Raw genomic sequence first — 57,671 nt, forward strand, 5'->3', positions numbered from 1 at the left:
TCAGGGTCGGGAGGCGGGGCTCCCCCCCCCCCCCCTCCCCCCCCCCCCCCCCCCCCCCCCCCCCCCCCCCCCCCCCCCCCCCCCCCCCCCCCCCCCCACGCCCCACCCAAGGCCCCCCACGCCCCCACGCACTGGTCCGCCGCCGCACCGGCGCCCCACCGCCCCGGCCCTCACCCCACCGCATCACTCCCGAGGAGCCCGTCATGACCCCCGTCCTGCGCACCGAACGCCTGGAGTTCCTCCCCTACCGGCCCGAGCACGAGGACGTCTTCGTCGAGCTGCTGCGCGACGCGCAGGTGTGCCGCTGGATGGGCCAGGACCTCGTGCCCGAACCGCAGATCCGCGAGGTGTTCCGCGCCATCCTCACCGACGTCTACCCCCAGCGGCGGTTCGACGTCTGGGGCCTGTGGCTGGCGGGCCGCTACGTCGGCCACGCCGAGGTGAAACCGACCGGCAACGTCGAGGGCCACGAACTCGTCACCGCCCTCGCCCCCGGTCACTGGGGCCGGGGACTGGGCGGCGAGGCGGTCCGCGGCCTGCTCCGGCACGCCGCCGACAACCTCGGCCTCACCGAGGCGTACGGCATGGTCGGCGCCGAGAACACCGCCAGCCTCGCCATGTGCCGCCGCCTGGGCTTCCGCCACGTGCGCGATGTCGTCGCCGACGACGGCTCGGTGACGAAGATGCTGGTCATCCCGACGGCGGCGGGAGGGGCGGGAGGTACGGGGGGCGCGGACGACGCGGGCGTCGCGGGTTCCACGGAGAAGACTCGGGGTGCGGGGGGTGCTGGCGGTGCGGGACAGATTCACGGCTCGGGCGGCTCGGGCGGCTCGGGCGGTGCGGGCGGCGTGGGCGTCGCGGGGTCCGTGGAGGGGACTCGGGGTGCGGGGGGTGCTGGCGGTGCGGGACAGATTCACGGCTCGGGCGGCTCGGGCGGCGTGGGGCAGACGCGCGGTGCCGGCGGAGCCGACGGTGCGGACCGCGTGGGACCGACCCGCGGCGGCGGCACGGGCGTCGTGAAACAGACGGACGCCACGGAGCGGACGCCCGCCGAGGCCACCGCGCAGATCCCGTCCCCGTCGTCCGTCTCGTCCGCCTCTTCCCCGTCCCCGTCGTCGTCCCCCTCTTTCCCGTCCCCAGCCTCCGCTTCTTCCTCCCCTTCCCCCTCCCCGTCATCCGCCTCCTCCATCCCTTCTCCCTCCCCCTCACCGGCTGCCGAGGATGCGGCCGCGGCGGCGGGTGCCGGGGAGGCGGTGTGAGCCGGCCGCCGCTCGCGGGGGAGGAGACCGGGGCCGTGGACACCGCCGCCCCCGCCCCGCCGGGACTGTGGCGCAACCGCGACTTCAACCTGCTGTGGACCGGCCAGTGCCTGTCCGACCTGGGCGGCGCCATGGCCGATCTGGCCCTGCCGCTGCTGGTGCTTCAGCAGACCGGTTCCCCGACACGGGCCGGGGTCGTCGGTACCGCCGGGCTCGTCACCACCCTGGTGTGCCGGCTGCCGGCCGGTGTCCTCGCCGACCGGTTCGACCGGCGCCGCCTGATGATCGCCTGCGACCTGCTGAGGCTCGCCGTGTACGCGCTGCTCGGCTGGGCGGTCCTGAAGGGCGCCGCCGGCCTGCCGGTGATCCTCGCGGTCGTGATCGCCGGCGCCGCCGCCACCGCCGTCTTCAGCACCGCCGAGCACGCCTCGGTGCGCAGCCTGGTCCGCCCGGACCAACTGGCCTCTGCCGTCGCCCGCAACGAGGCGCGGACCTACGGCACCTCGCTGGCCGGACCGCCGCTGGGCGGCCTGCTGTTCGGGCTCGGCCGGTCCCTGCCCTTCCTGGGCAACGCGCTGAGCTTCCTGCTGTCCCTGGCGGCCGTCCGCTGCATCGGACGGCCCCTCCAGCAGCCCCGCGCGGAGCCGGCCGCACCCGTCGGCGCGTCCACCGCGGAGGGCCTGCGCTTCCTGCTGGGGCATCCGTTCCTGCGGGCGCTGCTGGTGATCGCGGCTCCGCTGAACATGGCCTTCACCGGCATGATCTTCGCGATGACCCTCGCGCTGCGCCGGGCCGGTGTCGCCCCGGTCATGGTGGGCCTCGCCGGCACGGTCTTCGCGCTCGGCGGCCTTCTCGGCGCCTTCGCCGCCCCGGCACTTCAGCGGCGGCTGCGGCTGCCCGTCCTGATCACCCTGCTGTGCTGGACGACCGCCGCACTGATGGCCGTCAGCACGCTGCTCTCCGGCACCGTGCCGGCCGCCGTACCGCTGGCCGCCGCCGTCTTCCTCGGCCCCACCGCCAACGCCGCCCTCTTCGGCCACCAGGCCGCCGTCACCCCCGACCACTTGCAGGGCCGCGTGGTCAGCGGTGTCCTGCTCGCCGCCGGCTCGGCCGCCGCCCTCGCCCCCGCCCTGGCCGGCGCCCTGCTGTCCCGCTGGCCCCCGGCACCGGCCATGCTGGTCTTCCCTGCCCTGGTCCTCCTCGCCGCCCTGACGGCCACCTTCAGCAAGGGCATCCGCACGATGCCCTAGCCGATCCACACGTCCATGCACCCCGCCCCCGTTTCCTGATTCACTGGGGCCCCGGCAGCAACACGGAAGGCCCAGCTCCGCCATGGTGTATCGGCGTACGGAACGTACGAAGCGGCACGCTCGCACGAAGGAGGAGGCCTTCGTCCGTGCCGCGCACGAACTGGTGGCGCGGGAGGGCTTCGCCGGGGCGAAGGTCGCCGCGGTGGCCGGGGCGTGCGGGGTGAGCGCGGGCTCGCTCTACTCGTACTTCGGTAGCAGGGACGAGCTGCTGGCCCACGTCTTCCGGCGCGCCGCGGGACGCGAACTGACCGCCGTACGCGAGGCGGTGGCCGCCGCGCCCGCCCAACCCGACGCCCGGCTCGAAGCGTTCGCCGACACGTTCACCCGGCGCGCCCTGCGCGGACGGCGGCTGGCGTGGTCCCTGCTGTTCGAACCCGTCTCCCCGGTGGTGGAGCGCGAACGGCTGGTGTACCGGCGCGAGTACGCGCAGCTGTGCGAGGGCGTCATCCGGGACGGCATCGCGGCCGGCCTGTTCGCCCGGCAGAACGCGGCGGTCGCGGCCGGCGCCGTCATCGGCGCCATCTCCGAGGCGCTGGTCGGCAGACTCTCGCCGGAGGTCGCGCAGCAGCCGCAGGTGCCGGACGGGCAACTGGTCGTGGAAATCCGGGACTTCTGCCTGCGCGCCCTCGGCTGCACACGTTCCTGACCACCCCCCGTACTCCGGAACTTTCATTGCCAGGCCCGCCGTACCCTCCGTACCATGAAGTGAACGAGGATTCAGAGCTTGAACTGCGACGGGGGCCCCATGCGGCACAGCGAACAAGTGGCGATGATCAAGCGTCTTCTCGCACTGCGCGAGACGCGCCGCGACGAGAAGATGCTCGACGAGGTCGTCACCATCCCGGTCACCAAGTACACCGACGAAGCGCTCCTGGAGCGGGAGATCGCCTCGGCCTTCTCCCGCTACCCGCTGATCGCGGGCCACGCCTCCGCGCTCGGCGAGCCCGGCGCCTACCTCACCAGCGACTGGAACCGGTTCCCCTACGTCGTCGTCAGGGGCGAGGACGGCCGGGTCCGCGCCTTCTACAACCAGTGCCGCCACCGCGGGGCCCGCCTCGCCGACCAGCCGTCCGGGACGGTGCAGAACTTCATCTGCCCCTTCCACGGCTGGGTCTACGGCCTCGACGGCACCCTGAAGGGCATCACCCGCGCCCATGACTTCCCCGGCGTCAAGACCTGCGACTACGGCCTGGTCGAACTGCCCGCCGCGGAGTCCGGCGGCCTGATCTGGGTCGGCCGCACCCCCGGCGAGACGCTCGACATCCCCGCCTTCCTCGGCACGTTCCACGACGACCTGGTGAACTTCGACGTGGCCTCGCTCGTGCGCTACAAGAAGACCAAGGTGGTCAAGGAGGCCAACTGGAAGCTGCTGATCAAGACGTACCTGGAGGGCTACCACGTCCCGTACCTGCACCGGGACACGCTCGCCTTCGCCTTCAAGAAGGGCGTGATCGCGCACGACGAGGACGGCCCGCACATCCGGCTGTCCGCGGCGCGCACCAACATCGGCGAGACCGCCCTGAAACCCGAGGAGGAGTGGCGCATCCTGGACTACGCCTCGGTGTACTACACCCTCTTCCCCAACACCTTCTTCATCCTGCACCCCGACTACGTGTCCATCAACACCTTCTGGCCCCTGGCGCCGGACCGCACGATATGGACCCACGAAATGCTCTACCGCGACGGCGACTTCGCCGGTTCCGCCGGGCAGAGCGCGCTGGCCAAGCGCTTCGAGTTCACCAATGACACGGTCTTCGACCAGGAGGACTTCGCCATCGCCGAGGACGTGCAGCGCCATCTGCCGCACGGAGGCAGCGACCACCACGTCCTGGGACTGGCGGAGGGCCTGCTCGCGATGTTCCAGCAGACCATCGACGAGCGGCTCACCGTCCCGGACGCGGCCACCCCCACCACCCCCCGAGCCACAGGACGGCACGCATGACCACGGACCTCACCGAATTCGCACAGGGCATCTTCAAGGCGCAGCCGTTCAGCATGTTCCTGGGCGCCGAACTCACCTCCGTGGGGCCCGGCTCGGCCGAGATCCGCGTCGTCAACCGGCCCGAGATCCAGCAGCAGCACGGCTTCGTCCACGGCGGAGTCCTCAGCTACCTGGCCGACAACGCGCTGACCTTCGCCGGGGGACTCGCCCTCGGCGGCGACGCGCTCACCGCCGAGTACAAGATCAACTATGTGCGGCCGGCCGTGGGCGACGTCGTGCTCGCCCGCGCCGAGGCGACCGCCACGACCCGGCGCCAGGCCGTGTGCCAGTGCTCGGTCTACGTCGTCTCGGAGCAGGGCGAGGAGCACCTGGTCGCCGTCGCGCAGGGCACGATCGTGCGCGCGGGCAAGCAGGAGGACTGAGCGGTACGGGGCCGCCCGCCGGTCGGCCCCTGGCTCGGCGGTCGGCCCCTGGCCCACGGCGGTGGGCCCCTGGCCCGCGGTGGTCGGCCCCTGGCCCACGGCGGTCGGCCCCCGGCGCGGGGCGCGCCTCAGGGGTCGGTGCGCACCTGCTCGCGCAGCACGTGCTTCTGCACCTTGCCGGAGGGCGTGCGCGGCAGCGCCGGGACCACCACCAGATCCCGCGGGATCTTGTACTTCGCGAGCCTGGTGGAGAGGAACCCGCGCAACTCCTCCAGCGTCACCGCCGTATCGGCCTCCACCACGGCGACGACGGTCTCGCCCCAGTCCGGATGCGGCCGCCCCACGACGGCCGCGTCCCGGATCGCCGGATGCCCCTGGATCGCCTCCTCCACCTCGGGGGAGTAGACGTTCTCCCCGCCGGTGACGACGACGTCCTTGACCCGGCCGACGATGAACAGGTAGCCGTCCTCGTCCACCCGCGCGAGATCCCCCGACCGGTACCAGTCGCCCGCGAAGGCGCGCTCCGTCGCCTCCGGATCGTCGAGATACCCCAGCATCCGGGTCCCCGACCGCAGCCACAGTTCCCCGATCTCGCCGGGCCCGGCGTCCACGCCGCCGTCCCGGACCACGCGGATGTCCACGCCCGGCATGCCGCCCGCCCCGATCGACCCGGCCTTGGTGCCGTGCTCCCGCGGGCGGAGCACGGCGCCGACCGGCCCCATCTCGCTCATGCCGTACACCTGGCAGAAGCGGCCCCGGCCGTACGCCGCCTCCAGCGTCCGTACCGCCTCGGCGCCCAGCGGCGCCCCGCCGTAGGCCCACAGCCGCACGCCGGACAGACCGAAGTCGGACAGCTCGGCTCCCGTCGCGGGCAGCGCCTTCAGCGGGGCGAGATAGGCGATGGGGGCGCCGAAGAAGGCCGTCACCCGGTGCTTGCGCACGGCCTCCAGGAAGGCGAGCGGCTGGTACTCCTTCAGCAGCACGACGGTGCCGCCCAGGTGGATCATCGACAGGAACCAGTTGTTCAGGGGCGAGGCGTGCCAGATCGGCATGGCCAGCAGGAACCGGTCCTCGCGGCGCAGCCCCGCGGCGGCCGCGGTGTACGCGGGCACGGCGGACAGCCCGCGGTGCGAGTGCAGACAGCCCTTGGGCGCGCCGGTCGTCCCGGAGGTGTACAGCACCTGCGCGACGGCCTCGGGCCCGACCTCCACCCCGTCCCACTCCGGCGCCCCGGCGACGAGCCTGTCGAACTCCCCGCCACCGGTGTCCTCCGTGGTCAGCGCATCGACCTCGGGGGCGCCCTCGCGCAGACGACCGGACAGTTCCTCCGCGACGACGGCCACCCGCAGCTTCGAGTGCCGTACCAGGTACGTCAGTTCGCGCGCGGTCAGCTTGTGGTTGACCGGCACCAGCGCCGCCCCGGCCCGCCAGATCCCGAACGCCGCCACGGCGAAGGCGGGGGTGTTGTACGTCATCACGCCCACGCGATCCCCCGGCCGCACCCCGCGCTCCCGCAGTACGGCGGCGGCCCGCTTCGACGCCGCGAGCAATTCGGCGTACGTCATCGACCCCAGATCGGACACGAGGGCCGGCTTCCCGCCGCAACCGCGCGCCGACGCCTCCAGCATCCACGTCAGGTTCACCGCAGGGACCTCCGCATCCTCGTGGGCGCCGCCGCACCGACCGTACCCCGCCACGCCAAGAATTGAATCATCGTTCAAAACCGAGGAAGCCTCAACTGCCAGTGCAACAGCGGAAACCGGGGACCGGGGAACTGTCATCCTGTGATCATGAGGACCCATGTTCAGGAGACCGGCGCAACGGATCGTTGGGCGCTGGTCTTGCTGCATGGCGCGGGCCAGGGTGGTCGGATGTGGCGGCGTCAGCTGGCAGCGCTGTCCGATGACTTTCACGTCGTCGCGCCCGATCTGCCGGGGTTCGGCGGTACGCCGGGCCCGTTCGGCTTGCCGGCGGCGGTCGAGTCCATCGCCGAGATCGCCCGAGGGCTGCGGACGTGCGACCTCTCCCGCGTCCTCCCGCGGATCGCCGTTCCCACGCTGGTGCTGTGCGGAAAGCGGGACCGCGCCAATCTCCCGGACGCCCGGCGGACCGCGGCGGTCGTTCCGGGAGCCCACCCGTGCGTGGTCCCGCACGCCGGTCATCTCCTGCCCCTGACGGCTCCGGGCGCCTTCAACGTCATCACCCGCGCTTTCCTCGGCACGGAGGACCGGCAGGCGTAGCCAGGGCGGGTGCGAACCCTCCCGGCCGCGTCACCGGCACACCACAGGACGGGCACCCCGCGCTGTTCTGCCGGCGGCGGAACACCAGCCGGACGGGGCTCGACGATCACTACAGTCCGGTCTCATGACGACGATTGCGACGCGCACGGTCGAGTACCCGGCCGACGGTCTGACGATGATCGGGCACCTCGCGCTCCCGGCCGGTGCCGACCGTCGGCCCGCGGTGCTGCTCGGACCGGAGGGGGTGGGGCTCAGCGATGTCGAGCGCCGCCGGGCCGACGCGCTCGCCGAACTGGGATACGTAGTGCTGGCCTTCGACCTCCATGGCGGGCGCTATCTGGGCGACCCCGAGGAGATGCTGGCCCGTTGCCTGCCGCTGCTCGCTGATCCCGACCGGATGCGGGACATCGGCCATGCGGCGCTCGACGTGTTGCGCGCCGAACCACGGTCCGACCCCGACCGGATCGCCGCCGTCGGCTACGGCACCGGGGGCGCCGTCGGGCTGGAACTCGGGCGCGCCGGCGCCGACCTGCGCGCGATCGGGACGGTCAACGGGCTGATCACGGGCCGGCCGGGCGAGGCGGCGCGCATCCGCTGCCCCGTGTGGGCCGGGGTCGGGTCGGAAGACCCGATCATGTCGCCCGCGCAACGGGACGCGTTCACCGCCGAGATGCAGGCCGCCGGTGTCGACTGGCGCCTCGTGGTCTACGGCGGAGCCCTGCACGCCTTCCACCACCCGACGGTCGACCACACCGTGCGCCCCGGCGTCGGCTACCACCCGCGGCACGCGCGGCGAGCCTGGCGCGACATCCTCGACCTGCTCGCCGAGTGCCTGCCCCTGACGGAGGACCTGGGACATGACCCCGGCAAGCACGCTGACGCCGGGCACTGACAGCCCCCTCTCTCTCACGTCCGCGCGGCGGAACCGCTGCCTTCGACCTCCACCACTCCACGCAAGCCACTTACATATTCCGCGCTATTCTTGCGCGCATGACGCGACGACTTGCGGAAGTGGCGAAGAAGGTCGGAGTCAGCGAGGCCACCGTCAGCCGGGTGCTCAACGGCCGGCCGGGAGTCTCCGAGGCCACCCGGCAGGCGGTGCTGACGGCTCTCGACGTCCTCGGCTACGAGCGCCCCACCCAGCTGCGCGGTGAACGCGCCCGGCTCGTCGGCCTGGTCCTGCCGGAGCTGCAGAACCCTATCTTCCCGGCGTTCGCCGAGGTCATCGGCGGCGCGCTCGCCCAACTCGGCCTCACCCCGGTGCTGTGTACCCAGACCAAGGGCGGCGTCTCCGAGGCGGACTACGTCGAACTGCTGCTCCAGCAGCAGGTGTCCGGCGTCGTCTTCGCCGGCGGCCTCTACGCCCAGGCCGACGCCCCGCACGACCACTACCGGCTGCTCGCCGACCGCAACATCCCCGTCGTCCTGGTCAACGCGGCCATCGAACACCTCGGCTTCCCGGCCGTGTCCTGTGACGACGCGGTCGCCGTCCAGCAGGCCTGGCGGCACCTCGCCTCGCTCGGCCACGAGCGCATCGGACTGGTCCTCGGCCCCGGCGACCACATGCCCTCCGCCCGCAAACTGGCCGCCGCGCACGCCCTGACCGGCGGCCTGCCGGAGGAGCGCGTCGCGCGGGCCATGTTCTCCATCGAGGGCGGCCACGCCGCCGCCTCCCGGCTGATCGACCGGGGCGTCACCGGCATCATCTGCGCCAGCGACCCCCTCGCCCTCGGCGCGATCCGGGCCGCCCGCCGCAAGGGCCACGACGTACCGGGCCGGATCTCCGTCGTCGGCTACGACGACTCGGCGTTCATGAACTGCACCGAACCCCCGCTCACCACCGTCCGCCAGCCCATCGAGGCCATGGGGCGCGCGGCCGTGGAGCTGCTGAACGCGCAGATCGGCGGCACCGCCGTACCCGTCGAGGAGCTTCTGTTCGAGCCCGAGCTGGTGGTGCGCGGATCGACCGGACAGGCACCGCACGACTGAGACCCCGCCGAATCCCGGTGCACTGTCAAATAATTACAGAACTCGCGCGACATCTTGCGGACCCTTGTCGGCGGTGCTTGAGTGTGCGGCGCCCGCAGCTCCCGCCATGAGTGCCACCGAGGGGTTCAACGAATGACAAGCACCGGGTTCCGCCGCACCTTCGTCGCGATCGGCGTCTGCTCCTCCCTCGCCCTCGCCGCCGCCGCCTGCGGTTCGGGCGGCGACGGCGCGGCGAACGGCAGGACACGCATCACCGTCAACTGCGAACCACCGAAGAGTTCCAGAACCGACCGGAAGTTCTTCGACGCGGACGTCGCCTCCTTCGAGAAGCAGAACCCGGACATCGACGTCGTCACCCACGACGCCTTCCCCTGCGAGGACCCCAAGACCTTCGACGCCAAGCTCGCCGGCGGCCAGATGGAAGACGTGTTCTACACGTACTTCACCGACGCCCGGCACGTCGTGGACATCAACCAGGCCGCCGACCTCACGCCGTACCTCAAGGAGATGAAGAGTTACGGCACCCTCCAGAAGCAGCTGCGGGACATCTACACGGTGAACGGCAAGGTCTACGGCATACCGCGCACCGGATACAGCATGGGCCTGATCTACAACCGCGCCCTGTTCCGCAAGGCCGGCCTCGACCCCGACAAACCCCCCACCACCTGGGCGGAGGTCCGCGCCGACGCCAGGAAGATCGCCGCCCTCGGCAACGGCACCGTCGGGTACGCCGACTACAGCGCCCAGAACCAGGGCGGCTGGCACTTCACCGCCGAGCTGTACTCCCAGGGCGGCGACGTCGTCAGCGCCGACGGCAAGAAGGCCACCGTCGACACCCCCGAGGGCCGCGCCGTCCTGCAGAACCTGCACGACATGCGCTGGAACGACGACTCCATGGGCAGCAAGCAGCTCCTCGTCATCAACGACGTGCAGCAGATGATGGGCGCCGGCAAGCTCGGCATGTACCTCGCCGCCCCCGACAACATCCCGATCCTCGTCAAGGAGAAGGGCGCCAGCTACGACGACATCGCCATCGGCCCCATGCCCGGCGGCCAGGCCACCCTGATCGGCGGCGACGGCTACATGTTCAGCAAGCACGACTCGCCCGCCCAGATCCGCGCCGGCCTCAAGTGGCTGGAGTACATGTACCTCACCCCCGGCAAGGGCTTCCTCGGCGACTACGCCCGCGCCAAGCGCAACAACGCCCCCGTCGGCCTGCCCGAACCGCGCCTGTTCACCGGCGCCGCCGACGCCGAGGACCAGAAGATCAAGAGGGCCAACGCCAACGTCCCCGTGGAGAACTACCAGAGCTTCCTCGACGGCAACGCCAAACTCCGGATGAAGATCGAGCCGCCGGACGCGCAGCAGATCTACTCCGTCCTCGACGCCGCCGTCTCCGCCGTCCTCACCCAGAAGGACGCCGACATCGACGGGCTCCTCAAGGACGCCTCCGGCAAGATCGACAGCATCCTGGCCCGGAGCTGACCGCCATGACCAAGACGGCCGAGCGGCGGCCGGCGGCGGCCGCCGTCCCCACGGTCCCGGCACCGGCCCCGGCAGGGAACCGGGGCCGGCGCCGCCTGACCGACCAGCTCCGTGCCTACGCCTTCCTCCTCGGCGGCCTGCTCTGCTTCGTCCTGTTCTCCTGGTACCCGGCGATCCGCGCCGTCGTGATCGCCTTCCAGAAGTACACCCCCGGCTCCCCGCCCCAGTGGGTCGGCACCGCCAACTTCACCCGCGTCTGGCACGACCCGGAATTCGCCGCCGCCTGGCGCAATACCTTCACCTTCACCCTGCTCGCCCTGCTCATCGGCTTCGCCGTGCCCTTCCTGCTCGCCCTCGTCCTCAACGAACTGCGGCACGCCAAAGCCTTCTTCAGGGTCGTGGTCTACCTGCCGGTGATGATCCCGCCGGTGGTCAGCGCCCTGCTGTGGAAGTGGTTCTACGACCCCGGAGCCGGCCTCGCCAACGAGGCGCTGCGCTTCCTCCACCTGCCCACCTCCACCTGGTCCAACGGCACCCACACGGCGCTCGTCTCCCTGGTGATCGTGGCGACCTGGGCCAACCTCGGCGGCACCGTCCTCATCTACCTGGCCGCCCTCCAGTCCATCCCCGGCGAGCTGTACGAGGCCGCCGAACTCGACGGCGCGAGCCTCCTCCAGCGCATCCGGCACATCACGATACCGGGGACCCGATTCGTGATCCTGATGCTGATGCTCCTTCAGATCATCGCCACCATGCAGGTGTTCACGGAACCGTTCGTCATCACCGGCGGCGGACCGGAGAGCGCCACCGTCACCGTCCTCTACCTCATCTACAAATACGCCTTCCTCTACAACGACTTCGGCGGCGCCTGCGCCCTCAGCGTCATGCTCCTGCTGCTGCTCGGCGCCTTCTCCGCCCTCTACCTGCGGCTCACCCGCGAGGAGGGGGACACCGCATGACCGCCACCCGCACCCTGATCTCCCCGGCCACCCTCGCCCGCCCCCGCGGCCGGGCGATCTACTGGACGGTGTTCACCGCCGTCGTCGTCCTCTTCGCGCTCGCCTTCCTCTTCCCGGTCTACTGGATGGTCACCGGCGCGATGAAGTCCCCCGACGAGGTGGCCCGGACCCCGCCGACCCTCGTGCCCGAGCACTGGCACACCGGCGCCTACACCGACGCCTGGGACCTGATGCAACTCCCGCAGCACCTGTGGAACACCGTCGTCCAGGCGGCCGGCGCCTGGGCCTTCCAGCTGGTGTTCTGCACGGCCGCCGCCTACGCCCTGTCAAAACTGCGGCCCGCCTTCGGCAAGGTGATCCTCGGCGGCATCCTCGCCACCCTCATGGTGCCGGCCCAGGCACTCGTCGTACCCAAGTACCTCACCGTCGCCGACCTGCCGCTGCTGCACACCAGCCTGCTCAACGACCCCCTCGCCATCTGGCTCCCGGCCGTCGCCAACGCCTTCAACCTCTATCTGCTCAAGCGGTTCTTCGACCAGCTGCCCCGCGATGTGCTGGAGGCCGCCGAGGTCGACGGCGCGGGCAAGCTGCGCACCCTGTGGTCCGTCGTCCTGCCCATGTCCCGGCCGGTCCTCGGCGTCGTGTCCATCTTCGCGCTGGTCGCCGTCTGGCAGGACTTCCTGTGGCCGCTGATGGTCTTCTCCGACACCGACAAGCAGCCGATCAGCGTGGCCCTGGTCCAGCTGTCGCAGAACATCCAGCTCACCGTGCTGCTCGCCGCGATGGTGATCGCCGGCATCCCGATGGTGGCGCTGTTCCTCGTCTTCCAGCGGCACATCATCGCCGGGATCAGCGCGGGCAGCACCAAGGGCTGACGCGGACCGCACCCGAGCCGACCGCCCGTCTACAGAAAGGCACAGCCCCGTGGGACAGCCCACCCCTGCCTTCAGCGACCACGAGTGGTGGCGCTCCGCCGTCATCTACCAGGTCTACGTCCGCAGCTTCGCCGACGGCGACGGCGACGGCACCGGCGACCTCGCGGGCGTCCGCTCCCGGCTGCCCTACCTGGCCGAACTCGGCGTCGACGCGCTGTGGTTCAACCCCTGGTACCGGTCACCGATGAAGGACGGCGGCTACGACGTCGCCGACTACCGCGCCATCGACCCGGCGTTCGGCACCCTCGCCGAGGCGGAGAAGCTCATCGCCGAGGCCCGCTCACTCGGCATCCGCACCATCATCGACATCGTCCCCAACCACGTCTCCGACCGGCACCCGTGGTTCCGGGCCGCCCTCGCCGCCGGCCCCGGAGGCCCCGAGCGGGACTTGTTCCACTTCCGGCCCGGTCGCGGCGCAGGCGGTGAACTCCCGCCCAACGACTGGCCGTCCCAGTTCGCCGGCACCACCGAACCGGTGTGGACCCGGCTGCCCGACGGCGACTGGTACCTGCACCTGTTCACTCCGGAGCAGCCCGACCTCAACTGGGCCCACCCGGCCGTCCGCCGGGAACACGAGGACGTCCTGCGGTTCTGGTTCGAGAGGGGCGTCGCCGGTGTCCGCATCGACTCCGCGGCCCTGCTCGCCAAGGACCCGGACCTCCCGGACCTCGCCACGCGCCCGCAGCCGCACCCGTTCGTCGACCGCGACGAACTCCACGACATCTACCGCTCCTGGCGCGCCGTCGCCGACGCCTACGGCGGGGTCTTCGTCGGCGAGGTCTGGCTCCCCGACGCCGAACGCTTCGCCCGCTATCTGCGCCCCGACGAACTCCACACCGCCTTCAACTTCGCCTTCCTGTCCTGCCCCTGGCACCCCGGACGGCTGCGCGCCGCCATCGACACCACCCTCGCCGAACACGCCCCGGTCGGCGCCCCCGCCACCTGGGTGCTGTGCAACCACGACGTCACCCGCACGGTCACCCGCTACGGCCGCGCGGACACCGCGTTCGACTTCGCCACCAAGGCCTTCGGCACCCCGACCGATCTGGCGCTCGGCACCCGCAGGGCGCGGGCGGCCGCCCTGCTCTCCCTCGCGCTGCCCGGCTCGGTGTACCTCTACCAGGGGGAGGAACTGGGGCTGCCGGAGGCCGAGATCCCGCCCGACCGCATCCAGGACCCGATGTACCACCGCTCGGGCGGCACCGACCCCGGCCGCGACGGCTGCCGGGTGCCGCTGCCGTGGGCCGCGGACCTGCCGTACGCGGGCTTCGGCTCACGGGGCGAACCGTGGCTGCCGCAGCCGGCCGACTGGCCGTCGTACGCCGCCGACCGCCAGGAGTACGACCCCGGCTCCATGCTCACCCTCTACCGCAGGGCCATCGCCCTGCGCCCCCGCTTCGGCACCGGCCCCCTCACCTGGCTGCCCACCCCCGACGGCGTCCTCGCCTTCTCCCGCGCGAGCGACGCGAGTGACGCGAGCGGCCCGAGCGACTTGAGTGATCCGAGCGGCCCGAACGGTCCGAGCGGCGCGAGCCGTGTGATCTGCGTGGTGAACTTCTCGGCCACCCCCGCCGACCTCCCCGCGCACTCCGAACTCCTGCTCAGCAGCGGCCCCCTGGACGAGGCCGGCCGGCTGCCGCAGGACACCGCGGCCTGGCTGCGCGCCTGAGCCGCGGCGCACCGCTGTCCCGCGCACCCCCACCAGGAAGGGAACAGCTCATGCACACCAGCACCGTCCGACATGCCAGGCGCATGCCGGCGATCGGGGCCGTCGTCGCCCTCGCCGCCGGCATGCTCGTCACGCTGGCCCCCGCCGCGCACGCGGCCACGGCCGCGGGGGCCACCCTGCCCTTCACCTCGGTCGAGGCCGAGTCGGCCGCCACCACCGGCACGAAGATCGGCCCGGACTACACCCAGGGCACTCTCGCCTCGGAGGCGTCCGGCCGGCAGGCCGTCCAGCTGACCTCGGGCCAGCGGGTGGAGTTCACCGTGCCGCGCGCGGCCAACGCGGTGAACGTCTCCTACAGCGTCCCGGACGGCCAGTCCGGCTCGCTCGACGTGTACGTCAACGGTACCAAGCTGGCCAAGACCCTCCCGGTGACGTCCAAGTACTCCTACGTCGACACCGGCTGGATCACCGGCAGCAAGACGCACCACTTCTTCGACAACTCCCGGCTGCTGCTCGGGCAGAACCTCCAGGCCGGCGACAAGGTCGCGTTCGTGGCGACCAACACCCAAGTCACCGTGGACGTAGCCGACTTCGAGCAGGTCGCCGGGGCCGCCACCCAGCCGTCCGGTTCGGTGTCCGTCGTCTCCAAGGGCGCCGACCCCAGCGGCAACGGCGACTCCACCCAGGCCTTCCGCGACGCCATCGCCGCCGCCCAGGGCGGCACGGTGTGGATACCGCCGGGCGACTACAAGCTCACCTCCTCCCTCAACGGCGTACAGAACGTCACCCTGCAAGGCGCGGGCAGCTGGTACTCCGTCGTGCACACCTCCCGGTTCATCGACCAGTCCAGCTCCGCCGGCAACGTCCACATCAAGGACTTCGCGGTGATCGGCGAGGTCACCGAACGCGTCGACTCCAGCCCGGACAACTTCGTCAACGGCTCCCTCGGACCGAACTCGTCCGTCTCCGGCATGTGGATCCAGCACCTCAAGTGCGGCCTGTGGCTGACCGGCAGCAACGACAACCTGGTCGTGGAGAACAACCGCATCCTCGACACCACCGCCGACGGCATCAACCTCAACGGCACCGCCAAGGGAGTCCGGGTCAGCAACAACTTCCTGCGCAACCAGGGCGACGACTCCCTCGCCATGTGGTCGCTGTACTCCCCGGACACCGACTCCAGCTTCGAGAACAACACCATCTCCCAGCCCAACCTCGCCAACGGCATCGCGATCTACGGCGGCACCGACATCACCGTGCGCGGCAACCTGGTCTCCGACACCAACGCCCTCGGCAGCGGCATCGCCATCTCCAACCAGAAGTTCATGGACCCGTTCTCACCGCTGGCCGGCACCATCACGGTCGACGGCAACACGCTGGTGCGCACCGGCGCGCTCAACCCCAACTGGAACCACCCGATGGGCGCGCTGCGCGTCGACTCGTACGACAGCGCCATCAACGCCACCGTGAACATCACCGATACCACGATCACCGACAGCCCGTACAGCGCCTTCGAGTTCGTCTCCGGCGGCGGGCAGGGCTACCCGGTGCGCAACGTCAACGTGACCGGCGCGACGGTGCAGGACACCGGCACGGTCGTGGTCCAGGCGGAGGCGCAGGGAGCGGCCACGTTCAAGAACGTCACCGCCACCGGCGTCGGCGCGGCCGGGGTGTACAACTGCCCCTACCCGGCGAACTCCGGCACCTTCGCCCTCACCGACGGCGGCGGCAACTCCGGCTGGTCCAGCACCTGGTCGGACTGCTCCAGCTGGCCCCAGCCCGGCCAGGGCAACCCGGCGCCCGACCCCGACCGCAACCTCGCCAAGGGCCGCCCGGCCACCGCGACCGGCTCCCAGGACGTCTACACGCCCGGCAAGGCGGTCGACGGCGACGCCAACTCGTACTGGGAGTCCACCAACAACGCCTTCCCGCAATCCCTGACGGTCGACCTCGGCTCGTCGTACGCGGTACGCCGGCTGGTGCTGAAGCTCCCGCCGTCCTCGGCGTGGGGCGCCCGCACCCAGACCATCACCGTGCTCGGCAGCACCGACGGCTCGGCCTACTCCACCGTGTCCGGCGCCCAGGGCTACCGCTTCGACCCGGCCACCGGCAACACCGCCACGGTGTCCCTGCCGGCCGGCACGAACCTGCGCTACCTGCGCCTGTCCGTCAGCGCCAACACGGGCTGGCCGGCCGGCCAGTTCAGCGAGGTGGAGGCATACCTCACCTCCTGACCGCGTCCGCCACAGGCGCCGGCGCCCGCGGGGAAACCCGGAGCGCCGGCGCCGTACGAGCCCCCTGGTACCCCCACCTGCGAGGCGTGTCCCCGGCGGCCGGAGAGTGACCCGCGTCGCATCGGGCCGGGCGGGACTTGCTATGCAACGAGTTGCATAGCAGGATCGACGGCATGGCGCTCGAACACGCGATCCTCGTGTCGCTCCTGGAGAAGCCGGGCTCCGGCTATGAGCTGGCCCGGCGTTTCGAGCGTTCCATCGGCTACTTCTGGACCGCGACCCACCAGCAGATCTACCGCGTGCTCAAGCGCATGGAGAACGACGGCTGGGTCGAGGCGCGGGACGTCCCGCAGCAGGGCCGGCCGGACAAGAAGGAGTACCGCGTCGCCGACCTCGGCCGCGCCGCGCTCTCCTCCTGGCTGCACGACCCGATCGAGCCGGAGAGCGTCCGGCACGACCTGGCCGTCAAGATCCGGGGCGCCGCCTTCGACGACCCGGCCGCCCTGATCCGCGAGGTGCGGCGGCACCGCCAGGCCCACCGGGACCGGCTGGCGCACTATCTCGCGGGCGAGGCACGCGACTTCCCGGCACCCGAGCCCGGCCCGGCCGGGCCGCAGGCACCGCCCGACGCGGAGCGCGAGCTCCAGCACGCCGTACTGCGCGGCGGCATCGCGTACGAGCGGATGATGATCGGCTGGCTGGACGACGTGCTCGCCACGCTGGCCCGGTTCGGTCCGTCCAGCTGATCCCCGCCCCTGCCCGACCGGCCTCGCCCATCCAGCCCTCAGGCCCCCCGATTCCCACCCGCCCCCAGCCGAAAGGCGCCCTCACCCATGGCTGACCAGCTGCTGTTCAACCCGCACACCTACGACCCCGCGCACTTCGACCCCGAGACGCGCCGCCTGCTGCGCGCCACCGTCGACTGGTTCGAGGAGCGCGGGAAGCGGCGGCTGATCGAGGACTACCGCAGCCGCGCCTGGCTCGGCGACTTCCTCGCCTTCGCGGCGAAGGAGAACCTGTTCGCCACCTTCCTCACCCCGTCCTCCGCCGCGGGCGCGGACGAGCCGGACAAGCGGTGGGACACCGCCCGCATCGCGGCGCTCAACGAGATCCTCGGCTTCTACGGCCTGGACTACTGGTACGCCTGGCAGGTCACCATCCTCGGCCTCGGCCCGGTCTGGCAGAGCGACAACGCCGCCGCCCGCGCCCGCGCCGCCGAACTCCTCGACCAGGGCGAGGTGTTCGCGTTCGGACTGTCCGAGAAGGCCCACGGCGCCGACATCTACTCCACCGACATGCTGCTCGAACCCGACGGCGACGGCGGCTTCCGGGCCACCGGCTCCAAGTACTACATCGGCAACGGCAACGCCGCGGGGCTCGTCTCCGTCTTCGGCCGCCGCACCGACGTCGAAGGCCCCGACGGCTACGTCTTCTTCGCCGCCGACAGCCGCCACCCCGCCTACCACCTGGTCAAGAACGTCGTCGACTCCTCGAAGTTCGTCAGCGAGTTCCGCCTGGAGGACTACCCGGTCGCGGCCGAGGACGTCCTGCACACGGGCCGCGCCGCCTTCGACGCCGCCCTGAACACCGTCAACGTCGGCAAGTTCAACCTGTGCACCGCCTCGATCGGCATCTGCGAGCACGCGATGTACGAGGCCGTCACCCACGCCCACAACCGCGTCCTGTACGGCCGCCCCGTCACCGCCTTCCCGCACGTACGGCGCGAGTTGACCGACGCGTACGTCCGCCTCGTCGGCATGAAGGCGTTCAGCGACCGCGCGGTCGACTACTTCCGCTGCGCGGGCCCCGACGACCGCCGCTACCTCCTCTTCAACCCGATGACGAAGATGAAGGTGACCACGGAGGGCGAGAAGGTCATCGACCTGATGTGGGACGTCATCGCCGCCAAGGGCTTCGAGAAGGACAACTACTTCGCCCAGGCGGCCGTGGAGATCCGGAGCCTGCCGAAGCTGGAGGGCACCGTCCACGTCAACCTGGCGCTGATCCTGAAGTTCCTGCGCAACCACCTCCTCGACCCCGCCGAGTACCCCGCCGTGCCGACCCGCCACGACGCCGCGGACGACGACTTCCTGTTCCGGCAGGGACCGGCCCGCGGCCTCGGCGCGGTCCGCTTCCACGACTGGCGGCCCGCCTTCGACGCGTACGCGCACCTGCCCAACGTGAGCCGTCTGCGCGAACAGGCCGACGCCCTCTGCGCGTTCGTCGCCACCGCCGCTCCCGACGCCGAGCAGAGCCGTGACCTCGACCTCGTCCTCGCGGTCGGCCACCTCTTCGCCCTCGTCGTGCACGGTCAGCTCGTCCTGGAGCAGGCCGCCCTGACCGGGCTCGACACGGACGTGCTCGACGAACTCTTCGCCGTCCTCGTCCGGGACTTCTCCGCACAGGCCGTCGAACTGCACGGCAAGGACTCGGCGACCGAGGCGCAGCGCGCGTGGGCCCTCGCCGCGATCCGCCGGCCGGTCCCGGACCAGGCCCGCACCGACCGGGTCTGGCAGCGGGTCGAGGCGCTGTCCGGATCGTACGAGATGGCCCCGTAGGCCCTCCGCCGACGCGGGGGCGCCCCGCATGCGACCGGCGCGAGCCTGGCACCGCCACCGTCGCGGCGCCAGGCTCGCGGCCCAACTCCGGGAAGCGGCAGGGAACTCAGGGCCGCCGCAGCCGCAGCGTCATCAGCTCGAACGGGCGCAGGTGCACCGCGATCCGGTCACCGTCCCGCCGCGGCGGCGCCGCGTCGGGCAGCGGGCGCTCCAGCAGGTCGGTCACCGTGGCTCCGGCGACCTCGAACCCGGCGGTCAGCGTGGCCCGGACCCGGCCGCCGTGCGCTTCGTGGAAGCGCACCACCACATCGCCGCTGCCGTCGTCGGCCAGCTTGACCGCGGTCACGACCACCGCGTCCGCGTCCACCGACACCAGCGGCGCGACCGCACCGGCGCCGGTCGTACGCCGCTCGGGCACGTTGATCCGCCAGCCCTCGCGCACCGCGTCGGCGATGTCCGCGCCCGGCACCAGCGCGTGCCGGAAGCGGTGCACGCCCTGGTCCGTCTCCGGGTCGGGGAAGCGGGGCGCGCGCAGCAGCGACACCCGGACAGTGGTGGTGGTGCCGCGGTCGCCGTCGGCGCGGACGGTCCGGGTCACATCGTGGCCGTACGTCGAGTCGTTGACGACCGCCACACCCCAGCCCGGCTCCGCCAGGTGGACGAAGCGGTGGTTGCACGCCTCGAACCTGGCGGCCTCCCACGAGGTGTTGGTGTGCGTGGGCCGGTGGACGTGCCCGAACTGGGTCTCGGACGCGTACCGTTCGGCGTGCACGTCCAGCGCGAAGGCGAGCTTGAGGAACTTCTCCGTCTCGTGCCAGTCGACCTCCGTGTCCAGCAGCAGCCGCCGCTCACCCGCCGCCAGCGACAGCACCTGGGTCACGCGGGAGGACCCGAAGGACCGGACGATCCGCACCGACGCGCCGTCCTCGCCGGGCGTGACCGACTCGGCGCCGGTGAGGTCGGTGACCGTGTTGCGGTAGAACTCGTCCACGTCCCAGGCGTCCCACATGTTCGGGAAGTCCGGGTGCAGTTGGAGGAGGTTCGCGGCGGCGCCGGGTGCGATCGTCTCCCGGTCGGCCTCGATGTCGTACGCCGAGACGACGAGGCCCCGGCCGTCGATCCCGACGCGCAGCAGGCCGTTGTCCAGGACGTGCCCGCCGCCCTCGCGGGGCATCAGCCGGGTGCAGCCTTCGGTGACGGAGGCGACGGGGGTGGCGGCGGCACCGGCCGGGACGCCGCCGCGGGCGTGCGGGGCCGCGTTGAAGACCAGCGGCGTGCCGCCCTCGCCCGCCAGCGCCCGCTGCGCGGCCTCGATGATCCCGTTCAGCTCCCCGGCGACCCGCGCGTAGGTCGCCCGTGCCTCCCGGTGCACCCAGGCGATGGACGAGCCGGGCAGGATGTCGTGGAACTGGTGCAGCAGCACCGTCTTCCAGATCCGGTCCAACTCCTCGTACGGGTAGTCGAACCCGGTCCGCACGGCCGCCGTCGCCGCCCACAACTCGGCCTCGCGCAGCAGGTGTTCGCTGCGCCGGTTGCCCTGCTTGGTCCCCGCCTGGCTGGTGAGGGTGGCGCGGTGCAGTTCCAGGTACAACTCGCCGACCCAGACCGGGGGTTCGGGGTACTCGGCCTCGGCCTTGTCGAAGAAGGCCCGCGGGGTCTCCCACACCACCCGCGCCGAGCCCTCCAGATCACGCAGCCGGGCGGCCTTGGCGACCATCTCGCGGGTGGTGCCGCCGCCTCCGTCGCCCCAGCCGGTCGGGGCGAGCGAGTGCCGGGCGACGCCCTTGTCCTTGAAGTTGCGGGCCGCGTGCGCGATCTCGCCGCCCTTCATGGAGCAGTTGTAGGTGTCGACGGGCGGGAAGTGCGTGAAGACGCGGGTGCCGTCGATGCCCTCCCACAGGAAGGTGTGGTGCGGGAACGTGTTCGTCCGCGACCAGGAGATCTTCTGCGTCAGCAGCCGGGAGGAGCCCGCCGCCTTGATGATCTGCGGCAGCCCGGCGGCGAAGCCGAAGGTGTCCGGCAGCCACGCCTCGTCGTTCTCGATGCCGAACTCGTCCAGGAAGAACCGCTTTCCGTGCACGAACTGCCGGGCCATCGCCTCCGAGCCGGGCATGTTGGTGTCCGACTCCACCCACATCCCGCCGGCCGGCACGAACCGCCCGTCCGCCACCGCCTTCTTCACCCGCGCCCACACCTCGGGCCGGTGCTCCTTCACCCACGCCCACTGCTGTGCCTGCGACATGGCGAACACGAACTCCGGTTCGTCCTCCAGGAGGGCGGTCATGTTGGAGGTGGTCCGGGCCACCTTGCGCACGGTCTCGCGCAGCGGCCACAGCCAGGCGGAGTCGATGTGCGCGTGCCCGACGGCGCTGATCCGGTGCGCGGAGGGCACGGCCGGCGCGGACAGCACCCCGCTGAGCTGCGCGCGGGCACGGCCGGCGGTGCCGCCCACGTCCTGGAGGTCCACGGCGTCCAGCGCCCGGTCCACGGCGCGCAGGATCTCGTACCGGCGCGGGGAGTCCACCGGCAGCTCGGCCATCAGCTCGCCGAGCACCTCCAGGTCGATCACCAGCTGCCACACGGTCGTGTCGAACACCGCGAGATCCATGCGGGCCAGGGTGTACTGCGGCTCGTCGCCCGCGGTCTCCCGGTCGCCGAGCCGGGTCGGCAGGAAGGGGTGGTAGTCGAGGATGACCGGGTTGGAGGCGGCCTCGATGTGCAGCCGCACCTCCTCGCCGCCCGCGACGGGCGCGCCGATCCGCACCCACTGGTTGCGCGGGTTCAGCCCCTTCACCGGGGTGCCGTCGGGCCGGTAGACCAGGCCCTCGCACTGGAAGCCGGGCATGTTCTCGTCGAACCCGAGGTCGAGCAGCGCCTCCACGGTCCGCCCGGTCCACTCCTGCGGCACGGTGCCGGTCACCCGGAACCAGCTGGTGCCCCACGGAGCACCCCACCGGGCGCCCACCCGGATCGGCTCCGGCTCGGCGGCCAGCCCCTCGGCGACCGGCACCGGCTCGCCGGGCGCGTGCCACACCGCGACCTGGAGGGGGACGGACTCGGGGTACACGGCGGGGCGGATGCGCTCGTCCAGGACACGCTTGAGGCGCGCCTCGATCAGACTGCGGTCGTCATGCATGCGGGATGCTCCGTAGGTCGTACGTCAGCGGGTGGATCGGCGGGCGGTCACCACGGATGGGTGACGATCGACGGTGCGGACGAGGTGTACAACTCCCCAACCGCCCGCACCTCGAACCGTCCGGCGCGCTCGCCCGGTGCGGGCGTCTGGCCGCCGGTGAAGTACGCCCGCTGGCCGGTCGCGCCCAGGAAGCGGCGGGTGCCGTCGGGCAGTACGCGGTGCAGGGTGTAGTGGCGTACCGTGCCGGGCGCCGGGTGGTGCCAGGCGAGCCGCAGATCGCCGCCGGACGCGGCGGTGACCCGCGGGCCGGCGGGGGCGGCCGGGGTGCCGGTGCCGGCGTGGACGGCGAGACCGCCGAGCCGCCAGCGCACCGGACCGCCGCCGGTGGCGGTCAGCCGGACACCGAGCGCGTGCACGGTCCCGGACAGCCCGGTGAGCCGGACGGCCGAGGTGCGCCAGCCGCCGCCGGCCGCGACCGGCACCGGCAGGAAGGTGTACGGCGGCGCCGCCCCGGCCCTGTCCGGCTCGGCGGTCGCCACGCCCAGCTCGACGCGGACGGCCCCGGCGTCCGTGCGATGGGTCAGCTCGACCACGGTGCCGGGGGAGAGCGGCAGCCGGGTCGCGTACAGGTCCAGTACGGCGGGATCGTCGAGCGCGCCGTCCACGAGGACGCTGCTGCCGCCCCGCCAGGCGTCCGCGAAGTCGAAGGCGACGACGGGCCGTCGGCCGTCGCCGCGCACCACCCAGCGCCGGGAGGGCAGCCTGTCCTGGAGGCCGAGGTGGGTCCAGGGCGTGTCGGAGGCGATCTCGCCGTCCTCGTACCAGCGCAGTCCGTGCCCCGTGTTGAAGACGCTCGCGAACGGCAGCGCGGTGACGGTCGAGCGGTCGGCGACGGACACGGCGGGGGCCCGCCAGCCGTCGGCGGGGTCGGGCCGGGACGGGTCGAGGGAGCGGCCGGTCCAGAACCGGTCGTCGGCGGTGTGGAAGTCCTCCGGGGTGTGACCGGCGGGCAGGTGGCCGCGGGTCCATTCGGGCCGGTACAGGCCGAGTGAGGTGACATGCGGGCGGCCGGCGGGCACGATTGCGTCCCAGTCCACCGGGGTGTCCCAGCCGTCCGACTCGACATCGACACCGGCCCACAACTCGTAGCGGTCACGGCCCAGTTGACCGGCCTTCTCTCCGGAGGCGGCGAGCGAGGACGCGGTCCAGCGGAAGTCGAGGAACATGTCGTCGGCGGCCCGGAAGAGGGCCTGGTTCCGCCCGTTCAGCGCGCCCTGCCAGCTCACCGAGCCGTTCACGGTCATCGCGTCGTACCAGGTGATCCGCTGCCCCGCGGCCGAGGCGAGCCGCTTCAGCTCCGTGACGAAGCCGAGCATGGCGGTGCCGAGGCCGCTGTCGCCGCCGGTCTCGGCGTTGACGAACCAGCCGTCGAAGCCGTACGCCGCCGCCACCGCGACGAGCTGTGCGGCGAGCGGGTAGCGGCCGGAGGCGTCCTGCTGCACCAGGTCGCGGGTCCACCGGAGCTGTCCGCCGTAGGCGGCGGGCGGCAGGAAGACGGTGCCGAGGACGGGCACGCCGTGCCGGTGCGCCGCGTCCACGACCGGGGCGTTCGGGGCGAGGATCAGGCCCTCCCCGGACGAGCCGCCCCAGAACACCAGCTCGTCCAGGTACGCCCAGTGGGTGAGGGCGTAGGAGTCGGCGGTGGCCGAGCCCTGGGAGGGGTTGGAGGAGGTGGGCCCGAAGGAGACCAGGGCCTGGACGCGGGCCTGCCCGGCGCGGGCGGTGGAGTTCGCGGGGGCCGGCGTGAAACGGGCCGCGAGCGGGACGGAGGCGGCGTTGAAGGGCAGATCGGTGTCGGTGGCGGCGCGCCAGGACTTGAGACTGCGCCAGGTGATGCCGGGGCCGGGGCTGCCCGAGGGCAGGGAGTCCGGGTACCAGTAGGAGGCGTACGGCTGGAGCGCGGCCGTCGGCTTCGGGACCGCGCCGGCGGCGCCCGCGGGCAGGAACGCGGCGGCGGCGCCGGCGAGCAGGACGGCGCGTCGGGTGGGGTTCACGGACGGGTGCCTCCTCGGGGGGTGCGGAGTACCTGATCGGGCGTGACGACTTCGGTGACGGCGCGGGCGGCCAGGTGGTCCGGGTCGCCCGCGAGGGTGTCGAGGACGGCGGTGGGGCGGGCGCCGTCGGCGGTGAGCCGGAAGAACGCCTCGAAGACGTCGCCGCCGGGGGCGCAGCGGGAGCGGGCGGCCGGGTCGGCCGGGACGGTCAGGGCGGTGGTGCGCGGGGCCGGCGCGTAGCTGTGGTCACGGGCCGCGCGGGACAGGGCGCGGGCGAGGTCCTTGGGGCGCCGGTCGTTGGTCAACAGGCCGAGGCCGTACTCGAGTTCGGGGAAGTCGGCGAGGTCGCGGGAGACGTCGTGGGAGCACCACCAGGTGATGCCCCACAGATCGGGGCAGTCCAGCGCGTTCGCGACGGTGGCCTCGGCGAAGGCGGCGGCGTGCCCGGCCGGGACGAGCGGGGCCGGGGCGCCGACCTCCTGGAGCCAGACCGGGCGATGCGGGTCCTGGGCCCAGGCCTTGCTCAGCTCGATCAGGTACGCGGCGTGGTGCTCGGTGGCCACCGAGGCCCGGCCGTGGCGCTGGGCGGTGCCGTTGAAGACCCAGGAGTGTACGGCAGTGAGCGCGCCGCGCCGGGCCGCCTGGGCCGGGGTGAAGGGCATGTCGTCCTGGTACCAGGTGGCGTCGTACCCGGCGTGCAGGTGCAGCTTGCCGGGGGCGCCCTGCGCGCAGGCGGCGAGCATCCGCTCCAGCCAGGCGTCGATCTGGCCGGAGGTGGCCCGGTCGGGGTCGGGGTGGGGGCCGGCGGAGAACTGGTTGACCTCGTTGCCGAGGGTCATGCCGAGAAAGCCCGGCCGGCCGGCGAGGGCGGCGGCGAGGGTGCGCAGGTAGGCGGCCTGGCCGTCGAGCACCTCGGGGTCGGTGAAGAGGTTGCGCCGGTGCCAGGTGCGGGTCCACGCGGGCAGGAAGTCGAAGCTCGACAGGTGCCCTTGCAGACCGTCCACGCTCACGTCGAGCCCGCGTTCGGCGGCGGCGTCGACCAGCTGCACCAGCTGCTCCACGGCGCGCGGGCGGATCAGCGCCCGGTCGGGCTGGAAGTAGGGCCACAGCGGGAAGACCCGGATGTGGTCCAGGCCGAGCGCGCGGACGGAGTCCAGGTCGGCGCGTACGGCGTCGAGGTCGAAGTCGAGCCAGTGGTGGAACCACCCCTGGCTCGGAGTGTAGTTGACGCCGAAGCGCACGGCGGAAGGCATACGGGGTCCTCGCGGAAGTCGGATACGGGACGGGGCCGGGGACGGGCCGGGTCGGCCTCGCCGGGTTCAGCGGACGGGGCCGGAAACCGGCTGGGCCGGCCTCGCCGGGTTCAGCCCTTGACCGCGCCCTCGCCGACCCCGCGGAAGAAGAAGCGCTGGAGGCAGGCGAAGAGGGCGATCAGCGGTGCGACGGCGATGATCGTGCCGGCGGCGACGAGGCGTTCGTCATTGGCGAAGGTGCCGTGCAGGTAGTCGAGGCCGATGGTCAGGGTGAACTTGGACGGGTCGCTGAGCACGACGAGCGGCCACAGGAAGTCGTCCCAGGCACCCATGAAGGCGAAGATCGCCACCACGGCGAGGGTGCCCCTGACCGAGGGCAGCGCGATCCGCAGGAACCGCTGCCAGACGTGGGCGCCGTCGACGTAGGCGGCCTCCTCGATCTCGTAGGGCAGATTCCGGAAGGCGTTGCGCATGAGCAGGACGTTCAGCGCGCCGATGGAGCCGGGCAGCATGACCCCGATGAGCGTGTTGTTCAGGCCGAGTTCCCGCATGGTCGTGAACTGGGCAATGATGATGCCCTCCGCGGGCACGAGTATCGCGAGGACGAACACCAGGGCGGCCACCCGGCGTCCCCGGTAGCGCAGCCGGGCCAGGGCGTACCCGGCGAGGGCGGAACCCACGCAGTTGGTGACGACGCTGGCGGCGGCGACCTTCAGCGAGTTGAGGGCGTAGTCCCACACCGGGATGGTCTCGGTCACCCGCTCGTAGTTGTGCAGGGTGGGATGGCTGGGCAGGAACTTCGGCGGCGAGCTGAAGATGTCCTCGGTGGGCCCCTTGAACGAGGTGGACAGCTGCCACACGAACGGGCCGACGGTCAGGGCGAGTACGGCGATCAGCAGCACGTAGCGCAGGACCAGCTCCCACACCCGGATACGACGGCCGTTCTCGTCGGTGAAGCGGAAGCGGAAGCGGGGCGCGCGGGTCCGGACCGGCCGTGCGCCGGTCTCCGGCACCTTCCCGGCGACGCTCACGAGTCCTCCCTCCGGTCGGCGCGCAGCACGAGCAGCATGAGGACCACGGTGACGGCGAAGACGACCAGGGAGATCGCGGAGGCGTAGCCGACCCGGCCGGTCAGGCCGGTGCCGGTGCGCTGGACGAGCATCACCAGGGTGGTGTCCTCGCCCGCGGGGCCGCCGCTCGGCGAGGCCAGCAGGTACACCTCGGAGAACACCTTGAAGGCGGAGACCGAGGAGAGCGCGGCGACCAAAACCATGGTGGAGCGGAGAGCCGGCACGGTGACGCTGCAAAAGCGGCGGATGGGGCCCGCGCCGTCCACGGCGGCGGCCTCGTGCAGCTCCCGCGGCACGTTGGCGAGCGCCGCCAGGTAGATGATCATGTAGTAGCCGAGGCCCTTCCAGACCGTGACGGCCATGGCGCTCAGCAGGAGCAGCCACTGGTCGCTGAGGAAGCCGACCTTGCCCACCCCGATCGTCTCCAGGAGCGAGTTCACCAGGCCGCGCTCGTCCAGCAGCCACACCCAGATCAGGCCGACCACCACGATGGAGGCGACGACCGGGGTGTAGAAGGCGGACCGGAAGAAGGCGATGCCGGGGATGTCCTTGTGCACCAGCAGGGCGAGCAGCAGCGGCAGGAGCACCAGCGCCGGGACGACGCCGAGGACGTACAGCGCGCTGTTGCGCAGGCCGATCCAGAACATGTCGTCGTGCAGCAGCTCGCGGAAGTTGGCGAGGCCCACGAACCGGCCGGGGATCAGGGTGCGGCGGTCGGTGAAGGCGTTGACCACCGTGGAGACGAACGGGTAGAGGACGAAGGCGCTGGTGATCACCAGTCCCGGCGCGGCGAACAGCCAGGGGCTGGTGGGCAGTTGGCGCCGGATCCGGATCGCCGGGCGACGCTGCGGGCGGCGCGCCGGACGTGCCGGGCGCGTCCGGGCGACGGTCGGGGTGGCCATGGCACGTCACCCCTGCTGCTTCAGCAGCCGGTCACACGCCCTGACAGCGTTGTCGAGCGCCGCCTTGGGGCTCTGCTTGCCCTGGAGCGCCTTGCCGACCTCGTTGCGCAGCGCGGTCTTCATCTGGTCGCTGAACAGCACGGGTGTGTAATTGACGGCGCTCTTCAGCGACTTGGCGGCGGCGACGCGCACCCGCGTCTCGTCGGTGCCGTCCTCCTTGGTGAAGTACGGGTCGTCGAGCGAACCGGCGGTGGACGGGAAGATGGCGACCTTCCTGGCGAAGGACATCTGGTGCTCGGCGTCGGTGACGTAGTGGGCGAAGGCGACGGCCGCGGGCGCCTGCCGGGTCCGGGAGTTCACCATCAGGCCCATCACGTACATGTTGACGTGCCCGGTGTTGGTGATCTGGTCGGTGATGCCGATGTTCCGGTACAGGCTCGGCGCCTGCTTCCTGAAGTTGTCCAGGTCCAGGGCGCTGCCGGGGTTCATGGCGACGGCCTGGGTCAGGAACTCCTTCCCGGCCGACTCCGGCGTGGCGTTCAGCGCCTGCGCGTCCAGACCCTTGGCGTCGTACAACTCCTTGTACTTGGTGAGGAGTTCGACCCCCTTGGCGTCGTTGAAGGTGAAGCCGGTGCCCTGCTTGTCCATGAGGGAGGAGCCGTAGCGGCCGAAGTCCTCGATGGTGGGGATGTTGGCGAGGGTGGCCACCTTGCCGCCCGATGTCCGCGCCATCCGCAGCGCGTCGGCGAAGAGTTCGTCGTACGTCTTCGGCGGCTTCTCCGGGTCCAGCCCGGCCTTCGTGAACAGGGCCTTGTTGTAGAACAGCGGGCCGGTGTTCAGGTACCAGGGGAAGGCGTACGTGCCCGGCATGCCGGGGACCTGGTGACTGGCCCAGGCACCGGGCAGGTACTCGCCGCGGTACTTCGCGGCGGCCTTGTCGAGGTCCATGGCCAGGCCCGCCTTGGCGAGCGGCGCGACCAGGTCGGGGGAGACGTTGACGACGTCCGGCAGGGTGCCACCGGCCGCGTCGGCGCTGATCTTGTCGGCGTAGCCCTCGGCGGGCTGGTCGACCCACTTGACGTGGGTGCCGGGGTACTTCTTCTCGAAACCGGCGATCAGGCCGTCGAAATAGTCCTTGAAATTGGCGCGCAGATTCCAGGTCTGGAAGGTGATGTCGCCCTCGACCTTGCCGGAGGCGTCCGTCGAACCGCCGCCGGCGCCGGAGCCGCAGGCGCTCAGCGGCAGGACGAGGGCGGTGACGGCGGCGGCGAGTGCTCTGCGGGATATGGGCACGGTGACACGGCTCCCTTGCGGCGTCTGCGGCTGGTGTCGGAAGGGACCATGCACGCCGTCTTCGGGGCAAGTCAATGGATTCGGGAGCACTAAAGCTTTGAATGGCGCATTAGTGCAGGTCAGTAAGATATAAGGAGGGTCTTGTACTGGACACTAAAGCGCTTTAGGCTGACCCCACTCAAGCGCTTTAGCGATCACTGCCGAGAAAAGAGGCGACCATGCCGGCCAAGCGGTCCCCGGCGCGCCGGCCGACGATGAAGGACATCGCGCGCCGCGCCGGTGTCTCGGAGAGCGCCGTCTCCTTCGCCCTCAACGGCAGGCCGGGCGTCTCCGAGGTCACCCGCGAGCGGGTGCGCCGGGTCGCGGAGCAACTGGGCTGGCGGCCCAGTACGGCGGCCCGCGCGCTGTCGGGCGAGGGCGCGGCCACGGTCGGCCTGGTACTGGCCCGGCCCGCGGACACCCTCGGCGTCGACTCCTTCTTCCTCCAACTGGTCTCCGGCATCCAGGAAGTGCTGGCCGAGCGGCACCTCGGACTGCTGTTCCAGGTGGTGGAGGACGTGCCGGACGAGTGCGCGGTCTACCGCAGATGGTGGGCCGAACACCGGGTGGACGGCGTCCTGATGGTGGACCCGCGCACCGACGACCCGCGCCCGGACCTGCTCGACGAACTCGGCCTGCCCGCCGTGGTGATCGGCGGCGCGCCGGACGAGCGGCACCCCGGCCTGTCCACGGTGTGGGCCGACGACGCGGGCGCGATGGCATCGGTGGTGGACGGCCTGTACACCCTGGGCCACCGGCGGATCGTGCACATCGCCGGACTGTCCGGCCTCGCCCACACCGAACGGCGGACCCGCACCCTGGCGGCCGAGGCCAGGCGGCGCGGGCTCACCGGCGTGGAGTCGGTCACCACCGACTACTCGGACGCGGAGGGCGCCGCCGTCACCCGCCGCGTCCTCGGCTCGCCCGCTCCGCCCACCGCCCTGATCTACGACAACGACGTCATGGCCCTCGCGGGCGTCGCCACCGCCGCCGGACTCGGCTTCTCCGTGCCGGCCGACGTATCGGTGGTCTCGTGGGAGGACTCGGCCCTGTGCCGCATGGTCAGGCCGTGGCTGTCTGCCCTGTCCCGCGACAGCACGGAATTCGGCCGTACGGCGGCCCGCGAGCTGACCGCCCTGCTCGACGGCGGCCCGGCCGGAACGGTCCGGGTGCCGGTCCCCCGCCTGATCGAACGGGAGAGCACGGGCCCGGCCCGCGACAAGTGACCCCCACGGCACCGCGCCGGGCCCGCCGGGAAGGAGACCGAAACGCTGGCGGGGGAGGGGCGAGCCGCGTCCCACCTGTTCCCGCCTCCGGCGCAGGGGCCTACGGAGATCCCGAATCGCCGACGAGGCTCCGGGCGGAGACCGGGTGGCAAGCCAACTGGCCCACCGGCTGCCGCGACTTCGTCGCACTCTGTGGGTCAGAGCCAGGGCGGCAGCACCGGCAGTCCGCCCGGCGCGTCGAGGCGGGCGCCGTCGTCGCGGCCGCTGAGCCAGGCGAGCAGTTCGGCCCGCGTGCCGGAGACCACGGGGCCGCCCCCGCCGAACCGGGCCAACTCCACGCCCTCGGCGTCCCGCAGGGTGAAGGCGGGCACCTTCTCGGCCTCGGCGTAGTAGCCGACGACGTCGTCCAGGACGATGTCGCGTGCGGGCGCCGGGATGTCCGCGACCTCGTGACCGACGTCCAGGTCGACCAAGTGCAGGACGAGTTCGCGCAGCCGGATGACGAGGATGCGGCGCGGGGTGCAGGTCTCGCCGGTGAACGGCACGATCGTGGCGTCCCACGCGGGCTCGGGCAGCGCCTCGGCCGCGCGCTGCCAGCTTCGGGCGCTGTCCCGGACCCGCGCCACGAGCGCGGCGGCCGGCAGCAGCGCCCCGGCCTCGATCTCGGCGTCGCGGGCCTCGCGGCCGGCGTACTGGTCGTTCCTGACACCGGTGCGCGCCCAGGACAACAGGCGTTCCAGGGCCGGGGCTTGAGCGGCGAGGTGGCTGAGCACATGAGCGCGGGTCCAGCCGGGCAGCCGGGACGGAGCGGCGACCTCCGCGTCGCTCAGCGTCTCGATGGCGGCGAGGAGCCGCTCCGCGGCACGGTCGAACTCGCGGAAGACCGGGGGAGTGGGGTCGATCTCCTTCATCGGGCGGCCCCTTTCCAGGCGTTGATCTCCTTCACCGTGTTCCCTCCCAGCGGATTCGTCTCCGTCACCCCTGAGCCCGATGCACACCACGACTCTGAATTCCGCACCGTGGAAAGGGAATCTCGATCCGCGCCCACAAGCTCCCACAGCTCGCGGCATCTGTCCAGCGGTCACCGGGAGCACGGATCCACGAACGGTCACGGTCGGCGGGGCGTGCCGCTATCTCCGCTCCTCCGGCCGGACCGGCATCTTGCGCCGCGCCCGGCGAGGCTTGCGGCCGGTCTCGGCGTTCACCGCGAGCACCGTACCGGCGCGCGTACCCAGATAGACGACCCCGTCGGCGTAGACCGGGCGGGTGCCGCGGCTGTCGAGCCGCTGCCGCCACAGGACCTTGCCGGAACTCAGGCCGATCTTGAACAAACCGCGCCCGTACTTGGTCCCGACGACCCAGCCGGACGAGCCGCATATCGCGGGGGAGGAGGCACCGTACGGATTCGGCAGGTGCCAGAGATGCTTGCCGTCGCCGCCGTCCACCGCGTGCAGACCACTGTGGCTGTCGCCCACGAAGACCAGGCCCCCGGACAGCGCCGGGGTGTGGTCCACCACGCCGGCCGCCGGCGCCTCCCACAACCGCTCACCGGTGACGGCGTCGTACGCGGAGAACCGGCCTGCCCCGCTGCCCGCGCACACCATGCCGCCCGCGACGCTCGGGGTGCAGCAGCTCAACTGACCCGCGGCGGCCCCCCGGTGCCACAGCTCCTCGCCGCTCACCGCGTCGAAGGCGGTCAACTGGCCCCGCGCGCCCTGCACATAGACCCGGCCGTCGGATACCGCCGCCGCGGCGGCCGACCCCTCGGGCAGCTCCCGCTCCCAGCGCGGGCTGCCGGTCGCCGCGTCCAGCGCGCGGATCCGGGAGGCGTCGCGCAGCAGGTTGGCGGGGTGGTGGACGACGTAGAGCAGGCCGTCGCAGACCACCGGCGCGCCCGAGTGGCCCACCCGCTGCCGCCAGCGCTCCCGCCCGTCCACGGCGCCGATCGCGTGCAGCACACCGGACTCGCCGACGACGTACACCGACCCGCCGGCGACCGCCGGGGTGTTCCGCAGGGCACCGACCGCGTCGAAGGACCAGCGTGCCGCGCCCGTCACCGCGTCCAGCGCGTAGCAACGGCCGTCGGAACAGCCGACGTACACCGTGCCCGCGCAGACGACCGGTGGGGCGACGACCGCGTCGGGCAGCCGGACGCTCCAGGCCTCGAAGCCGGACGGCAGGGCGCCTTTCGGATAGACGCCGGTGTGGTCCGGGCCACCGTGGACCATGGCGGACGGTCCGCCGCCGGGACCGGGGGCCGGCCGCACCGCGGCGGCGCCGGTGTCAGGGACCGGGACCGCCGCCTCGCCCCACAATCCGGGGTCCATGATCTCCACCAGGTCGACCAGCGAGCGGAGTTGGACCAGGATCGCCTGAGTATCGTCCTTCCTTTCCCCCGGTTGCGGGGGCTCCGCGTAGAAGAGGTACTCGCCCTCCACCTGCCACTCCAGCCAGCGGCGGTCGTCCGCGAACTCGCGCACGGCCGGGGTGAGCAGCCGCGCCGCCGTCCGCGGGTCCACGCACTCCACGACATGGTTGGCGTCGTAGGCCGGTTCACCGGTCTCGTACAGCTGGCGGTCCGGGCGCTCGGTGACGAGCCGCTTCAGCAGCGGAACCATCGTGTCCACGGCCACCGAATGCCGGCTCACCGCGACCAGCGGCAGCAATGCCGGCAACTGAACGAGGTAGACGGTACGGCTGGCCGAAGGGTCGTCGTCGGGCACGCAGTCGAAGACACTGAACCAGTGACCGTCCAGGGTGCCGCTCACGGCGTCCAGGGCCATCGCCTTCTCGGCATCGACGCCGAGCGGCCCGGCGCACAGCCGCATCCGCTCGGGATGCCAGTCCGTGTACGTCCACCCGCGTTCCTTCGCAAGGCGCCGCCGCGCGGCACCGCGCTCCCGCGGGCTTCCCTTCCTCGCCATGTCCGCCCTCTCCGTTCACCCGAGGTGTCCTATGACCCCAATTTCCCTGTACACCGGGGGAGTTCTTTCCCGGCTACGGACAGAATTATGAACTGACGGCCGTGCCGAGGGCGGATGCCTCGTCGCGGAGGAGGTTTGGCGTGGCCGGGCCGGGATCAGGGCTGGTTGCCGTTGGAGGCGAGGCGGGCGCCCATCTCCGCGTTGGCGCGCGCGGACCGGTTGTTGGCCGGGTCGTGCTTGAGCCGGAGGTAGTCGTACAGGGCCCGTACGCACAGATCACGGGTGCGGTAGGTCGCGTCGGGGGCCAGTTCGAGGTCGTCGGTGACCTCCATCAGCCTCCCGCCGGCCGTGGTGTAGACCGGGTGCCAGGACCACAGGGCCATCGTCGGCCCGTCGATCTCCAGGTAGTCACCGATGAGCCGTACCAGCTCCTGGCACCAGCTGTTCGACGCGCGGTGGTCGCGTTGCCGCCTGGCGCTCGGTGAACATCGCCAGCGCCTCGTCGTTGAGCTGTCCCTGTTCGGCTATGCCGCCCAGGATCAGCTGCCAGGCCGCGTCCGTGCCGTCCTGGGGAAAGCCCACACCGTCCATCATGTCCCGGAATGTGGCCCACTCGCCGTGTGCGGTGGGATCGGTGGCATGCCGCCGTGCCTCCTCCCTGACACCGGGGGCGCCCTGGCCCTGCACCCGTTGCACATACCGGATGACGGCCGCGTCGCCCACGGTCCACTGGAGGGCGGCGAGCCCGGCGGGGCGCGGCGCCGGCCCGGCGGCGAACTGCGGGGCGGGACCCTGTTCATGCCTCCTCCGGACCGGCGCGGGCACCGCCGGCACCGGAAGGGTCCCTTCGTCTCGCACGCGCTGACCAGCCCTCCGGTCACACGGGCCGCCCTCGGCCCCGCGGGGCTGAAACTCGGCCCTCGACGCAGCCCCCGCAAGGGCGATCGGCTAGGGCTGCCTGCTGGCTCTCACCGGTCCCCTCGCAGGCCGCGTCGGCACCGGCAAGGGCCGCACCAGGTGAGGTGCGGCCCCTCGGCGCGGCCCGTCTCCTTTCAGACCGGGCTTTCCTTGCTCATGCCAGCGAGAACTTCTGGGCGGCGGAGCCGTTGCAGTCCCAGATCTGAAGGCGTGTGCCGTTCGCGGTGGCACCGGACGGCGAGTCGATGCACCGGCCGGTGGTCGGATTGGAGATCGAGCCGTCGGAGTTGGCGACCCAGTTCTGGTACCCGCCGCCGTTGCAGTTGGCGAGCTGGAGCTTTGTGCCGGCCGCGTTCACACCGCCCGCGATGTCCAGGCACTTGCCCAGCGTCCGCAGGGTCTGGCCGTTCCAGGTCCACTTCTGGTCGAGCGACGTGGCCTGCTGGCAGTCCCAGAGCTGGACCGCGGTGCCATCGCCGCCGGTGTCGTCGCCCGCCACGTCCACGCACTTGCCGCCCGGCCCGTAGATCGGGGTACCGATGGCGAACTGCTGGGCGCCGGAGCCGTTGCAGTCCCAGATCTGAAGGCGCGTGCCGTTCGCGGTCGCGCCCGACGGCGAGTCGATGCACCGGCCGCTGGTCGGGTTCCGCAGCGAGCCGTCGGATTGCCGCACCCAGTTCTGGTAGCCGCCGCCGTTGCAGTTGGCCAGCTGGAGCTTCGTACCGGCCGCGCTGTTGCCGCCCGCGATGTCCAGGCACTTGCCGAGGGTCTGGAGGGTCTGGCCGCTCCAGGTCCAGTGCTGGTCCTTGGCCGCCGACTGGCAGTCCCAGAGCTGGACCGCGGTGCCGTCGCCACCGGTGTCGTCGCCCGCCACGTCCACGCACTTGCCGCCGGGCCCGGTGATCGTCTGCCCGCTCACCGAACCGCCGCCACCGCCTCCGGAGCCGGGCGCCTTGTTGTAGACGGCCACCGAGTCGACGACCAGCTTGCCGCCGGAGACCGTGGACGCGTTCGGGCCCCCGCCGAAGGCGTCCGGGAAGCCGCCGCCGATCGCCAGGTCGTAGATGATGAAGAAGGGATGGTCGACCGCGTCGGACCAGGTCGTGGCGTCCACCTGGTTGGCGTTGATCGTGTAGAAGTTGTTCCCGTCGAGGTAGAACCTGATCTGCTCCGGCGACACCGAGCGGTCGATCTCGACCGCGTAGTCGTGGAAGCCGGTCTGGCAGCCCGGACAGGCGCGTTCACCTGAACCGATGCCGGTCGACTCGTTGCACGGTCCCCCCGGATTCACACCGCAGTGCAGGGTGCTGAAGACGGAGCTGCGGCCGTTGATGTCCTCCATGACGTCGACCTCACCGGACTTCGGCCAGGTCACACCATCGCGCAGCGGCGCGCCGAGCATCCAGAACGCCGGCCAGTAGCCCGCGCCGTTGGCGGTGGTGACGTTCGGCTGCTGGAGGACGGACTCGATGCGTACGACACCGCCCGCCGGGGCGCCGAATCCCGCCGACTGGGTCTCCACGCGCCCGGAGGTCCATCCGCTGCGCGCGTCGGAACCCGAGTGCAGGGCCTGGAGCACGAGATGACCCTGACCGTCGTAGTAGACGTTCGAGGTGCTGTTGGTCATCGTCTCGATCTCGCCGGTGCCGAAGTTGCTGCCCGGCCCGGTGTCGTACTTCCACAGGCTCTGGTCGATGCCGGTGCCGGACGCACCGTTGAAGTCGTCGCTCCAGGTGAGTGTGAAGCCCGACGGTGCCGGGGGCACCGCAGCCTGTGCGTTGAGCGTCGTGAGGACGCTGGTCGCCACCGTGAGTACGACGACGGGAAGCAGAGAGAGCGCTCTCTGCCACCCGCCGCGTCGGGCTTTCGTAGGGGGTAGTCGCATAAGTCTGGCCTCCGAAGAAGGACATGATCGCGTCTGTTCGCCAGGCCGCCTCTGGTGATCTCCATCAACGGCGGGCAGTGCACGCGCCCTTGCGGAACTGGACGACGACGAACCGCCGGACAGCCGGTACTTGGGGTGCCGTCGAGCGGCCGTCCCGCAGCGGACCGCCGGACTCGTGTGCCCCGACCGGCGGACGCGTCGTCAACTCTGAAGAGAACAAGGGGTGTTGAGTCGTGTGTAGTTCTGTGCGAGGCAGACGGTATTGGCGCAGACCAATACCGTCAAGGCTGTGCAACAGACCGAGCGCGGCTTGAGCGCTGAAGTCCGGGGCTCAGATCCGGACAAGAGGTGCGTTTCGCGGACATCGAGTCGCGATCGACCGCCCGGCTGGGGTGTGGCGACCGAGCGGCAGGCCGCGCTGCTCCCGGTGCGGAAGGCCGGCACGCGGGGCGCCGCCGACCCGATGAGCGGAATCGCGCGGCGGTGTGCGACTCCTCGGCGCGGGCGCGGCCGACGACCCTGCCGCGGGCCCGTCGAGCACGACCAGTCGCCCGAGGCCGGCATGTCCCCACGACCCGGCGTCAGTTCGCGCCGCTCTCCAGGTCCCGCTTGAGGTTGCGCAGCGTCGCGCGGATGTTGCGGGCCTGGAAGGCGGCGAAGGTGTGTCCCGCGGTGGCGATCCGGTCGAAGGCGCCGGCCGCGAAGGCGGGCCAGGCGCGTCGGTCGTCCGTCCAGGTCTCGGTGACCCGCGTACCGCCGTCGGCGGGCTCGAAGCGGTACTCCCAGCTGGCGATCGGGCCGCGCAGGCGCGGTCGGCCGATGCCGATGGCGTGCACACGGAAGGCGAAGCGGCGGCCGGGCTCGGCCGCCGTGACCGTGCACCGGGTCACCCAGCGGAACCGGCCACGCTTGTTCCGCCCGACGAACGTGGTGCCGACCCCTGCCGGCGCGTGCCCCGTCCCCTCCGTGGTGCCGAGATTCTCCGGACTCCAGCGGCCCATGTCACCAGGGCGGCATATGGCCTGGTAGGCCACGTCGGGCGGTACGTCGATGTGGATGCTGTCGCTCACCGTGAACACGCGGGCCATGGGGCACTTTCCTCGACTCGTCGACACCCTGGGAGTTACTGGTCGGTAGGGATTGTGGCATGCCGGAGCCGCCGACCGGCGCAGACCATCTGGACGCGGAACCCGCTCGGCCGCGGGCAGGGGGACTCAGGGCCGCGGCCGAGCGCCGGTATCCGGACGCGTCCCCGCCCGTCCGACTCCGCGCCCGCGGCGCCGACCCGGCCACCGCGAGCCGACGCCGGCGCCAACGCTCGTACCGGCGTACCCGCGTAGCTACGCACCGGCAGCCGTGGGCACGCGCCGCCGAGCGCTCAACCGGTCCCGTCCGCGCCCGCGAGGTGACCGAAAACCGCCCCTGACCAGGGTCTACGCGGCGCCCGAGGCAGTGGCCGATTGTCGCCCCGAGTGGCTGCCGGATTTCGTATTGATCGACGTGACGCCCTAGAGTCGACACATGGTTGGCCCAGGCAACCTTTTGATACGGGTGTGCCGCCATCCCGTGTGGAGTAACGCCCACGCGACCGAGGCCATGAGGCGCGCGTCTCCTGTCCCCCCACACATGAACAACCGTCAGGCCGGTCCGCGCACCCCTGCGTCCCGGCTCAGGAGGATCACACATGTCCGATGTCGCCCCACGTTTCCGCAGCCATGTGGAGGACATCCTCGATGCCCTGCGGGAGAACCCGGACCGCGAGGCACTGGTACACGGTGACCAGCGGGTCACCGCGGGCGAGTTCCGCACCCTGGTGCACCGGATGGCGTGGGCCCTGCAAGCCCAGGGCATCGAGCGCGGTCAGACGGTGACGCTGCTCAGCGGCAACCTGCCGGAGGCCGTGGCCGTGCGTTATGCGGCCAATCTGATCGGCGCCCGCGTCAACCACCTGTACGGCAAGCTCGCCGCCGACGTCCAGGCCGCGATCGTCCGCGACGTGGAGAGCCGGGCACTCGTCGTGGACCCGCGGATGACCGACCGGGCCGCCGACATCACCGAGTCGGTGCCGGTCAAGTCGGTGCTGGTGCTCGGCCCGACCGAAACCGGCGAGGACCTGCTGGCGCTCGCCGCGGCCCAGCCCGCGGACCCCTTCCCGAGCCAGGCCCAGCCGGACGACATCTGCGCCATCCGGCACACGGGTGGCACCACCGGCCACCCGAAGGGCATATGCACCACTTACCGGCAGGTGCAAGCACAGCGCTCCGCGCGCCCGCTCGACGAGTCCGCCGCCCTGACGCGCCGCCAGCTCGTCGCCACCACCATCGCCCACGCCGCCGGCCTGCTCATGGACGCCGTGCTGGAGTACGGCGGCGCCGTGGTCCTGCTCGACGACTTCGAGGCGGGGCAGGTGCTCGAGACCATCGAGCGCGAACGCATCACCCACCTGTGGCTCCTGCCGCCCCTGCTCTACCAGTTGCTCGACCACCCGCGCATGGAGCACACCGACACCTCCACGCTGCGTCAGGTCCTCTACGGCGGCTGCCAGGCGTCTCCGGCGCGACTGGCCGACGCCGTACGCCGCCTCGGTCCCGTGCTGATGCAGGGGTACGGTCAGAACGAGGCGGGCCTGATCAGCACCCTCTCCCCGGCCGACCACGCCCACCCCGAGCGGCTGCGCAGCGCGGGGAAGATCCTGGACGGTGTCGAGGTCGAGATCCGCGACGAGGACGGCAACGCGCTGCCCGACGGCGAACACGGCGAGATCGTGGTGCGCTCGGACATGGTCATGCAGGGCTACTGGAAGCAGCCGCAGCTCACCGCGGAGATCCTTAAGGACGGCTGGCTGCACACCGGCGACATCGGATTCAGGGACGCGGATGGCTACTTGACCGTGGTCGACCGGCTGAAGGACATGATCGTGGTCGTCGGCGGCCACGTGTACACCACCGAACTGGAGGACCTGCTCAACAGCCACCCGCAGGTCCGGCAGAGCGCCGTCTTCGGCGTCCGCGACGAGGACCGTATGGAACGCGTCCACGCCGCCGTGCTGCTCGCCCCCGGCGCCACGACCGACGCGGACGACCTGCGTGCCTTCGTACGTGCCGAACGCGGGCCGATGTACGAGCCGGCCGTCATCACCTTCCCCACCGAACTGCCCCTCACCGACGTGGGCAAGCCCGACAAGAAGGAACTGCGCCGCCGCGCCACGGCGTAAGCCCGCGCGGTACGGGGAGACGGTCCCCGCCACTTCGCAACGTCCCCGTGACGACCGCGGTGGGGGTGGTCGACGCGAGCAGCGAACCACCCCCGCCGCCAGACCTTGTGCCGGACGCCCCGGAGTTCTCCGGGGACGCGACCGTGAACAGCCAAGGGCGGTGTCACGTTGTGAGCATGGCTCGATTCGTGTCACTCGAATGAGTTGGTATGTGCGATTTCTCCTGGGCAGAGTCCTGAGAGGAACTGTCAGGTCGACTTGGGGAGCAGAGTTGAGGAATCGCACCATCGCCGCCGTGGCCGTCGCCGCCGCACTGATCGGACTGGGCACCGCGCTGCCCGCGTCGGCCGCCCCGACACACGCCGTTGCCCGCTCCGGCCTGGACTGCACCACCTGGATCCACAACAACGACCCGTTGACCGGCGGGGTGGACTGCACCAACAACACCAACGCCCCGGTCACCTTCCACGCCGACATCGTCTGCGGCTGGGCACCGGACGTCCAGGGCAACTCGGTGACGGCCCAGCCGGGCCAGACCGAGGAGTCGTCCGGTCACTGCGCCATCTACTCCACCGGCATCGGCCACATCGGCTGGACGGTGGAATAACCCGGCATCCGCTCGTCCCTGGAATCGGTGCGGCCTACTTCGTCTGTGCGGTGGTCGCGGGCAGAGGCCTGGCGGATGCGTGTCGGCCGGTCGGCCGAACTGGCGCCTGGGCATAGCCGGTTGCGTTCATCGGTGCAGGGGGCCGGAGGGCACAGCGGTACTCGGGCGTATCCCGCCCGAGGGGGATCCCGTGGCCGCAGCCAAGCGGCCGCAGCCGTCCGTCATACCCATGAGCACACCCGGTCGCTGTACCGGTGGCAGCCCGAGTGGCGGGCGCGATGCTGTCGGAGGACCGGCGCGGGAAAGCCGTCGCGGCAGCCCCCCGCCCGATTGCCCGTCTTGTCAGTCGAGCAAGACGCCGGGGTTGAGGATGCCCTGGGGGTCCAGGGCGTTCTTGACGGCGTGCAGCGCCAGTGCGAAGGGCTCCGGGCGTTGGAGGTCGTAGCCGGAGCGGTGGTCGCGGCCGACGGCGTGGTGGTGGGTGATGGTGGCGCGGTGGCGGTGCAGGACCTCGGTCGCGGCGGCTTTGATCTCGTCCCAGACCTCGACCTCGTCGCCCGGCCGGCCGGCGACGGCCACGGTGAAGTAGGGCGCGGCGCCGTCGGGATAGACGTGGGTGAGGCGGCAGTTGATCGTGGCCGGGTGGCCGGTGGTCTTCGCCGCGGCGGCGCCGACCTCGGTGCGGACGGCATCGATCAGGGCGGGAATCGTGTCCCAGGTGGCGGCGGTCTCGAAGGTCTCCACGACGGCCCCCATGCGGGCCAGTCCATCGCGCAGGTAGGGCATGCGCAGGAACGCCGAGCGCCAGGCGCCCACCGCCGCGTCGGCCGGGGCGTCGCGATCCGCCCCGGCCGCCTCGCCGCGACCGCCGTGGGCGCGGGCCAGGTCCACGGCGACCGCGAGGCGGTCGTCGACGGGGGCGGTGGCGGACTCGAAGCCCAGGACCAGGACGGCGGAACCGTCGTGGGAGGCGCCGGACATCCGCGCCTCGCCCGCGTCGAGCAGGCGGCAGTTGGCCGGGGCGAGGTCGGACTGGGCGATGGCCCGTACGGCGTCCAGCGCGCGGTGGAAGTCGGCGAAGGCCACGGACGCGGAGGCCCTGTGGCGGGGGCGCTCCTGCAAGCGCATCCACGCCTCGGTGATGACGCCGAGCGCGCCCTCGGAACCGAGGAAGAGCCGGTCGGGCGACGGTCCCGCGCCGGACGCGGGCAGCCGCCAGGACGTGCCCGCCGCGGCGGGTGTGACCACGCGCAGAGACTGCGCGAAGTCGTCGATGTGGGTGCGGACGGTGGCGTAGTGGCCGCCGGCGCGGGTGGCCAGCCAGCCGCCGAGGGTGGAGAACTCGAAGCTCTGCGGGAAGTGCCGCAGGGTCAGGCTATGGGGCCGCAACTGGCCTTCCAGCGCGGGACCGAGGGCTCCGGCCTGGATGCGGGCTGAGCGGCTGGCGGTGTCGATCTCCAGGACGCGGTCCATCGCGGTCAGGTCGAGCGACAGTACCGCGCGGTGGGTGTCGCCGCGGTACTCCACGCCGCCGACCACCGAGGAACCGCCGCCGAAGGGGATGACGGCCACGCCGTGCTCGCCGGCCCAGTCCAGCAGGTCGGCCACGTCCTGGTCACCGGCCGGGTGGGCCACGAGGTCGGGGATCCGGCCGGGCCGGCCGCGCAGGGCCCGGATGACGTCGCGGTACGCCTTGCCCATGGCGTGGGCGGCACGCGGCCGCGGCTCGGCCGTGACCAGGTGCGCCAGGGAGGGCGGGGGTGTCACGGCGGGGCGGCCGATGGCCAGGTCGGCGACGCGGGGTATCGGCAGCGGGCGGGCCAGAGTTCCCGGCAGCAGGGCCCCCAGCGCGGCGCATTCGGCGTCGTCGAGGCGGGCGTCGGCGTAGCCCCAGCCCCACCAGGAGCGGGGGCGGGAGGCGCGGGGGTGGGGCGCGGCGGCAGGCATGAGTGTGCTCCCGGCGGAGTCCAGTGAATTTACCCGTTGGTAAATTACCCTAGGGTAAGATCCGTTCCCATGACAACGCTCTCGTCCAGGGCCGGTACCAAGGGCGTGCCGAGGGCCGCGCGCGAACGGCAGGTCCTCGCCGCCGCCACCGAGGAGTTCGGCCGGCACGGCTACGAGGCCACGACCGTGGCCGCCATCGCCACCCGCGTCGGCGTCACCAAGCCTCTCCTGCACCAGTACTTCGGCAGCAAGCAGGACCTCTACCTCGCCTGCCTCACCCCGGTCGGCGACCGGCTGCTGGCCGGCATCCGCGCTGCGATGGCCGCACACGACACCGGCGCACCGCCCACGCCCCTGCGCGTGCTGAACGCGCTGTTCAGCGCACTCGACGGACAGCGCGAGGCATGGTTCGTCCTGTACGACCCCTCGCTGCCGCCGGACAGCGAAGCCGCCCGCCGCGCGGCCCACTACCGCGACGCCATCGACGAACTCGCCGCCACCGGCACCGCGGACCTCCTGCACGCCGCCGGAACCAGCGACCCGCTCGACGCCGACGCCCTCACCTACGCCTGGCGCGGCCTGTGCACCGCCTTGGTTCGCTGGTGGATCAACCACCCCGACCAGTCACCCGACGCCATGACCCGCCGCTGCGCCCGGCTCCTGCGAGCCGCCCACACCATCCTGGCCGTCGGCGACGACGACAGGTAAGCCGGACCGCCGCCCTCTTCCCGAGAACCGGGTGCCCCCCATCACCTACGAGCGCATCCGGAATTGGGACGAGTTCGATCCCGCCCGCCACCCGTTCGACTGGGACGAGGACGAGGACACCCGCCTCCGCTCGTTGGTCCGCGAGTGGGTGCCACCCGTACTCTCCGGGAGAGCCGGCTGGTGACACGGCGAACGCTGGTGTGAACGTCAGATAGACGGGGTCATTCGGGAACGCTACGGCACCTGGGCCTGGGGGTGGAGCTGGTGCTCCTACGACGGCGGGCCCATCGGCAACTGGGTCAGCGGGCCGGCCTCGGTGACGACCCCCGACGAGACCGCGGAACGCGTCGTATCCGCGCTGTTGGAGTGGCGGGAGTGGCTGGAGCGAACGGCTCAGCGCTTCGCCGAACTGGCGCCGCCGCCCGACGCCGCACCCGGAGACCGCAGTTGGCACCTGGAGCGGGCCTGCGTCCGGCTCGTGACCCACACGCTGGACTCGGGCGCGGAGGGCGGCTGGTACGGTCAGGCCTCGATCGTCCTGAGCTGGTTCCTCACCAGTACCGGCATGGACCGAGCCGACGCCGCGCGAGCGGTGGAGAGCGCGATCGGCGGCCGGTTCGAGAGCTGGGTCACCCCGGAACGGACGCTGATCGAATCCGTCGGCGAGGACCTGGCCACCGCCCTCACCGGCCACGCCCCGTACCAGGACCACCGTGAGAGGGCGGCTCTGGAGGACCTCCATGACCGCCGGTGACAGCCTTTCGGCCTGGCTGCGCGTGCGCCGTGAGGCCGACTGGCGACACGCACCGGCCCTCCAGCGGGTCCCACCCGACCGTGACGGGTTCCGGTCCTGGAGCGAGGGGCCGGTGCGCCGACGCGACCCGACGCGCGCCGAGCGCCTGCTCGCCGCGTACGCCTTGGTCCGAGAAGACGCCGCCCGCCGCACACCACTGGACTTCGCTCTGCTTGCCGGTTGGCAGTGCGAAGTCCTCGGTATCCCAGAGGCACCGTTCCGTGCGGGCGACGCCTATGCGAAGGCCGGCCGCGAGCACTACGGCCTGACCCCGCGAACCCGCCGACCTCGCCACTCTCATCGGCGTGCTCAATCGCCGCTGGCCTCGGTAACCCGGTGGGCTACGCGAAACCGATTCCGAATTAAGACAGACGGGCATCCGGAACACAATTACTCGATATGCGGAACAGCGGAATGCGGTCAGCCGGACATGGATTCATTCCTGAGGGCATAGCTTCATCAACCAAGTCAAGACTTACCTTCAGAGAACCGCGACCTTATGGTGTGGCTCGAATCGAAGGAGACCCCTTTGTCGAAAATGAATGATTCCGCTGCGCGCGCCATTGACATGGAACAGGATTATGTGTCCTCCTTGTACGAGTTGCTCACCGAGCGGCTTTCCGAGGCGCGAGCGCACCGAGCGGACGTGCTGAAGGCCCCGGCGGACAGCGCCGGTGAGGCATACGAGAGAGAACTCGCCGCCGAGCGTCTGACCAAGGAGATCGGCCGGCTGGAGGGCGCCGAAAAGGGGCTGGTCTTCGGGCGCATCGACTGGACGGACGGCACCACCCTGCGCATCGGACGGATCGGCCTGCATACCCAGGAGGACGACCTGCCTCTCCTCGTGGACTGGCGCGCGAACGCGGCGCGGCCCTTCTACGAGGCGACCCCGGTCCACCCGATGGACCTGCGGCGGCGCCGGCACCTGCGCCTTGAGGAACGCACGGTCGTCTCGGTGAGCGACGAACTCCTGGACGGCACCGCCCCGACCGACGGCGACATCGTGGGGGACGGCCCGTTGACCGACGCCCTGGCGGCACGTCGTACGGGCAGGATGCACGCGGCCGTCGCGACGCTGCAGGCCGAGCAGGACGAGATCGTCCGCTCCGCCCACCGCGGAGTGACCGTCGTACAGGGCGGCCCCGGCACCGGCAAGACGGTGGTCGCCCTGCACCGCGCGGCCTACGTCCTGTACGCGTTCCCGCGCGCCGCGGAGGAGGGCGTCCTGGTGGTGGGCCCGAACGCCCGCTTCCTCGACTACATCTCCCAAGTCCTTCCCTCGCTCGGTGAGAACGACGTCGACCTGGCGACCTGCCGGGAACTGGCCGGAGTGTCCACGGACGCGGCCGACCCGTTCGACACGGCGCGGCTCAAGGGCGGCTCCGACCTCGCGGACGCCCTGGCCGGCCTGCTGCGCGCCCACCGAGCCCCCGCCGGTGACTTCACCGTGCGCGTCGGACGGGAACTGGTTCACCTGTCCGGTGAGGAAGTCGCCACGGCACGCGACGCCGCCGTGGCAGCCGTACCGGGGCACAACCCCGCGCGCCAGGTGTTCAAAGAGCTCTTGGCCGACGCCGTCACCGACGCGATGCGACGAGACATGGGCGACCTCCTTGAGCAGATCGACGCCGACGCCGAAAGGATGACGGGCATCGACCTCGACCGGTTCACGGGAGCCGCTCGGCATCGTGCCGAAGGTGCGGCCGATTCGGATCCGGTCCACGAGCCGGACGTGGACGCCATCCGGGCCGATCTCCTCCAGGACGCGGGCGTCGACCGAGCGGTCGAAGCGTTGTGGCCGCGGCTGGCAGCCGGTGACCTCGTGAAGGCGCTCCTGACGGACGCCGGCGCTCTCGCCGCGCACCTGCCCCGCCTGACCGCGCAGGAGCGGTCCCTTCTGCTGCGCGGTCCGGACGACCCGTGGACCGACGCCGACGCGCCGTTGCTGGACGAGGCGGCGAACCTGGTCGACGGCCCCCCGGAGCGGACGTACGGGCACGTCGTCGTCGACGAGGCGCAGGAACTGACCGCCATGCAGTGGCGGATGATCGTCCGCCGCTGCCCGGCACGGGCGATGACGCTGGTGGGCGACTTCGCCCAGGCCGGCCCGGTCGCGACCGCACGCGACTGGAAGGAGGCACTGAGCCCCCACACCGGACCCCGGTTCAAACTGCACAGCCTGACCGTCAGTTACCGCACCACGCAGCAGATCCTCGACAGCGTCCGGGACCTGCTCACGCGGATCGCCCCGGACCAGAAGCCGACACGGTCGCTGCGAAGCGGTGAGAGCCCCCGCACCGTGACCACATCTCCGGAGGGGTTGGTCACCGCCGTCGTCCGGGAACTCCGCGCCCAGAGCACCGCGCATCCGGGCGAGCTTCTGGGAGTGATCTGCGCGGACACCAGGGTGAGCGAGCTGACGGCCCAGGGCATCGCGCACCACGCACGCGTCGTACCCGCGTCCGAAGCGCGCGGCCTGGAATTCGACGGTGTCGTCGTCCTGAACCCCGAGGAAATCGTCACGGCCCGCCCCGGCGGGGAGCGGGACTTGTACGTAGCCCTGACCCGCGCCACCAAACGCCTCTGCACCATCACCGTCCAGCCGTACGCCCCCTCCTGACTGTGCATCTCCTATGAAGGTTCCGTGAATTACCTGTGGCGATGATCACGTTGTCTTGTATCTGACGCCGCTTTAGAGTCCCACTCGACCACTTATTTTTGCTTTACATCTGTGCGCGGGGGATTGCAGATGTTCCATCGTCATGCCCTCACCCGTGCCTGGAAAGGAATTCGGGTGACTCCTCGTATGCGCAGGATGCTTCCCGTCGTGGGGGCTGCTGCCGTTCTGGCGCTGGTGGGCACGCCGATGCTCGCGTCCGCCGACCCGCAGCCGACAGGGGGAACGACGGGAGCCACGCCACCGTCCGCGGTGGAGGACTACGCCTATCCGAACGCGGATCAGATCCAACGGGACCAGGGCATCAAGCTGATCAAGGGCGACGGGCACATCACCTTCGCCACGTGCGACGACTCCGCCCAGCAGATCAAGGTCCTCACCGTGCAGGGGCAGAGCGGCAATCCGCAGGGCGCGTACTGCTTCAAGGCGAACGCGAAGTCGGGGTACCTCACCCTGGAACTGGGGCGGGTGTTCGCCCTGGAAACGGCCGACCACCCGATCAGCGCGGACCTGAGGCCGCAGGCGGATCCTGCGGCACCCGCCAAGACGGTGACCGTGGACAAGAACGGCTACCAGAGCGTGGGCGAGGGCGCGGCCGGTGGTGCACCGTCCGTGCTCCTGGAACTGCGGGTCACCGGCTGACCCGGTCCACCCGCCTGCCCTCCCTCCGCTCTCGCACCACAGCAAGGAACTTCGCATGTCTGGTTTTCGTCCGCGTGCCGCGTGGACCGGCGGCCTGATCGCCGCCACTTCGCTGGCCGTCTCCCTGACCGCCGCGCCCGCCCCCGCCGTATCCGGCCCGGTCGCCCCTGACACGGTCTCGGCCGCCACGGCCCGGCTCGATGTCGGCGGCCGGCGCGGCTGTTCGGCCACCCTGGTGGCCCCGCAGTGGCTGCTGACCGCCGCGAGCTGCTTCACCGACACCCCAGGTGGCACGCTCGCGTCCGGCGCGCCGAAGCTGAAGACGACCGCCACCCTCGGCGGCAGCACCCAGCAGGTGGTGAGCCTGGTACCGCGCACGGATCGCGACGTGGTCATGGCCCAACTCGCCAAGCCCGTCACCGGTGTCACTCCCGTCCGGGTGGCGGCCGCCGCGCCCGCCACCGGGGACCAGGTCCAGGCCGCGGGGTTCGGACGCACCCATGACGAGTGGGTGCCCGGCCAGGTCCACGCGGCCGCTTTCACCGTCCAGAACACCGCCGCCACCACCCTCGACCTGGCCGGCACGTCGGACGGCGCCGCCATCTGCAAGGGCGACACCGGCGGTCCGGTGCTGAGCGCCACCGGGACGGTCGTGGGCGTCAGCAGCCTGTCCTGGCAGGGCGGTTGCCTCGGCACCGATCCGGCCGAGACCCGCACCGGCGCGGTGGCCGCCCGCGTCGACGACCTGTCCTCCTGGGTCCAGCAGGTCGCCTACGCCCCCGTCTTCGCGGCCGCCCCGTGGAAGCACGCGGTACAGATCACGGCCGGCTACTACGCGGGTGATTCCGCGGGCGGCACCCGCCACATGGACCTGATCGTCGTCTGGGACGACGGCGAGGTCACCCTCTACCAGGGCGGCTACGGCAACGACCCCGCCCGGCCCTTCGCCGCGGAGCACCAACTGCAGCCCGAGAAAAGCATCTGGACCCACGCCGTCAACGTGACCAGCACCAACACCGGCGGCCGCACCGACGCGGTCGTGGTGCGCTGGACCGACGGCGAGATGACCCTCTACACATCCGTCGACGCCAAGGGCTTCCACGGCGAGAAGCAGCTCGCCCCGCCGAACAGCGCCGCCTGGAAGGACGACGCCCAGCAGCTGACCGGCGGCCGCTTCACCGCGAAGGGCCTCCGCGACGACCTCCTGGTCACCTGGAAGGACGGCCACGTCTCCGTCTTCAGCGACCTGGCGGCCAACGGGCTGAAGAAGCAGACCCAGACCGTCGCCAAGAACACCACCTGGCCCTACGCCCAGAAACTCGCCACCGGCTCCTTCACCGGCAAGGACACCGACGACCTGCTGGTGCGCTGGATCGACGGTGAGACCACCATCTACCCCGGCATGACCGGCAAGGCCCTGCCCGGCGAGATCAAGGTCCGGCCCGCCAAGTCGAACTGGACCAACGCAGCCGCGCTCACCGCCGGCGCCTTCACCACCGGCACCACCGCCGACGACATCCTCGTCCGCTGGAACGACGGCCACGTCAGCCTCTTCACCGGGGTCGACGCCAAGGGCCTCCACGACGAAATCCAGCTCGCCCCCGCCGGCTGACACACCGGCACGGTCCTTCCGGGGCGGCTCGCCTACGACCGCGCGAGCCGCCCCGAGGCACCGCGCTGCCCAGGAGCCGGCGACCGTGTCCCCGGCGGCACGGACACGCGGTGCACCCCCCCAACCGAAAGAACGAATCGAGTCCGCAGTGACACATCTACGACGCCCACGGCGCGTGGTAGCGGGGGCTCAGCGCGTGATCCGCGTGCTGTGCCTGTGCCTGCTGCCCAGCGCGCTCGTCCTGGGCCTGCTGGGGCCCGCGCCCACCCCGGCCGGAGCCGACGCGACCACCCCCGCGGACACCGGTATCTCCGGTGCGCTCCCGGACACCGACCGCGCCAAGGTGGTACGCCTGTGGGAAACGGGCGGCCCCGGCGTGCGGGCCGCCGCCGAGGTCGCTCTCGTCGGCAGCGACGACGACGTCAAGAACTTCCTCTCCCAGGCCCCGGACATCGCCGTCCAGGACGAGCGGGTGTCCGTCGCCCAGTTCGCCAGTGTGGGCGGTCTGAGCCTCCAGGACGCCGCCCGCAAGGCGCTCGACGGGACACCGGACGACCTGAAGGCGTTCTTGAAGGATGGCTGGAAGGCACCGCTGGAGCAGGACCAGCGGGTCCGCGTCGCGCAGATCATCGACGCAGGCGGCCCCGAAGTGCAGAAGGCGGGCCGCGCCGCGCTCAACGGCACCGCCGAGGACATCAAGAAGTTCCTCGCCAACGACCAGTACAACGACCGGGAACAGGACGAGCGGGTCGAGGTCGCCCAGATCATCGCGGCCGGCGGACCGAACGTCCAGGCGGCCGGCCGTATCGCCATCAACGGCACCCCGGACGACATCCACGAGTTCCTCCAGGTCGGCCAGTACGTCTCCCGTGCCCACGACCAGGAGCACGCCACGATCGCGCAGCTCGCCGACCAGGCGGCCAAGGCGGGCAAACTGGCCGGGCAGCAGACCCGGGCCGCCAAGGACGCCTCCGCCCGGGCGGTGACCGCGGCGAAGCTGGCGAAGGCGGCGGCGCAGAAGGCCGCGGCCGAGACCGAGGCCGCGCGCAAGGACACCCAGCACGCGGCTGCCGCCGCCGCCCGTGCCGCGAGCGCCGCCAAGCAGGCCGCGACCGCCGCGCAGACGGCGATCGACGCGGCCAACGCCGCCACCAACGCGGCGCGGGTCGCCGCCAACGCCGCCTCGGCCGCCGCCGCTGCCGCTGACGGTGCCGCCAACGCGGCCGCCCAGGCCCGGAACGCCGCCGCGAACGCGGCCGTCGACGCCGGCCAGGCAGGCGCCGCACGCAAGGCGGCCGAGCAGGCCCGGAACGCCGCCGCGGGAGCTCACGCCGCTGCCCAGGCCGCCGACTCGGCCCACACCGCCGCCGCCCAGGCCGCGGACGCGGCGAAGGCGGCAAGCGGCGCCGGCAGCGACGCCACCGATGCCGCGAACGCGGCCGACCAGGCCAACACCCTGGCCGACGAGGCCGGCGCCCACTCCGCCGACGCCGCGAACGCCGCGGCCAGCGCGCACCGGCACGCTCGGGAGGCCAGCCGTGCCGCCGGCGCCGCCGAATCGCTGGCCCAGGAGGCCGCCACCGATGCCGGTGAGGCGCGTGACGCGGCGAACGACGCGGCCACGCGCGCGGAGAACGCGGCCAAGGCGGCAGACGACGCCGCCGCCCACGCCGGTCAGGCGGCAACCGCAGCCAAGCAGTCCGCCGCGCACGCCAAGGAGGCCAAGACGGCCGCCGACGCCGCCAGCGCCGCGGTCGCCAAGGCCCAGAAGGTCCACGACCTCGCGGTCCGCATCGACACCGAGCAGCTGACGGCGTGTACCAACGAGGCCATCGACCGGGCCCAGGACCTCAAGGCACAGGAGGACCAGCGCACCGCGGCCCAGCAGGCGGCCACGCAGCAGGCCAAGGACCTCAAGGCCGCGGCGGCCAAGCTCGCCGACCAGGCGTCCCAGCCCGGCGCGGATGCCGCTCAGCTCGCCCCCGAAGCGCGCAAGGTGGCCCTGGCGACGGCGAAGACCGGTCGCCCGTGGAGCCAGTCGGCCGCGCTCGTGGCCCTGGCCGGCTCCGACACGGACATGACCGACTACATCCGCACCGGCCGCCAGGACGCGAGCGTCCAGGACGACCGCCAGGACGTCGAACACCTCGCGGAAGCCGCCGGATCGGCCGACGTCCGCGCCGCGGCAGCCAAGGCCCTCGAAGGCGACGGCGCCACGGTGAGCGCGTTCCTCGACAGCGGCCAGTACGACGCCATGAAGCAGGACATGCGCCTGTACGTCGCCCGCACCATCGCCGCCGCCGGTCCGATCGAACAGCAGGCCGGCCGCACCGCGCTGAACACCGACACCACGGACGCGCTGCGCCAGTTCATCACCACCGACGACGACCAGGCGCGCACCCAGGACGAACGCGTCCGCGCCGCCCAGCTCGCCGACCCCAGGAACAGCGGCAACGGCCCACAGGTCAAGGCCGCGGCGCGGATCGCCCTGGAGGGGCCCTCCGACCTCCTCCACCTCTTCATCACCGTCGGCCAGTACAAGGCGCAGCGTCAGGACCAGCTCGGCGCCACCCACGAATCCCAGATCCAGCAGCTCATCGCGCAGGCCGCGGGCGTGGCCGCCACCGCGCAGAAGAACGCGGCGGAGGCGGGCAAGGCGGCAGCCGACGCCGCCAAGGCCAAGGACGAAGCCGCCGGTTACGCGAAGCAGGCCGCACAGTCGGCCGCGGATGCGAAGAAGTACGCCACGCAGGCCGACGGGTACGCCACGCAGGCCGAGCACTCCGCCAAGGACGCCGCCGCCTCGGCCGCCACCGCCCGCAAGGCCCAGCAGGACGCCGAGAACGCGGCCGCAGCGGCCGTCACCTCAGCGGCGCGGGCCCAGTACTCGGCCACCGCCGCGCGCGGCTCCGCCGACTCGGCCCGTACGGCGGCCCAGCAGGCCCGTGCCTCCGCCCTCGCCGCAGGCAAGGACGCGAACGCCGCGGCGGGCGCCGCGGTGGAGGCTTTCCGGACGGCGGTCAAAAAGCAGCAACAGGAAATCGCCAAGTGGCAGCAGCTCCAGGACAAATGGCATAAGGAGCAATCCGACCAGCAGGACGACGGCAGCTGGGTGCCCGACTGGTTGAAGGACACCGCCAACACGATCGGTGACTACGGCCAGGCGATTCTCGGTAATTCGGATGTCTGGGCAGGTCTGTTCGAGACAGGTGCCGGCATCTTCGGCGTCGGGTCGGGCGCCTCGATCGACGTCGCGGGCGGGGGCCTGTGCCTGACCGTCATCGGCTGCCTCGAAGGAGCACCGGCGATCGTCGTCGGTACGGGGATAGCGGGCGCGGGGATCTACGGCATCACCGACGGCATCGGCAGGTTCAGCAACGGCCTCGGCCAGGCACTGCGCGAGGCCGAGTCGAACGGCGGCGGCGGTTCGCTCAGCTCCGACAAGTACTGGCCCAATGGCAAGGCGTCCGACGTCTGCGGAATCGGGGGCAGCACCGGTTGCGAGCAAGTGGCGGAATCCATTCAGCAGGACATCGGCGGAAACCGCATGCGCGTCACGGACCGCTATGGAGCCCCGACTCTCGGCAAGTACCGTGAACAGGACTCCTTCTGGGGTCACCACGACGTCGTGGTCAAGGACGGCCGTGTATACGATGCCTGGACAGGGCCGGAAGGTGAGTCGCTGGACGAATACCGAGGGAAATTCGAATACGGCGACGACCTGGTGTTCACCCCGCTCGACTAGAAAGGACGGACGGTGGACTTTCCCACCCGTCTCGGAGACGTCCGCAGAAGGCCCGGTGCTTACGGGCTCGACGGCTCCTACCTGAACTATGTGGCCTTCATCAACGGAGGCGACGCCGCGACAGACGGCGAACTGCTCCGGGGTTTCCGCCCCTGGCTCGCGGAGAAGCTCGGGCACGGCACGAACCTCGTCTGGTGGGCGCTGGTGCCGAAGCTACACGCTGCCGAAACCGGCGCCCCGAGCGATGCCCCGCTCGCCGACGAGGCTCTGTGCGACCGCTTGTTCAGCCTCCTGAGCGAGTACTTCGCCGACGACGCCGCCTGAGAAAGGCGCCGCCACGTCGACACTCCCGGTCCGGCCCGCCACCAACCCGGTGGCGGGCCGGACCGGGGTGGGTGCCGGGATCAGCTGTTGTTCAGGCGTTCCGCCATGTAAGGGCTGCACGCGGAGGACTGGATGCCGTTGGCGGAGACCCAGTATCCGGGCGGGGTGGGGGAGTCGGCGCAGGCGATGATGCCGTTGTAGGCCACGTTCAGGCGACCGCCCAGGTACTGGCCGCAGCTGCTGATCTGGAAGTTCGCGGTGATCACGTAGTTGGCCGGGATCGGCGAGTTACCGCAGAACGTCATGCCGTCGGAGGCGGTGTTCAGCCGGGCGCCGAGATAGATGCCGCAGGCCGCGTTCTGGTAACTGGAGGTGATCACGTAGTTGGCCGGGATGGGCGAGTTGTCGCAGACAGCGATGCCGTTGCTCGCGACGTTGACCGTCTCGCCGTACCACTGCGAGCACGCGTTGTCGGGTCCCTCACTGGTGATCACATAGCCGTTCGGCAGCGATCCATTGGAGTTCCCGCAGATCCGCAGGCCGTTGGTGACCGTGTTGATCCGGCCGGTCTGGTACTGGCTGCAATTGTTGGTGCTGTAGATCGAGGTGACCGCGTAGCCGGTCGGGACCGGGCCGTTCAGGCAGACGGCGAGTCCGTTGGACGGGGGCTGGATGGTCTCGGTCAGGTAGCCGCCGGTACAACTCCCGGTGAGCGACTCCGAGGTGATCACGTAGCCCGGCGGCACCGAAACGTTGCCGCATATGGTGGCGGCCTGGGCGGTACCGGAGAAGAAGAGGACACCGCCCGCGACCAGGGTGAGCGCGGATAACAGGCGTACCAGCCACGCGGTGGCGGAGTTGAGGGGTCTTGGAGAGGCCATGTGCGACTCGCTTCCGATCGGCTGACAGGACTGTCGAGAGATTAGGGTCCGCGCCCGCTGTACGGCCACGGTTGAGCCACGAATAGTTGCCGGGAGTCAGTCACGGCGCAGCCCGCCGTCCGGCCGCCACCGGCGGGGGCAGCAGGTCTGCTTGCACGTAGGAGGACCGCATCGTTCCCGCGCGCCGGATCGCGCCGTTGCCTCTTGCGGCTGTCGGCGCAAGTGCTGTCCTATGGGCTCAGGGTGCGCTGGCGCCGAGTTCGACGGCCAGGACGCCGGTCAGGATCAGGCCGATGTCCATACGAGTGACTTCACCATCCGGACGGCAAGGTGAAGCGGGACGCGTCCGGCGGGCACCCCAGGGCGCCCCGCGGCGAGACGGGAGCAGGATGCTTCGGCTCCGTCCGCGAACCCCACTGATCGCCGTGCGCTGGGGACGGGGGAGTGGCACACGCGCGTGCGGGTGTCGTGAGCGGGACAGGGGTGCGCAATGTTCATCGGAGGTGAGCGTTTTCGGGCCGCCGGCGACGTCCGGTGCGGCGGCCACCTCCGTTCGTCCGCGGTGATCCGCTTTCTTCCCGGCACAGCGCGAGACCGTCGAGCACCGCTGACGGACCCCGGCGCCGAACGCGTCGCCCGCGCCGGTGCCGTCCACCACCACCGTGACCGCGAGCGCGGGCCAGCAACCGTCCCCCCTCGGGCGGCTGGCCGCGGGCGCCTTTGGGGGCGCCGCGACGAAAGGCTGATGCCCGGCCGGTCGGCGGCCTCGGACGGTCTCGGCTTGCGGTGTGCCGGCCGGTCAGGTCTCCGAGGACGCGTCGGCCGCCGGCCTGTTCCGGACGGCGGCGGAAGAGTGGGCCGTACAGTCCTCGGCGGCGTCCGGCCTCCGGCGGCGGCCGACGGCGTGAACGACGAGGGCCAGTACGGCGGTCAGCGCGATGAACACGCAGACGGCGCCCCAGCCCCGCGTGCCCGTAGGCGCGGGCGCCGAGCCAGGAGCCGGCCCCGCCGCCAAGGAAGTTGCAGGTCATGTAGCCGGTGTTGAGACGGCTGCGCTTCTCGGGCCGCAGCGCGAAGATGCGGGCCTGGTTGGCCACCTGGCCGCACTGTACGGCCACGTCGATCAGAAGCAGCCCCACGGCGAGTCCGGCGATGCCGACCGGGCCGCCGATCAGGCCTGTCAGCAGGACGGCGGCGGAGGCGAGCGCGAGCCGCAGGCACCACAGATTGACGCGGTCGGCGCCGTACCTGTCGACCCGGCGGCCGGCCGCGGACGCGAGGAACACGCTGCCTGCGCCGATCAGCGCGAGCAGACCCACGGTCTGGGTGCCCGCGCCGTACGCGGGTCCGGTCACGAGCAGGGCAACCGCGGTCCAGGCCGCGCTGAACCCGCCGAACACGGTGACCTGGAAGTAGACCGAGCGCCGCAACAGGGGCTCGCGCCGCAACAGCCGCAAGGTATCGGCGAGCAGGGTCGGATAGCGTTCCCGGCCGGCCGGGACGCCGCGCGGCAGCGTCAGGCCGAGGACGAGGGCCAGCAACGCGGTGAGGACGGCGGCGACCAGGTACGGTGCGCGCCAGCCCAGGTGCTCGCCGAGCACTCCCCCAAAGGCGCGGGCCAGCAGGATCCCGCCGACCAGACCGGCCTGAAGCGTGCCGGTCACGGCGCCGCGCCGATCCGCTCCGGCCATGCCTGCCGCCATGGGCAGCAGGATCTGCGGAACGACGGTGGCCGCGCCGATCACACCGCCAAGAGCGAGCAGCGGCCCGGCAGCCGGTACGAGCCCGGCGCCGAGCAGGGCCAGCGAGGTCACCGTCAGCAGCGCCGTGACCAGTGGGCGCCGCGGGAGCCGGTCGCCCAGCGGCACCAGCAGGAAGATGCCGATGGCGTAGCCGAGTTGGGTGGCCGTCGCCAGGATCGCCGCCGTGTCGCGGCCGATGCCCAGGTCTCGCGCGACCAGCGGCGTGATCGCCTGCGGGAAGTACACGTTGGCGACGGCGACGCCACAGGCTATCGCCATCACGAGCGGCAGTCGGCCTCCGGTGCCTGCCGCGGTGGCGGGCAGGCGCGGTGTGTCCTGGGGCATGACGACGGAGAGCTCCTGTTGACGGATCACGACGGCTGCGCACCGGACGGTCCGCGAAGCCGAGGTCAGCATGCCACGCGGTGCCGGTCACGGCCCGTGCCATACGACGGCCTCCTGGACAGCGATGCCGACATCGTCTATGGCTTCGCCGCGACCGGTGGCGGTGTGTTGATCCGGAGGACGTCCGAGGGAACGGTGTCTCAGGAAAGAGCGGGAGGTGTGAGGATCCCCGGTCGTCGGGCAGGTGGGCCGGAAGTGGTGACCGGGCTCGTCTGCGGCGGCCGTTTGGCGTGCGGGAGCCCCCGGTACGCACTCCCTCAGAAGCTGTCCGGTCAATTGTGTTCGAAGCCAGATGGGCGTCTATGCCCGAATCCGGATGGGCGCCGGCCGCGCGCTGGCGGGCCCGCACGACGGTGGAGTCGACGGCGATGCCCCAGTCGATGTCGCCGACCGCGCCCTTCCAGGGCCCGAACCGCTCGGGTGCGTCACGCCGGTGCACCCCGAGTCCGAGGTGTGCATTCTCGGGGTGTGGGTCGGACGCCGTGCCTGCGCGGATGGCGGCAGGCGCGGCGGGTGGGTTCTGGTCAGCGCGGCAGGCTGTCGAGGATCAGGTCGAGGGTGAAGTCGAAGCGGTCGTGTCCCGTGCCCGAGGCCAGGTCGGCCGCGTGCTTCCGGGTATTGGGGAACGTGTCGGCGGGCAGCGCGGTGAAGCGGCGGACCAGTTCGTCCTGGCTGAGCACCCAGTCGTCGTCCTCGTGCTTCCTGCGGTGCAGGACCAGGGAGCGTTCCAGCGCGTAGCCCGCCACGTAGAGCGAGAGCGCGTCCATGGCCCAGGCCGCGGCCCGCGGCTGGACGCCTCCAGCGAGCAGAATGGCCAGCAATCCCTCGCTGACGCGCAGGGTCTCCAGATTCGTCGGCACCATGGCCAGCGCGGCCCGCGAGATGCCCGGATACTCCAGGTACAGGTCCCGCAGCTGGACCAGGACGTCCCGCAGCTGCTGCCGCCACGCGGCGGGGTCGGGCTCGGGCAGCACGATACGCGAGCACAAGCGGCCGACGATCAGCTCATCGAGGTCGTCCCGGTTGACGATATGCGCGTACAGGGCGGACGGGGCCGTCCCCAGGACGGCGGTGACACGGCGCACCGTCAGCGCGTCGTAGCCCTCGGTCGCGCACACCTGGAGGGCCGCGTCGGTGATGCGGTCCAGCGTCAGCGGCTTGCGGCGCGGCGCGGGCCTGGGAGCGGTCGTGTCGAGCTGAGCGTGACGGGCGGCGCGGCGCTGCCTGGGGTCGGTCGCCATGGTGCCGACTATAACTCGCTCTGAACTAAGTTCAGCCAGTAGTACTTTGTTCATTGCGTCTGAACAAAGTTCACCTCGACGGGCGGGACACCTCGCCGCCCCCCACCACCTTCTGCAAGGACAACCGCCATGACCGTCAAAACCGCTCTGATCACCGGAGTCGGCCGCCAGGCCGGACTGGGCTTCGCCGTCGCCCGCGAGCTCGCCGAGCAGGGCTTCCACGTCGTCCTCACCGCCCGCCGCCAAGCCGCCGCCGACCCGCTGGCCGCCCGACTGCGCGAGGAAGGCCACCAGGTCACCGCCCTGCGTCTGGACCTGTCGGACCAGGCCGGCATGCGCGAGGCCGCCGACCGCCTCAGCGCGGAATTCGGCCACCTGGACGTCCTCATCAACAACGCCAGCGCCATGCCCGACTTCCAGACCCTGTCCGCATTCGACGCCGACATGGACGACGTGCGCGCCGCGATGGAGGTCTCCGTACTGGGCCCATGGGCCCTGACCCAGGCGCTGCTGCCGCTGCTGGCCGCGGCACCCGCCGCGCGGATCGTGAACGTCTCCAGCCTGTCCGCCCAGCAGATCGCCACTGGCCTGGACCTCGGCGCGCCCCTGCGCTCCCCGGCCTACTCCATGGCCAAGTACATGCTCAACGCTCTGACCACCGTGCTGGCCAGGGAGCTGGCGGACACCCGCATCCTGGTCAACGCCGTTGATCCGGGCAACACCGCCACCCACCCCGAACGCGGCGACGACGAGAACGACCGACCGGCCGCCGAGAGCGCCCGCGACATCGTCCGCGCCGCCACCCTGGGCAGCGACGGCCCCACCGGCCAACTCTTCAGTGGCGGGCACACCTCCGTCTCGCACCCCGCTCCAGGCGTCCCTGCGGCGCCCGATGGCAGGAGATAGGTCCGGCCTGGCGCACCGCCAGGCCGGACGAGGGTATGCCGCATCCCTTTTTGCCGCCTTTCGCGCCCTTTTGGTATCCGGCTTATCTCCAGATGACCTGCTGCTGTGGTGCGGTCCGCCGGATATTCGTTCATGTCAGGCGAGCGTCGGAACGCAAGCCGCGCAGCTGCCCGGACGCGAGCGGTGGTCCCCGCGCCCGGACTGCCCCGAGCGCATGTGCAGGGACCGCTGGCCGGGGCGGCCACGGCTGTTACCGAACGGTCAAAGGCCCATCCAGGTCCGATCACATGGCATGTGCAGGCTGCGCGTTCGTGAGCGCACACCAGACCACCTCTTCGCGGCCCTCCGGCGCTCATCGCCGTGGGCACAGGCGGCGCGCCCGCCGACGACGGCGCGGCCACGTCGCGCTCTGGACCGGACTCGCGCTGCCGGCCGGGCTGCTCTACGGCGGGTACGTGCTCACGGCGCACACCGCGGCGTCCGGCGTCCGCCACGCCGACGCGGCCGACTCGTCGTCGCTGCGGA

44 protein-coding genes are annotated in these 57,671 nt (G+C 71.7%); 27 read left to right on the forward strand and 17 right to left on the reverse strand.

Annotation, left to right across the window (positions count from 1 at the left end):
- Positions 1-203: 203 nt before the first annotated feature.
- The 5 genes from AC069R_RS04780 to AC069R_RS04800 all read left to right on the forward strand — a co-directional run bounded on the left by AC069R_RS04780 (position 204) and on the right by AC069R_RS04800 (position 4,933).
- Complete coding sequence (locus tag AC069R_RS04780) at positions 204-1,259, forward strand: GNAT family N-acetyltransferase (protein ID WP_478764526.1); 1,056 nt, start codon at positions 204-206, stop codon at positions 1,257-1,259.
- Positions 1,256-2,509, forward strand: a complete 1,254-nt coding sequence (locus AC069R_RS04785; protein WP_478764528.1) for an MFS transporter — start codon at positions 1,256-1,258, stop codon at positions 2,507-2,509. Before AC069R_RS04780 ends, AC069R_RS04785 begins: the two co-directional genes overlap by 4 nt.
- A gap of 82 nt (positions 2,510-2,591) precedes the next feature.
- Positions 2,592-3,215: a TetR/AcrR family transcriptional regulator gene (locus AC069R_RS04790; RefSeq protein ID WP_478764530.1), complete on the forward strand. Its 624-nt coding sequence runs from the start codon at positions 2,592-2,594 to the stop codon at positions 3,213-3,215.
- 123 nt (positions 3,216-3,338) lie between these two features.
- The gene (locus AC069R_RS04795; RefSeq protein WP_478764532.1) at positions 3,339-4,511 is read left to right on the forward strand and encodes an aromatic ring-hydroxylating oxygenase subunit alpha; all 1,173 of its coding nucleotides are present in this window, start codon (positions 3,339-3,341) and stop codon (positions 4,509-4,511) included.
- A complete protein-coding gene (locus tag AC069R_RS04800) occupies positions 4,508-4,933 on the forward strand; it encodes a PaaI family thioesterase (protein WP_478764533.1) in 426 nt (141 codons plus the stop codon). Before AC069R_RS04795 ends, AC069R_RS04800 begins: the two co-directional genes overlap by 4 nt.
- A 128-nt stretch (positions 4,934-5,061) precedes the next feature.
- Here the strand turns inward: AC069R_RS04800 and AC069R_RS04805 are convergent, their stop codons facing one another.
- On the reverse strand, positions 5,062-6,561 hold the full coding sequence (locus AC069R_RS04805) for a class I adenylate-forming enzyme family protein (RefSeq protein WP_478764765.1): 1,500 nt from the start codon (positions 6,559-6,561) through the stop codon (positions 5,062-5,064).
- A gap of 162 nt (positions 6,562-6,723) precedes the next feature.
- Between AC069R_RS04805 and AC069R_RS04810 the strand changes: the two genes are divergently transcribed.
- The 10 genes from AC069R_RS04810 to AC069R_RS04855 all read left to right on the forward strand — a co-directional run bounded on the left by AC069R_RS04810 (position 6,724) and on the right by AC069R_RS04855 (position 19,002).
- The gene (locus AC069R_RS04810) at positions 6,724-7,173 is read left to right on the forward strand and encodes an alpha/beta fold hydrolase (protein WP_478764535.1); all 450 of its coding nucleotides are present in this window, start codon (positions 6,724-6,726) and stop codon (positions 7,171-7,173) included.
- A 124-nt stretch (positions 7,174-7,297) separates the two neighbouring features.
- A complete protein-coding gene (locus tag AC069R_RS04815) occupies positions 7,298-8,065 on the forward strand; it encodes a dienelactone hydrolase family protein (RefSeq protein WP_478764537.1) in 768 nt (255 codons plus the stop codon).
- A gap of 98 nt (positions 8,066-8,163) precedes the next feature.
- On the forward strand, positions 8,164-9,162 hold the full coding sequence (locus AC069R_RS04820) for a LacI family DNA-binding transcriptional regulator (RefSeq protein WP_478764539.1): 999 nt from the start codon (positions 8,164-8,166) through the stop codon (positions 9,160-9,162).
- Between the two features lie 132 nt (positions 9,163-9,294).
- Positions 9,295-10,647, forward strand: a complete 1,353-nt coding sequence (locus AC069R_RS04825) for an ABC transporter substrate-binding protein (protein WP_478764541.1) — start codon at positions 9,295-9,297, stop codon at positions 10,645-10,647.
- A gap of 5 nt (positions 10,648-10,652) precedes the next feature.
- Complete coding sequence (locus tag AC069R_RS04830; RefSeq protein ID WP_478764543.1) at positions 10,653-11,606, forward strand: carbohydrate ABC transporter permease; 954 nt, start codon at positions 10,653-10,655, stop codon at positions 11,604-11,606.
- Entirely contained in the window at positions 11,603-12,481 is an 879-nt protein-coding gene (locus tag AC069R_RS04835; protein WP_478764545.1) for a carbohydrate ABC transporter permease, read from the forward strand. The genes AC069R_RS04830 and AC069R_RS04835 overlap by 4 nt, the downstream gene beginning before the upstream one ends.
- A gap of 49 nt (positions 12,482-12,530) precedes the next feature.
- Positions 12,531-14,210, forward strand: a complete 1,680-nt coding sequence (locus tag AC069R_RS04840) for a glycoside hydrolase family 13 protein (RefSeq protein WP_478764547.1) — start codon at positions 12,531-12,533, stop codon at positions 14,208-14,210.
- A 50-nt stretch (positions 14,211-14,260) separates the two neighbouring features.
- Positions 14,261-16,444 (forward strand): discoidin domain-containing protein, encoded by a 2,184-nt coding sequence (locus AC069R_RS04845; RefSeq protein ID WP_478764549.1) that lies wholly within the window; start codon positions 14,261-14,263, stop codon positions 16,442-16,444.
- 173 nt (positions 16,445-16,617) lie between these two features.
- Positions 16,618-17,190, forward strand: a complete 573-nt coding sequence (locus tag AC069R_RS04850; protein WP_478764550.1) for a PadR family transcriptional regulator — start codon at positions 16,618-16,620, stop codon at positions 17,188-17,190.
- An 87-nt stretch (positions 17,191-17,277) separates the two neighbouring features.
- On the forward strand, positions 17,278-19,002 hold the full coding sequence (locus AC069R_RS04855; protein WP_478764552.1) for an acyl-CoA dehydrogenase family protein: 1,725 nt from the start codon (positions 17,278-17,280) through the stop codon (positions 19,000-19,002).
- Positions 19,003-19,108: 106 nt separating this feature from the next.
- On the opposite strand, the gene AC069R_RS04860 is transcribed toward AC069R_RS04855, so the two are convergent.
- The 6 genes from AC069R_RS04860 to AC069R_RS04885 form a co-directional block, all read right to left on the reverse strand.
- A complete protein-coding gene (locus tag AC069R_RS04860) occupies positions 19,109-22,138 on the reverse strand; it encodes an alpha-mannosidase (RefSeq protein ID WP_478764553.1) in 3,030 nt (1,009 codons plus the stop codon).
- Positions 22,139-22,185: 47 nt separating this feature from the next.
- Positions 22,186-24,192, reverse strand: a complete 2,007-nt coding sequence (locus tag AC069R_RS04865; protein WP_478764555.1) for an endo-beta-N-acetylglucosaminidase — start codon at positions 24,190-24,192, stop codon at positions 22,186-22,188.
- Positions 24,189-25,445, reverse strand: a complete 1,257-nt coding sequence (locus tag AC069R_RS04870) for a glycoside hydrolase 5 family protein (protein ID WP_478764557.1) — start codon at positions 25,443-25,445, stop codon at positions 24,189-24,191. The genes AC069R_RS04865 and AC069R_RS04870 overlap by 4 nt, the downstream gene beginning before the upstream one ends.
- Positions 25,446-25,555: 110 nt before the next feature.
- Positions 25,556-26,476, reverse strand: coding sequence for a carbohydrate ABC transporter permease (locus AC069R_RS04875; protein ID WP_478764559.1), 921 nt, complete (start codon positions 26,474-26,476; stop codon positions 25,556-25,558).
- Positions 26,473-27,417: a carbohydrate ABC transporter permease gene (locus AC069R_RS04880; protein WP_478764561.1), complete on the reverse strand. Its 945-nt coding sequence runs from the start codon at positions 27,415-27,417 to the stop codon at positions 26,473-26,475. Before AC069R_RS04880 ends, AC069R_RS04875 begins: the two co-directional genes overlap by 4 nt.
- A 6-nt stretch (positions 27,418-27,423) precedes the next feature.
- Positions 27,424-28,710: an extracellular solute-binding protein gene (locus AC069R_RS04885; protein WP_478764564.1), complete on the reverse strand. Its 1,287-nt coding sequence runs from the start codon at positions 28,708-28,710 to the stop codon at positions 27,424-27,426.
- Positions 28,711-28,928: 218 nt separating this feature from the next.
- Between AC069R_RS04885 and AC069R_RS04890 the strand changes: the two genes are divergently transcribed.
- On the forward strand, positions 28,929-29,975 hold the full coding sequence (locus tag AC069R_RS04890; RefSeq protein ID WP_478764566.1) for a LacI family DNA-binding transcriptional regulator: 1,047 nt from the start codon (positions 28,929-28,931) through the stop codon (positions 29,973-29,975).
- Positions 29,976-30,172: 197 nt separating this feature from the next.
- On the opposite strand, the gene AC069R_RS04895 is transcribed toward AC069R_RS04890, so the two are convergent.
- The 6 genes from AC069R_RS04895 to AC069R_RS04920 form a co-directional block, all read right to left on the reverse strand.
- Complete coding sequence (locus AC069R_RS04895; RefSeq protein ID WP_478764568.1) at positions 30,173-30,886, reverse strand: maleylpyruvate isomerase family mycothiol-dependent enzyme; 714 nt, start codon at positions 30,884-30,886, stop codon at positions 30,173-30,175.
- A gap of 219 nt (positions 30,887-31,105) precedes the next feature.
- On the reverse strand, positions 31,106-32,899 hold the full coding sequence (locus AC069R_RS04900; RefSeq protein ID WP_478764570.1) for an outer membrane protein assembly factor BamB family protein: 1,794 nt from the start codon (positions 32,897-32,899) through the stop codon (positions 31,106-31,108).
- 155 nt (positions 32,900-33,054) lie between these two features.
- Positions 33,055-33,282 (reverse strand): hypothetical protein, encoded by a 228-nt coding sequence (locus tag AC069R_RS04905; protein WP_478764571.1) that lies wholly within the window; start codon positions 33,280-33,282, stop codon positions 33,055-33,057.
- Between the two features lie 25 nt (positions 33,283-33,307).
- Positions 33,308-33,724, reverse strand: a complete 417-nt coding sequence (locus tag AC069R_RS04910; RefSeq protein ID WP_478764573.1) for a hypothetical protein — start codon at positions 33,722-33,724, stop codon at positions 33,308-33,310.
- 247 nt (positions 33,725-33,971) lie between these two features.
- Positions 33,972-35,624: a ricin-type beta-trefoil lectin domain protein gene (locus AC069R_RS04915; protein ID WP_478764575.1), complete on the reverse strand. Its 1,653-nt coding sequence runs from the start codon at positions 35,622-35,624 to the stop codon at positions 33,972-33,974.
- Positions 35,625-36,283: 659 nt separating this feature from the next.
- Entirely contained in the window at positions 36,284-36,790 is a 507-nt protein-coding gene (locus tag AC069R_RS04920; RefSeq protein ID WP_478764577.1) for an SRPBCC family protein, read from the reverse strand.
- A gap of 596 nt (positions 36,791-37,386) precedes the next feature.
- Here AC069R_RS04920 and AC069R_RS04925 point away from each other — a divergent pair.
- Together AC069R_RS04925 and AC069R_RS04930 are read left to right on the forward strand one after the other, a co-directional pair.
- Entirely contained in the window at positions 37,387-38,916 is a 1,530-nt protein-coding gene (locus AC069R_RS04925; RefSeq protein WP_478764578.1) for an AMP-binding protein, read from the forward strand.
- A gap of 271 nt (positions 38,917-39,187) precedes the next feature.
- Positions 39,188-39,523: a hypothetical protein gene (locus AC069R_RS04930; RefSeq protein WP_478764579.1), complete on the forward strand. Its 336-nt coding sequence runs from the start codon at positions 39,188-39,190 to the stop codon at positions 39,521-39,523.
- Positions 39,524-39,865: 342 nt separating this feature from the next.
- On the opposite strand, the gene AC069R_RS04935 is transcribed toward AC069R_RS04930, so the two are convergent.
- Positions 39,866-41,470 (reverse strand): FAD-binding oxidoreductase, encoded by a 1,605-nt coding sequence (locus tag AC069R_RS04935; protein WP_478764581.1) that lies wholly within the window; start codon positions 41,468-41,470, stop codon positions 39,866-39,868.
- 69 nt (positions 41,471-41,539) lie between these two features.
- Here AC069R_RS04935 and AC069R_RS04940 point away from each other — a divergent pair, with 69 nt between their 5' ends.
- The 8 genes from AC069R_RS04940 (at position 41,540) to AC069R_RS04975 (ending at position 51,971) form a co-directional block, all read left to right on the forward strand.
- Entirely contained in the window at positions 41,540-42,178 is a 639-nt protein-coding gene (locus tag AC069R_RS04940; protein ID WP_478764582.1) for a TetR/AcrR family transcriptional regulator, read from the forward strand.
- Positions 42,179-42,209: 31 nt separating this feature from the next.
- Entirely contained in the window at positions 42,210-42,362 is a 153-nt protein-coding gene (locus AC069R_RS04945; protein ID WP_478764583.1) for a hypothetical protein, read from the forward strand.
- A 132-nt stretch (positions 42,363-42,494) separates the two neighbouring features.
- Complete coding sequence (locus tag AC069R_RS04950) at positions 42,495-42,932, forward strand: hypothetical protein (RefSeq protein WP_478764585.1); 438 nt, start codon at positions 42,495-42,497, stop codon at positions 42,930-42,932.
- A gap of 622 nt (positions 42,933-43,554) precedes the next feature.
- On the forward strand, positions 43,555-45,591 hold the full coding sequence (locus AC069R_RS04955; protein ID WP_478764586.1) for a HelD family protein: 2,037 nt from the start codon (positions 43,555-43,557) through the stop codon (positions 45,589-45,591).
- A gap of 207 nt (positions 45,592-45,798) precedes the next feature.
- A complete protein-coding gene (locus AC069R_RS04960; protein WP_478764588.1) occupies positions 45,799-46,290 on the forward strand; it encodes a hypothetical protein in 492 nt (163 codons plus the stop codon).
- 55 nt (positions 46,291-46,345) lie between these two features.
- The gene (locus AC069R_RS04965) at positions 46,346-47,902 is read left to right on the forward strand and encodes a trypsin-like serine protease (RefSeq protein ID WP_478764589.1); all 1,557 of its coding nucleotides are present in this window, start codon (positions 46,346-46,348) and stop codon (positions 47,900-47,902) included.
- 196 nt (positions 47,903-48,098) lie between these two features.
- Positions 48,099-51,647 carry an ALF repeat-containing protein gene (locus tag AC069R_RS04970; protein WP_478764591.1) on the forward strand — a complete coding sequence of 1,183 codons (3,549 nt, stop codon included), beginning with the start codon at positions 48,099-48,101 and terminating at the stop codon, positions 51,645-51,647.
- Between the two features lie 12 nt (positions 51,648-51,659).
- Positions 51,660-51,971 carry a hypothetical protein gene (locus tag AC069R_RS04975; RefSeq protein ID WP_478764593.1) on the forward strand — a complete coding sequence of 104 codons (312 nt, stop codon included), beginning with the start codon at positions 51,660-51,662 and terminating at the stop codon, positions 51,969-51,971.
- Positions 51,972-52,051: 80 nt separating this feature from the next.
- Here the strand turns inward: AC069R_RS04975 and AC069R_RS04980 are convergent, their stop codons facing one another.
- The 3 genes from AC069R_RS04980 to AC069R_RS04990 form a co-directional block, all read right to left on the reverse strand.
- Positions 52,052-52,852, reverse strand: a complete 801-nt coding sequence (locus AC069R_RS04980) for a hypothetical protein (protein WP_478764594.1) — start codon at positions 52,850-52,852, stop codon at positions 52,052-52,054.
- 494 nt (positions 52,853-53,346) lie between these two features.
- Positions 53,347-55,011: an MFS transporter gene (locus tag AC069R_RS04985; RefSeq protein ID WP_478764595.1), complete on the reverse strand. Its 1,665-nt coding sequence runs from the start codon at positions 55,009-55,011 to the stop codon at positions 53,347-53,349.
- Positions 55,012-55,523: 512 nt separating this feature from the next.
- Positions 55,524-56,240, reverse strand: a complete 717-nt coding sequence (locus AC069R_RS04990) for a TetR/AcrR family transcriptional regulator (protein ID WP_478764597.1) — start codon at positions 56,238-56,240, stop codon at positions 55,524-55,526.
- A 129-nt stretch (positions 56,241-56,369) separates the two neighbouring features.
- On the opposite strand from AC069R_RS04990, the gene AC069R_RS04995 reads away from it, so the two are divergent.
- The gene (locus tag AC069R_RS04995; protein ID WP_478764599.1) at positions 56,370-57,146 is read left to right on the forward strand and encodes an SDR family NAD(P)-dependent oxidoreductase; all 777 of its coding nucleotides are present in this window, start codon (positions 56,370-56,372) and stop codon (positions 57,144-57,146) included.
- The last annotated feature ends 525 nt before the right edge of the window (positions 57,147-57,671 follow it).

Source organism: Streptomyces sp. NPDC043952 (assembly GCF_056435325.1).

Coding starts and splice junctions, on each gene's coding strand:
- AC069R_RS04820 (WP_478764539.1), top strand. CDS start 8,164: ATGACGCGACGACTTGCGGAAGTGGCGAAGAAGGTCGGAGTCAGCGAG.
- AC069R_RS04855 (WP_478764552.1), top strand. CDS start 17,278: ATGGCTGACCAGCTGCTGTTCAACCCGCACACCTACGACCCCGCGCAC.
- AC069R_RS04900 (WP_478764570.1), bottom strand. CDS start 32,899: ATGGCGAGGAAGGGAAGCCCGCGGGAGCGCGGTGCCGCGCGGCGGCGC.
- AC069R_RS04880 (WP_478764561.1), bottom strand. CDS start 27,417: ATGGCCACCCCGACCGTCGCCCGGACGCGCCCGGCACGTCCGGCGCGC.
- AC069R_RS04780 (WP_478764526.1), top strand. CDS start 204: ATGACCCCCGTCCTGCGCACCGAACGCCTGGAGTTCCTCCCCTACCGG.
- AC069R_RS04835 (WP_478764545.1), top strand. CDS start 11,603: ATGACCGCCACCCGCACCCTGATCTCCCCGGCCACCCTCGCCCGCCCC.
- AC069R_RS04830 (WP_478764543.1), top strand. CDS start 10,653: ATGACCAAGACGGCCGAGCGGCGGCCGGCGGCGGCCGCCGTCCCCACG.
- AC069R_RS04980 (WP_478764594.1), bottom strand. CDS start 52,852: ATGGCCTCTCCAAGACCCCTCAACTCCGCCACCGCGTGGCTGGTACGC.
- AC069R_RS04795 (WP_478764532.1), top strand. CDS start 3,339: ATGATCAAGCGTCTTCTCGCACTGCGCGAGACGCGCCGCGACGAGAAG.
- AC069R_RS04995 (WP_478764599.1), top strand. CDS start 56,370: ATGACCGTCAAAACCGCTCTGATCACCGGAGTCGGCCGCCAGGCCGGA.
- AC069R_RS04850 (WP_478764550.1), top strand. CDS start 16,618: ATGGCGCTCGAACACGCGATCCTCGTGTCGCTCCTGGAGAAGCCGGGC.
- AC069R_RS04890 (WP_478764566.1), top strand. CDS start 28,929: ATGCCGGCCAAGCGGTCCCCGGCGCGCCGGCCGACGATGAAGGACATC.
- AC069R_RS04815 (WP_478764537.1), top strand. CDS start 7,298: ATGACGACGATTGCGACGCGCACGGTCGAGTACCCGGCCGACGGTCTG.
- AC069R_RS04925 (WP_478764578.1), top strand. CDS start 37,387: ATGTCCGATGTCGCCCCACGTTTCCGCAGCCATGTGGAGGACATCCTC.
- AC069R_RS04845 (WP_478764549.1), top strand. CDS start 14,261: ATGCACACCAGCACCGTCCGACATGCCAGGCGCATGCCGGCGATCGGG.
- AC069R_RS04800 (WP_478764533.1), top strand. CDS start 4,508: ATGACCACGGACCTCACCGAATTCGCACAGGGCATCTTCAAGGCGCAG.
- AC069R_RS04790 (WP_478764530.1), top strand. CDS start 2,592: ATGGTGTATCGGCGTACGGAACGTACGAAGCGGCACGCTCGCACGAAG.
- AC069R_RS04810 (WP_478764535.1), top strand. CDS start 6,724: ATGAGGACCCATGTTCAGGAGACCGGCGCAACGGATCGTTGGGCGCTG.
- AC069R_RS04920 (WP_478764577.1), bottom strand. CDS start 36,790: ATGGCCCGCGTGTTCACGGTGAGCGACAGCATCCACATCGACGTACCG.
- AC069R_RS04940 (WP_478764582.1), top strand. CDS start 41,540: ATGACAACGCTCTCGTCCAGGGCCGGTACCAAGGGCGTGCCGAGGGCC.
- AC069R_RS04805 (WP_478764765.1), bottom strand. CDS start 6,561: ATGCTGGAGGCGTCGGCGCGCGGTTGCGGCGGGAAGCCGGCCCTCGTG.
- AC069R_RS04825 (WP_478764541.1), top strand. CDS start 9,295: ATGACAAGCACCGGGTTCCGCCGCACCTTCGTCGCGATCGGCGTCTGC.
- AC069R_RS04860 (WP_478764553.1), bottom strand. CDS start 22,138: ATGCATGACGACCGCAGTCTGATCGAGGCGCGCCTCAAGCGTGTCCTG.
- AC069R_RS04895 (WP_478764568.1), bottom strand. CDS start 30,886: ATGAAGGAGATCGACCCCACTCCCCCGGTCTTCCGCGAGTTCGACCGT.
- AC069R_RS04905 (WP_478764571.1), bottom strand. CDS start 33,282: ATGGCCCTGTGGTCCTGGCACCCGGTCTACACCACGGCCGGCGGGAGG.
- AC069R_RS04935 (WP_478764581.1), bottom strand. CDS start 41,470: ATGCCTGCCGCCGCGCCCCACCCCCGCGCCTCCCGCCCCCGCTCCTGG.
- AC069R_RS04870 (WP_478764557.1), bottom strand. CDS start 25,445: ATGCCTTCCGCCGTGCGCTTCGGCGTCAACTACACTCCGAGCCAGGGG.
- AC069R_RS04965 (WP_478764589.1), top strand. CDS start 46,346: ATGTCTGGTTTTCGTCCGCGTGCCGCGTGGACCGGCGGCCTGATCGCC.
- AC069R_RS04990 (WP_478764597.1), bottom strand. CDS start 56,240: ATGGCGACCGACCCCAGGCAGCGCCGCGCCGCCCGTCACGCTCAGCTC.
- AC069R_RS04985 (WP_478764595.1), bottom strand. CDS start 55,011: ATGCTGACCTCGGCTTCGCGGACCGTCCGGTGCGCAGCCGTCGTGATC.